We start from the raw sequence: 55,234 nt of genomic DNA on the forward strand, positions 1-55,234 counted from the left end.
AGCCGTCATGAGCCTGTTGATCATGGTGGCCACCCTGATGGCCGGCCTGCGCACCCAACACAAGGCCTTGGCCACGAGCCTCGAGTGCCAGGGCCGACAGCTTCGCGCGGCGGAAACGGCACAACTCATGGAGCGCTTCGTGCATCAAGCCGAGGCCCTACTCGACAAGGAAAGCCTGGATCCCAACAAGCGTAGCGTGCTGCGCTGCCTGGCTATTGACGCCCTGCGCGGCAATACCGGGCGCGGCGACCCCAACATTGCACGCCTGGGGCGATTGTTCGAGTGGCTGGCCAGCGAAGCCGAAGAGGCCAAGAGCGATGCGACACGCATGCGCCTGATCGATCCGATCCTGCGCCAATATGCCGAGCTGGCCGGGCAGCTCTGTCAGGTGGGGGAATGCGAAGATGAGCGGCTGGCGGTCTTTCTGCGCCACCAGCCGCGTCGGGTCACGTTCGAAGAAGGGGAAGACTAGCTTTTCACCACCGCCGTGACGGTGATCTCGACTTTCAGTTCATCGGCAGGCATCGGTGCGCACACGCAAGTCCGCGCCGGCGCATGGCCTTGTGGCACCCAACTGTCCCACACCGCATTCATGGCGGCAAAGTCACTGCCATCCTTGAGGTAGATGGTCGCCGACAGCAGGCGTTCGCGGTCGGAGCCCACCTCCTTGAGCAGGGCATCGACACGCGCCAGCATGCTCTCGGTCTGGGCGGTGATATCACCCTGGCGCGCCTCGGGGCCCGCCACCTGGCCACACAGGTAGGCCACGTCATTATGAATCACGGCACGACTCATGCGTGCCTGGGTATCGTGTCGTACGATGGTCATGAGCTTCCTCACGTAATGTATGAATCCGTCAGCGCAGCAATAATACCGGTACCGTGGCCTTGCGCAGCATGCCCGTTGTCGTGCTTCCCACCAGCAGATGACGAATCCGCGAATGCCCGTAGGCCCCCATCACCAGTAGGTCGATAGCGTGTTCCTGTTGATAGCTGCGCAGACTCTCCTCGACCTCACCGGCGCGTATCTCGCCATGCGCTTCGAAACCGGCGTCGTTCAGCGTCATCAGTGCCCAGTCGAGCTGGGAGCGCATATCCGCCACCTCGGCGCCGACCATGACCACATGGCAGGATATTCCCCGGAACAGTGGGCTTTTGGCAACCATCTCCACCCCTTTGCGGGTGGTCTTGCTACCGTCGAAGGCGATCAACACCTGACGAGGTGTCTCGAAGGCCTCGGGCACGACCAGGATCGGCCGGTGCAGGCTGCGCACCACACGTTCGAGGTTCGACCCCAGGTGTTCGCTGGCCTTGTGCGCCGCTTCACCGCGCTTGCCGATCACCAGCAGGCGGATATCGTCTTCCAGTTCGGCCAGCGTCTCCACCAGTTCCCCATTGCGTTGCCGGATGCCCGGCTCGGCCACACCATTCTCGATGGCCCGCGACTTGGCGGCTTCCAGCATCAACCGCCCCTGCTCCTGGGCCAGCCTGGCACGCTTCTCGTCCAGCGACGCCAGTTCCTCCAGCAGGTGTTCTCGGGAGCCCAGACCGATATTGCCGGATAGATCGGCCTCGGCCGTCTGCGGGTGATTGTCGACCACGTGCAGGAAAGTCAGCGGCGCTGCCAGCGCCAGGCTGGCCCAAGCGGCGGCATCGCATACTGCCGTGGAGAACTGCGAGCCATCGATGGCGGCCATCACTTGATCGGTCATTGTCGTATTCCTTGCCGGCGTTTCATTGCGTCGACTCTGCTCCCCACTCCTTTTCTACAACATTGTGCCGGCGCTGGATACCTTGCCCCGGCATATCGCCCCCTCGCTCAGTGCCCACCCATCAGCTTCTCGACGGCATCCGGCTTGTCGTGGACCGCAAAACGGTCGACGATGGTGGCACTGGCCTCGTTGAGGCCGATGATGTCGACGTCGGTGCCCTCGCGGCGGAACTTGATCACCACCCGGTCCAGCGCCTCGACCGCGGTAATATCCCAGAAGTGGGCGCGAGACAGGTCGATGGTCACCTTTGCAATGCTTTCCTTGAAGTCGAAGGAGGCCATGAAACGCTCGGACGAGGCGAAGAACACCTGGCCTACCACCTGGTATTCACGACCACGACCTTCGTCGGTCTCTCGGGAACCGATATACAGGATATTGCCGACCTTGTTGGCAAAGAACATCGCCGCCAACAGCACGCCGACGAAGACGCCGATGGCCAGGTTGTGGGTGGCGACCACCACGATCACCGTGGCGACCATGACGATATTGGTCGAAAGCGGGTGCTTCTTCAGATCGCGCAACGAACTCCAACTGAAGGTCCCGATGGAAACCATGATCATCACCGCCACCAACGCGGCCATCGGAATCTGCGATACCCAGTCGGCGAGGAACACCACCAGCAGCAGCAACGTCACGCCGGCGATCAGCGCCGACAGCCGGGTACGGCCACCGGATTTGATGTTGATCACCGACTGGCCGATCATCGCACAGCCCGCCATGCCGCCCAACAGTCCCGAGCCGATATTGGCGATGCCCTGCCCCTTGCACTCGCGGTTCTTGTCGCTCTTGGTATCGGTCAGGTCGTCGACGATGGTGGCGGTCATCATCGACTCCAGCAGGCCCACTATGGTAAGCATCACCGCATAGGGCAGGATGATCAGCAGCGTCTCGATATTGAGCGGCACGTCCGGCCACAGGAACACCGGCAGCGTATCGGGCAGTTCGCCCATGTCACCCACGGTCCGGATGTCCATGCCCGAGATCATATAGACGGCCGTCAGCACCACGATGCATACCAGTGGTGACGGTATGCTCTTGCCGATCAGCGGCAGATAGGGAAATAGGTAGATGATCCCCAGACCGGCGATGGTCATGACATAGACATGCCAGGTCACGCCGGTCAATTCAGGCAGCTGGGCCATGAAGATCAGGATCGCCAGGGCATTGACGAAGCCGGTGACCACCGAGCGCGATACGAAGCGCATCAGGTTGGCAAGCTTGAGATAGCCGGCAAAGATCTGCAACACCCCGGTCAACAGCGTGGCGGCCAGCAGGTACTCGAGGCCATGGTCGCGGACCAGGGTCACCATCAACAGCGCCATGGCCCCCGTGGCGGCAGAGATCATGCCCGGCCGACCGCCAACGAAGGCGATGACGACGGCAATACAGAAGGAAGCGTACAGGCCGACCTTGGGATCGACGCCGGCGATGATCGAGAAGGCGATCGCCTCGGGGATCAAGGCCAGGGCCACGACGATGCCCGAGAGGGTGTCGCCCTTGATATTGGAAAACCAGTCTTGCTTGATGGATCGGATCATTCTGCAGTCCCGTCGTGGGTCCAAGTCATGCCCGAAGGCGTCAGGAGAGAAACGGTAACCGGGCTCCCGACTTGTCTTGCTCATCCCTTCGCCAAGCGGGAGGCAATGCGAGTCGGATATTCAAGCCAATCGGTTTACCCGGAAATCGTATGGATCAGGCACAAGAGGCATCAGCGTGATGCCAACCGGTGACGTTGCCATGAAGGGCACGCCAGGCAAGGCTTGCCGTCAAGGAACGTCGCCGTGGAATGGAGAGGTGCGCGCTAGGGCGGAGTGCAGCCTGCCGGGGAGGCAGGGGGCGTCATGTCGAAAATCACGATCGGTCGGATCCCGTTGCTCGTCTGAGGACAAATGCCGCTTTTGACTTTCGTCGCATCACGGTCTTATCACGAGCGACGGAGTCTAGCAGGAAAGCCCCCTACCTGCACTCTGGGGTCTCAACCGACGTTCCCGGCGGCGTTCGATCAGCCCTTTGATCAACAAGGTGCCCAGCACCAGGGCGCCGCCGAACATGGCCACCGGGGCCGGCCGTTCGCCGAGAATCCACCACACCCACAGCGTGCCGACGACGACCTCCATCAACATCAGCAGGCCGACCTCGGCGGCGGGCAGGTACAACGGACCGCGCTGGATCAGGGTGAAGCCCAGCGGCAGCAGAATCAGGCACAACAGCACCAACAGAGTGGCACTCTCCGGTGGGGGCATGACGATCCCGCCCGCCAGCAGGGCGCAAACGGCGACCAGCAGCCCCGACAGGGTCAGCATCGGGCTCATGTCGATCCCCGGACGGGTACGACACAGCGTGAAGTTGGCGGCCAGGGCCAAGGCCGCCATCAAGGCGAAGCCGTTGCCGACCCAGGAACCGGTGCCAGCATCGTCGACCACGATCAGCGACGTCCCCAGCATGCACAGGGCGATGGCGATCCAGGTGCGTAACGGCAGACGCTCGTACAGGAAAACCCGTGACAGCAGTGCGGCGATCAGTGGCGCCCCGGCCAGGATCATCAGCACGTTGCCGCCCTTGGTGTATTGATTGCCGAGCACGAAGCCGAAGGTCGAAAAGGTGAACAGCACTGCCACCCCGATTCCGGTCCAGCCACAGCGCCGGTAAGCGGCCATGAAACCGCGACCGTTGCGCAGCGCGACGATGCTCACGAAGCCGAGGGCGGTAAGCAGCCCACGCCACAACAGGATCTGCGCATCGGGCAGTCCAATCAGCTTGATCAGCAGAGCATCGGGAGAAATGATCAGCGCACCGCCAGCGGTCATCAGCAACCCTTGCTGGCGGTGGGAAAGGATGGGGCGACTCACTCCTGGGCGGCCCCCTTGTCACGCGGTCCCTTGTTGGCCATGTGCCGGAAGGCCTCCATGAGGTCGATGGGCAGCGGCACGACGATGGTCGAGGCATTCTTGTTGCTCATGTCGCTCATGGTCTGCAGGTAGCGCAGCTGCAAGGCGGCGGAATTCTCCGACATGATGTTGGCGGCCTCCACCAGCTTCTTCGAAGCCTGCAGTTCCCCTTCGGCATGAATCACCTTGGCGCGGCGTTCTCGCTCGGCCTCGGCCTGACGGGCGATGGCCCGAATCATGCTCTCATCGAGGTCGACATGCTTGATCTCGACGTTGGCGACCTTGATCCCCCAGCCTTCGGCCGAGGCATCGATGATCTCCTGGATATCGTCGTTGAGCTTGTCGCGTTCGGAAAGCATCTCGTCGAGATCGTGCTTGCCGAGTACCGAACGCAGGGTCGTCTGGGCCAACTGGCTGGTCGCGGTGACGAAGTGCTCGACCTGGATGATGGCCTTTTCCGGATCGACCACACGGAAATACAGCACCGCGTTGACCTTCACCGTGACGTTATCCTGGGAAATCACGTCCTGCTCCGGAACGTCCATGGTGATCACGCGCAGATCGACCACGTCCATCTTCTGGATCCCGGGAATGATGATGAACAGCCCCGGCCCCTTGACGGCCTGGAAACGCCCGAGGAAGAACACCACCCCACGCTTGTACTCCGGCAGGATGCGGATCGAGGCCGCCAGGAACAATACCAACAGTACCAGCGGGACGAGATAGGAAATCATCATGGCTCTCTACTCCTTGGCTTGCGATTGACTGCTGCTCGACGATCACGATGATTCGCTGGGTCGCGTCGCCTCTTCCTGCGGCGCGACCTCGACCGTCAGGCCATCGAGACCGACCACGGTCACTACCTGTCCCTTACGTAACGGTGTCGATGAGCGTGCATTCCAGCGCTCGCCATGCAAGGTGACATGTCCCGCCCCCTCGAAATCGCTATTGACCACAGCGGTAGCCCCGATCAGCTCTTCCTGACCGGTTCGCGGCCTACGTTTGCGCAGCCCCACGAAGCGGGTCATGGTCCATAGCATGAGCGCCGCTGCCAGCAGGGCGATCCCTCCGATCATCGGAAGGGAAATATTGAGATTGTCTGCGTCCATGAGAATCACCGAGCCGATTACGAAAGCGACGATGCCACCGATCCCCAGAATGCCGAAACTCGGCATCAGGGCCTCTCCCACTATCAAGCCCAGGCCCACCACTATCAACGCCAGGCCGGCGAAGTTGATCGGCAGCACCTGGAAGGCGAATAGCGCCAGCAGCAAGCAGATGATGCCGATGGTGCCAGGCACCAGGCTGCCGGGGCTGGAAAGTTCGAAGATCAGGCCGTAGAAGCCGATGATCATCAGGAAATAGGCCACATTGGGGTTGGTGATCACCGACAGCAGTTTGGTGCGCCAATCGGGATCGAAGCGCTCGATCGCCAGATTCTGGGTCTCCAGTACGCGCTTGCCGTCTTCCATGACCACCTCGCGACCGTCGATCTGAGCCAGCAGATCGTCGATATCGCGGGCCACCACATCGATGACGTTGCGCTCCAGTGCCTCACTGGCCGTCAGGTTGACCGCTTCACGCACCGCGGCCTCGGCCCAGTCGGCGTTGCGGTCATGGCGTTCGGCCAGGCTGCGGATATAGGACACCGCATCCTCGAGCACCTTGCGCTCCATGGCGGTTTCCCCGCGTCGGGGAGACGCTTCTCCGGGCTTGGCCTGCTCGTCGGCTTCCTTGTCGGCTTCCTTGTCGGCAGCCTGCTCGCCATCGCCACTGCTCTCCTGGTCCGGGGAGGTTTTCTCGCCGTCTTCTCCATCGCCGTCACTGCCAGCAGGTTCTTCATCACCGTCCCCGAAGGGTAGCCCGCCGCCGCCTATCTGTACCGGCGTCGCCGAACCGAGGTGCGTGGCAGGTGCCATCGCCGCCACGTGACTTCCATACAGCAGGTAGGTCCCGGCGCTGGCGGCACGCGAACCACTGGGCGAGACGTAGAGAGCCACGGGCACGGGCGACCCCAGCATGGCACTGATCATGTCACGCATGGAGGCATCCAGCCCTCCCGGGGTGTTCATCTGCACGATGACGAGTTCGGCGTTACGCTCTTCGGCCACGTCCAGCCCACGCTGGAAATAATCGTTGGTCGCGGGACCGATGGCACCGTCGATCGTCATCACCACAGCACTGCGCTGGTTGTCCTGCGCCTTGTCCTGCGCCCAGGACTGCCATGCCACTACCACACCCAATACCAGGCACAGCAAACTGCAGACGGCCACCACCTTGCGTCGGATACTGGTAGCGGTCATGCCCCTGCGATCTGGATTCGTCATCTCGTGCCCACCCTGCGACTTCTGTCCCCAAGAGCATCGACGGGGGGACAGCGGTTCAGTCATTGCTGATATCAGCGTAGGCAGTGGACCCGGGCGCGGCAACAGCCTGGGCCCGCCGACTGGCGGGCCTTGCGAGGTGCCACGGCCCGATGACCGTCAAGAGCCACAGCCGGCCCCCGTGCCAGGCGACCGGCAAGGTGTGACAACGCTCAGTGCCTGGATCCAGGCTCAGAGATCATGCGGCTCGCCGGCAAAACGTTTCTGTACCTCCACCATGTAGGCGGACAATGAGGTCAACTCCTCGCTGCCCCATTCCAGCGGCTCCGCTTCCATGGGAGCGACCATGCAGACCTGGACCATCTCGTCGGCGTGGACCTCCGACATGCCGAACTGGCTGTTGGCCATCGCCACCTGATGGGGGAAGGGCTGCTCGAAGGTCGCCTTGTAGCCCATGTCCTGACCATCGCTGCCGTGACAGCTCGCGCAGGACAAGCCATTGGTGCTCAAGGAGGTGTCGTAATAGAGCTCCTCGCCGCGGGCCAGCATCTCCTCGGGATTGTCACCGGTCTCGCTGTAGCCCGGTGAGTAGCCCTCGGGCCTTGCCACTGCGGCGCTCGAGCCACCCTCGGCTTCGGCTTCCCCCTCGGCTTCGGCTTCCCCCTCGGCTTCGGCCTGGTTGCTGGCAAGCAGCAGCGATGCCTCGGAAACGGGCACAAACCCCGTCTCTGTCGAGGAATCGCTCGCCGTGGCCTGGAGGGCGGCACCGCCAGCCACCAGCGCGAGAATCGGCGCCGTGTAGGCAAGCTGTCGATTCAGGCGGCCCAGGAGCCTGCGGCGTTTTTCGTCATGCTGTGACATGATGTTCTACCTCTGTTGTGATTATGGCCAGGGTGCTTGCTCCACCGCTGCACACCAGCGGTCACATTATGTCGGCCGGGGCCAAGAGGGCTTACAGTCATGCGCGAATTCACCTGCAGCACGCGGGGGCCACTATCGCCATCAGTGGCGTCCTGCCACCGGAGGTGGCCGCCTTCTACCCTACCGGCACTGGATCGTCGTCACGTGCCTCTTTCTTCCCCTCCCACTTCAGAGCGTAGGGAGTGAAACCCGCTTCCAGCATCGGCTTGATAACCAAAAAATAAGGAGAAAAATCAAAGTCTCTTGGAGTGAATAACGTATAGTGTCGTTTCTTCAAGATCTTTCTTCTGCAACCTCGGCAGAGTGACTCATCGTTTTGCCATACATGGTCGGGAAGGATGGGATAGTCTATCGACTGAAAAGCCTGAGCAATCAATGTCGAGCAAATGGCACGCGTCGGCTCGCCACTGCCCAACCCCAGCATCCGTCGACGCCAGCGACTCGGCACGGGAGGAATAGGTATCAGATAGCGACCCAGGTCGAAGATATTCCGCAAATCATATTGGTAGCCAACACGCTGGCAAACGAACTCTACCAGTGCTTCGATATCCTCTTGCCGTAACCCCACCGGACGACAGATGCGCAGGTTATAGCCCCGAAATTCATCAAAGTCGACAATCCTGACACCCTCCACCACATCAGCCTCGATAAACGTTCCCTTGCGACCACTTGATGAGGCATCATTGAGTGCGTCACCGATATAAAGGGCGGCATGAGACCAGGAAGACTGCGTCAGGTATTTGATGGCCGTACTGAGTCTTGATGTTCCCTCGACCAGGAGCACATCCCCGGGGCGCAGACATCTCATCACACTATCGGGTTGATAGTTGGGAAGCGTATCATATTGCGATCTTGGACATGACAGCCAGCAGCCAAGGCAATACCCTATTTGGTGAAGGATCGACTGCATGACCGCAACTCCTCTCTCAGAAACTATGGCATATGATTGTTCACCATCAGCTTACCCAGCTGTATAAGAGGCTCGACATTGGTGAACCTCGGAATATCTTCAAATATTTGGCTACCAACATCATCGATCGCTTTATTGAATTCCTTCTCGTCCTCGAACCCGAGATGCGTCACGAGAAAAAAAGGGGAATCTCGCTCGATGCCCTTTGCCACTTGAATGTACATCAGCCCATAGTCTCGAAGCAGGCTGGCAACCAAGGGTGCATGATGATTAAAATAATAAGACTCATCAAACTTCATTTCGTTTCTATTTGGATACATCACCATAATGTCTATCATTTCTTCCACCTTTTTCTATCCCGGATTGGGAACAGCCATTCCGTGAAATCGTCCTTGTTACATCTTGGTCTTACCGGCGAGACGATCCTTACATTCATGCCACAGGCCAGATCGGTGTAAGCTTTTCGTTATCGGCACGACGAAACGTCATTTCACTTGGAGCCCCTTATGGATTCTTCCGCTACCCTCAGTGTCATCATTCCGACGCTGGACGAAGCCGCAGACATAGAAGCCCAGCTCGGCGGGTTGCAAGCGCTGAGAGATCACGGCATCGAAATCGTCGTCGTCGATGGTGGAAGCCAGGATGACACCTTTGCCCTCGCCGCTCCGCTGGCGTCCCTTGTCATCTCCAGCGCGGCCGGCCGAGCCCGTCAGATGAATGTCGGCGCCCAGGCGAGCCGTGGCAATGTGCTATTGTTCCTGCATGCCGACACCCGATTGCCCGATGGCGCCGTCGACAGGATCCAGCAAGCATTAGCCGATGGATGTCAGTGGGGAAGGTTCGATGTTCGGCTCGAGGGGCGCCATCCCATGCTCAAGGTCATCGCGCTGGCCATGAATCTCCGTTCGCGACTCACCGGCATCGCCACGGGCGATCAGGCGCTGTTCACGACGCGCCAAGCCTTCGAAGCCATAGGTGGCTTCCCCGAGCAGCCGTTGATGGAAGATATCGAAATCTCGAAACGTCTAAAGCGCTTGTCACGTCCTGCCTGCGTGCGGCCATGCGTCGTCAGTTCCGCTCGACGCTGGGAACGTCACGGCCTATGGTCCACCATGTTGCAGATGTGGCACCTGCGTTACCGGTACTGGCGCGGTATCGATAGCCGGCAACTGGCCGAGGAGTACCGCCATGCGCGCTGAGACGCCCCATGGTCCGAGTCCGCGGGCCAGCTTTCCCCTGGCCATCCTGGCCAAGGCACCGGTGCCAGGACAGGTCAAGACGCGGCTGATTCCCCGCCTCGGTAAACAAGGCGCCGCACAACTGCACGAACGCCTGCTGCGCCATACACTGACCATCGCCCTGGAGGCGACCTCAGCGGAACACATCGTACTGTGGACGGCCCTGGAACATTCTCACACCGTATTCCTGGAGCTGGCGAAGCGTCATGGCATCGCGTTACGCGCCCAGCCCGCCGGCGACTTGGGTAAGCGCATGCATTACGCCCTGCTCTCCATGCGGGGGCCCGGTCTCGTCATCGGCAGCGATTGCCCAGTGCTGTCGCCCGCCCTGTTGTCACGTTGCTGGCATGCCCTGCAAGATGCCGATGGCGTGTTTCTTCCGGCGGAGGACGGTGGTTATGCACTGGTCGGCACGCGTCGTTCCAACATGCGTCTCTTCGAGCATATCGATTGGGGAACCGAGCGCGTCATGGCCCAGACCCGTCGTCGTGCCGATGAGTTGGGTTGGAACATTGCCTATCCTGCCGAGGTATGGGACATCGACCGTCCGGAAGATATCGAGCGATGGCAACGGTTAGCTCACTGTGCAAGTGAGTCTTGAATCCACCGGGAGCCCTTCATCACGGGCAAAGCATCGCCAGGCGACCATGCCTGGCGATTCATTACCGAAACAGATGGACATCATCAATATATTCTAGTCCTCACATTATAACGGTTATTGGTTTGCACTCTATCACTCAACTCTTGCCCTTCGACCTCCAGAATGTAATCTCCGGGCCCAAGGGTTTCGTTGATCACAAAATTTCCGCCACGCTGCTTGGCAGTGCTTACGGGCTTTCCATTTTGATCCAATAAACGTGCTTTGAGTATCATATTGACGCCTATCGAACCCCAGCTTTCGCTACTTATGCTGACTCGCGAGGGTGAATCAATATCAAGCGAGAAGCGATCTGCATATGACGTAGGAACAAGACGTTGGCTTGACACACTATTGTGCAATAGTTCTGGTGTTGACATCGCCAAGGCATAACCTACTCCCCCTGGACCGAACATCAACGCGAGAGCAAGACTAACCACAAGGCTAGAGCGTTTCATGGCAATTCCTCTCAATCAGCAAAAATCCAATTCCTTCTGGCTTTTCACATCATCATATGTCCCAACATGGGTCATTCAATTACTCCATATTAGTTAGTAACAAACAGGGCGCATTCATTACACACTCCATATAAACAAAACAGCTTCAGACATAACGCAATATTTCTAGCGCTTGGCGTAAGGTATCCACGCCTAATGTGACAAAACTACTTGACCTTTAATATCAGGCAGTCATCATGACTCCTAGAGTCCAGATGGAAGTCATGAGATGTTGGGATCATCGAGTGAAGACAAGAATGAGAGAATGCGACGCCTGGCCGCCGTGAGGCCACGCTTGGTATCGTTTGCCCGCTTACAGCTCCGTGACCTCGCTCAGGCCGAGGATGCCGTGCAGGAGGCGTTGGCCGCGGCCATCGAGAAGGACGACAGCTTCTCCGGGCGCTCGGGTTATGAAACCTGGGTATTCGGCATCCTGAAATACAAGATACTCGACGCATTGCGTGCCCAGCGACGCGACGGGAAATGGCAGCCTCTGGGTAACGAGCTGGATGAGGACGCCATCGATCGGCAGTTTCAGCAGAATGGCCGCTGGCAGGAAAATGCGAAACCCTCGAGCTGGGGAGACCCGGAAGCAGCATTCCTGAGTGAGCGCTTCTGGCAGGTATTCGATACCTGCATGATCGCCCTGCCTGATAACATCGCTCGCGTCTTTTCACTGCGAGAGCTGATGGGTCTGTCAACCGAGGACATTTGCCGGGAAATGGGCATCAAGGAGAACAATTGTTGGGTGATCCTGCACCGCGCCAGGCTGCGTTTGCGGGCCTGTATCGAGCGCGGCTGGCTGTCGGAGGATGAGTGATGTTCAAGATGATGATGTGCAAAGAAGCGACCCGGCTGATGTCCAAGCGTTTGGATACTCCTTTGAGTTTCCAAGAAAAACTTTCCTTGAAATTACACCTTGCCATGTGCGATGCCTGCCAGGAATGCAATCGACAGTTCACCCTGCTTCATGAGGTTGGCCCCAAGTTCGAGGAGCTGGTGATCGATACCTCCAGTGACTCACGGAACTCCCCCAAGGAGTGAGCACCTTGGGAGAACGTGGCTGTGCCCATGATTACTCGCCCGCCACCTCTTTGGCCAACGATTCCAACACATTGGCCACGTTATCGAGGGGAAGTTCGCAATCCTCCAACCCGTGGCGCCGGGCGAGATAGTGAGGCGAGTTCCACTCTAGCTGGGTGGCCCCATTCCTCTCTTGCAATACCATTTTCTGTGGCAGATCAAGCGCTACACTACCCTGGCACTGCATCATCGGCGTTCCCACCTCCGGGTTGCCAAAGATGAACGTACGGGTGGGAGGCAATTCAAGCCCCGCGCTCTCGCGCATTGGCAGCATGGTCGATCACGGTGACCAATGTCAGGCCCCTCTCCTCGAGAGCGACACGAAGACGCAGGTCGACTTCCTCGATACCGAGGGGGCTGCTTATACGCTCGATACCCTTATCCTGCTTCTCGGCCATGGCGGTGTTCGATAGTCCACCCACTACCATGACGGCAATCGCCAGAAGACTCTTGATCATGGTCGACACTCCTTGAAAGAACCCGTTCAGCATCGGCAACGATGCCCTGCCTGACAAGTTCGAGATCGAGATCTGCGGGCACCACTTGACTCCGTAGCATGGTACGGCCCTTATTTTGATAAAAGCAGCATTCAGAGGCCATGCACATGAGTGCCACGACCATCAGCAAAGCCGCTCAGGCAGCCGGAGTCGGGGTTGAAACCATCCGCTTCTATGAGCGCAAGGGACTGATCGAGCAGCCTCCCAAGCCACGCGACGGCGGATACCGCGTCTATCCCGACGATACGGTGCGACGGGTGCGTTTCATTCGACGCGCCCAGCAACTGGGCTTCTCGCTGCGCGAAGTCGCCGACTTGCTCTCGCTACGACTGGCTTCTCACGCTGATGCCAGCGACGTACAGCGTCGCGCCATGGCCAAGCTGCAAGATGTGGACGAGAAGATCGCACGTCTACAGCGCATTCGTCGGGGGCTGGCCGAGTTGCTCGCGCGTTGCCCCGGCGAGGGTGCGCTGCAGTGCTGTTCCATCCTGGGCGCGCTGGAGCAGGAAGATATCTCGATACCACATGCTTCACCTCACGAGGCCACGGGCAATCCGTCGCTTCGCCATGACACACGGGAGAACGCCATGCAAACTGTCAAGCTGCGTATCGACGGCATGCATTGTGACGGCTGCGTGGAAATCGTACGCCATGTCCTGGAACGGCAGTCCGGTGTCCTAGGATGCTCGGTTTCCCATGAGAACAGCGAGGCCCGAGTGGCTGTCGACACCACGCAGGTCAGCAGCGAGCAACTGGCCAAGGCGATCGAAGAAGCCGGCTATCGAGCACGCGTAACGTAACCGTCTTCCTTGACTCCGTAGCATACTACGGGCCCTAAGCTCGAAGCATGAAGACGACGACCACCCCGACAGCGGAAGACGGCCTCCAGCCATGGAGCCTGGAGCCGACCGAGGAGCCGGATATCCAACGGGTACGGGCGCACATCGGCGGGCTGCATTGCTCGTTGTGCACCGGCACCATCGAGCAGGCCCTGGGGGCAAAGCCGGGCGTACGACGGGTGGCGGTCAGCCTCACTCACGAACAAGCCCTGGTAGAATACGATGCGCGGGAGAATTCCGCCGCAGCGTTGATGGGGACGCTGCAGAAGGTCGGTTACACCCTTAGCGATCCCCGCAAAGTCGAGCCTTATGAGCGGCAGGAGCGCGCGCTGGCTCACGAGCGCAACCGCTTCCTGGTGGCGCTGACGACCAGTCTGGCGGCGATCGGCCTGATCGTGAATGCCGGTTCGCTCTGGACCCTGGGGCTCTCCGGCCTGGTCTATGTCAGCCTGGTGCTGTTCGGCTATGCCGTGCTCCGCGGCCAGGGAGTGGCCGCTGCCCTGGGCGGTAGCAGCCTGTTGGCAGTAGGCGGCCTGGGCTTGTTCGCGTTGCGTGTCGGTGACGTGCTGGCGGGTCATGAGGCGGTGCTGGTGGCGATTCTGGCGATCACGATGGTGTTCGGCATCGCCCGGCAGATGCTGGTCATGGCCTATCAAGCCCTGCGCCGGGGCATTCTCAATCAGCATGTGTTGGTGGAGATTGGCGCCTTCGCGGGACTGATCGGCGGCGCCATCGGCCTGGTATTGGGGCGCGCAGACTATCCCACCGCCGCGTTCTTCGCCGTATCGGTCATGGTGCTGACCTACCATCTGTTCTCCGAGTGGCTGTCGCTGATCGTCAAGACCCGCAGTTCCCAGTCGGTACGCCGCCTGCTCGACCTGCAGCCGGAAACGGCTCACGTGGTCGCCGAAGGCGGCGAACGGGACCTGCCGATGGAACAGGTGGAAGCTGGCATGCGGGTGCGCATCCGTCCCGGTGAGCGTATCGCGGTGGACGGTGAGGTCATCGATAGCGAATCGGCCGTGGACCAATCGCTGGTCACCGGCGAACCCCTGCCGATCGAGAAAGGGGTGGGCGATTCGGTGGTCGGCGGCGCCATCAATGGCAGCGGCACGTTGCTGGTGCGGGTGACGGCCACGGGGGAAGCGAGCTTCCTGAGTCAGGTGGTGCGCAGTCTGGAAGATGCGCGGGCGCTCAAGCCTGGCCTGCTGCATCTGGTCGACCGGGTGCTGCGGGTCTATACCCCCACGGTGCTGATCGTCTCCGCACTGGCCTTTGTGTTCTGGATGGGTGCGCCGCTAGTGTGGGGTGCCGGGCCCGACCTGGAGCGGGCCGTATTCGCCGCCCTCACCGTGCTGGTGATGGGCTATCCCTGCGCCGTGGGCATCTCCGCACCGCTGTCCATCGTACGTGGCGCCGGCGAAGCGGCCGATCACGGCGTGCTGATGCGCACCGGCGAGTCCTTCCAGGCCCTGCGACGCGTCACCACCATGGTGTTCGACAAGACCGGCACCCTCACCGAGGGGCGCCCCGCGGTACGTGACATCATCAGTGTCGACGGCGAGGAAGACACGCTGCTGGCGCTGGCGGCCGCAGCCGAGGCCGCCTCGGAACATCCGCTGGCTCGTGCCGTGGTTGAAGCGGCTCTGGCCCGGGACCTGACGATACCCGACGTCACCGATTTCCAGGCACAGTCGGGGCGTGGCGTCACCGCCCAGATCGACGGCGAACCGGTGCGGGTCGGCAGTCCAGCCTTTCTCACCGAACTTGGCATCGACCTGGCGCTAGTGAGCGATGGCATCGAGACCGCCGAGGATCAGGGCCAGACGGTCATCGTCGCCGCTCGCGGCGATCGGCTGCTGGGGGCCATCGCCCTGGGCGATGCACTGCGTACCGATGCCGCGGAGACCATGCAGCAGTTGCATGAGCTCGGCATTCGCACCGCGCTGGTGACCGGCGACAACGAGCGCACCGCCCGACACATCGCCCGGCTTGCCGGGATCGAGACGGTTCATGCCGGCGTGCTACCGGAGCAGAAAGCCGATTTGTTACGGGAGATGCAACACGAGGGGCGAGTTGCCATGATCGGCGACGGGATCAACGACGCCCCCGCGCTGATGCAAGCGGACGTGGGCATTGCCATGGGCAGCGGCACCGACATCGCCATCGACGCTGCCGACATCATCATCCTCAACTCACGTGTGAGCAGCGTGATGACCGCCTGGCGGATCAGCCATTGGGGGTATCGCAAGATGCTGCAGAACGTTTCGCTGGCATTCCTGTTCAATGGCGTCGGCATTCCGCTGGCCGCCACCGGCCTGATCTACCCGGTGTGGGCCATGGTGGCCATGGCCGCCAGCGTGACCACCATCTTCGTCAATTCCCTGTGGCAGCGGCCATCGCTGCTGTTCGACGCGGTGGCCAGCGTACGCTCGAATGACCGCAGCGAACCCCGGGCCACATGACCCTCCCATCGAGAGCCACTCGATCGGGACAGACAGAAAAACATACCAGCCAACGAGGTCAGCCGTCATGACATCCAAGATTCACGCCTTATTTCTGGCACTGGTTGCCGCCGTCGTCTCGACAGCGGCCCTTGCGGCCGGACCCAGTTACCAGATCGAGGTCGATGGGCTCGCCTGTCCTTTCTGCGCCTACGGGATCGAAAAGCAGCTCGGCAAAATTGAAGGAGTGCAGACGATCGAAACGGACATCGAGGCTGGCAGGGTGATCGTCACCATGGACGACGGGCACACGCTCGACGAGTCACGCGCAGAGCAGGCTGTCGACCGGGCCGGATTCACACTGGGTGACTTCGAACCACTCGACGCCCCACCGACTGCCAGTGGTCAATGATGAGGGAGGCGTTATTCATGACGCATTACCGACGTAAGACGGCATCCGGACATCGACTATTGGCCGTGGCAACGATGGTGGCGTCCGGCTTGGCTCAGGCAGCTCCCCAGACCTTCAACACGGCGCTGCCCGTCGCGGAAGGAAACGTCGTATTACGCGAGCAGTTCTTGTACCGCAAGGCCGATGACGACCCCAGCCTTGCCCACCGGGACCTACGGGTCAACGGTGCCATCACGGTGCTCGGTTACGGCCTGAGCAGTGATCTTGCCCTGTTCGGCGCCCTTCCCTATCTCGACAAGGAGCTCGATCTCGATGGACCCGGCGGGCGGCGCATCGAGCGAAGCAGCCGCGGGCTCGGCGATACGCGCCTCTTTGCGCGCTACACAGCATTTAAAGGCGATGCACCGGGCCGTACCTTCCGCATTGCGCCGTTTCTCGGTATGGAAACGCCGACCGGAGACGACGATGAAAGAGATCGCTTCGGCCGGCTGCCGCAGCCGCTGCAGTCAGGTTCCGGCTCCTGGGACCCATTTGGTGGCGTGGCCTTGACCTACCAGACGCTCGCCTATCAGCTCGATGCTCAGTTCGCCTACCAGGCAAACACCGAGGCCAACGGTTTCGAGTTCGGTGATGAAGCGCGTCTCGATGGCTCCTTCCAGTATCGGCTCTGGCCACGGAAGCTGAGTGGCGGCGTGCCGGGCTTCTTGTATGGGGTGCTTGAAGCGAACCTGCTCCACCGCGGAAAGAATGAGATAAACGGAGTGCAGGATGCAAGCTCAGGCGGAACCCAGCTTTTCCTTTCACCGGGCCTGCAGTACGTGACCCGTCGCTGGATCATCGAGGGCATCGTCCAACTTCCCGCCGCACAAGACTTGAATGGCACGGCGTTGGAGGATGATTTCATTACACGGATTGGTTTCCGTATTAATTTTTAGGGCTTCTCATGCAAGTCAAGCGATTTCTCAAGGCTGGAGCGATAGTGGCAGGCCTGGTGGCGGTTGCTGCCATAGCTTCCTGTGCTGCCTTCATCCCCAGCGAGAAGGGACCTGGCTATGAATTCGTCGGGGCCTGGGGTAGCAAGGGCAGTGAACCGGGGCAATTCGATGATCCGACCGGCGTTGCCGTCACCGCGGATAAGGTGTTTGTCGCTGATGCGCGTAATGGGCGAATCCAGGTCTTTGACCATGAAGGACAATTCAAACGTGCCTTCGGTACCCCCGGCGATGCCGCCGGTGAACTCGGGCGACCGATGAACCTGACGATCCACGAGGGGGAGCTCTATGTGCCTGAGTACATGAACGATCGCATTCAGGTCTTTAGCCAGGATGGCGACTCCCAACGCATGATTGGAGGCCCCGGTGAGGGGCCTGGAGAATTCGATGCACCGGGAGGTGTCGCCGTTGCCGCGAGCGGCGATCTTTTCGTGGCCGACTTCTACAATCAGCGCGTGCAGCGCTTGCGCGCGGACGGTGAGTTCATTCGCCAATGGGGAACGACCGGGGAGACCGGACGAGGAGCGGGCGAATTCACCTATCCCACCGATGTCGCGTTAGCCGCCGACGGAACGCTCTACGTGGCGGACGGCTATGGTAACCGCGTGCAGGCGTTCGACGCCGAGGGCGAGTTCCTGCACAAGTGGGGTGGCCCCTTCGCCATCGGCATCTATGGCCCGTTCAACGGCTGGCTTACTACGGTGACGGGCATCGCCATAGGGCCGGATGGGCAGGTGTTATCCGCTGACTTTTACAATGACCGGGTCCAGGTCTTTACCGCCGAGGGAAAGTTCCTCAACACCTTCGGTGACACAGGCGACGGTCCAGGACAGTTCAACCACGCCATCGCCTTGGATATCGCTCCGGACGGTACGGTATTCGTCGCCGATTTCCAGAACAACCGTATCGAGAAATGGCGCCCGGTCCAATAAGAAGGGAAGAACAGAGCATACGGCCCCGCAAGCCGTCAATGAATCACGACCTGCAGGACCGGCAATGAAGCGCATCGGCGATGGCTCATCCGTTCCAGACGTGGCCGGCGAAGGCCTCGTCCAAGTCGGGATGATTGATGTGGTTGGAGTAGTTGCTCAACGTCTTCACAGCCAGCGCCAGAATGATCTGCAGCACGTGCTGCTCCTCGAAGCCGGCCGCCAGGAAGGCGTCGACGTCACGCTGGGTGGGCATGCCCCGCGTCTCGAACATCACTCTGGTGAACGCGCTCAGGGCCGCCAAGCGCTCATCGGGAATGGGCTGGTCGTTACGGAGGGCCTCCAGCACGTCGGCAGGCACCTGCGACATCTTTTCCCCCAGCATGCTGTGGGCCGCCATGCAGTACTTGCAGCCGTTGAGTCGGCTGATGGTCAGTAATATGACTTCCTGCTCGGGCGGCGCAAAGCCGGAATCCTGCCGGAACAGCTCATAGCCATGCAAGTAGGTATCCAGCACCTCGGGGGCCTTGGCCATGCCCTCGTACATCTTGGGCACGAAACCAAGCTTGGCGTTGGCCTTCTCTAACAACGGCTTCGCCTTGGCATCGGCGTTGTCGAGAGTCTGAGGGGCGAGCTTCATTTGATAGTCGGCTGCCATGGGTCATTCCTCCTTGCCTGATGAGACACCGGATGGTGTCGAGTCATATATGGAACGATCAGTCCATATATGGCGGAAAAATAATACCCGACCCTGCCCACTAAGCGCCGTTCAATGCAGGGTGTCGAGGACTAACTCCACCGCGCGAGTGGCTTCACCAGCATCAGCCCCGCTCTTGAGCAGCGTCCGCATTCCGGCCATGCCCAGGGTCAGGTAGGTGGCCAATGACCGGGCGTCACGCTGCGGATCAATGTCGCCCTCGGACTGGGCCCGCATCACCGCCTGGCGGAAAAGTTCGGTGATGGCCCTGACACTCTCGCCGGCCTCGCGAGACGGCAAGTCGCCGCGCTGACCGAGCTCACTAGCGGAATTGAAGATCAGGCACCCGATCGCGGCGCGTTCGCTGCCGGCATCCCGAGCCGTGTCGCGAAACAGCCCTTCCACAAAGGCCAGCGCCGAAGGCGAGGCCTCGAGTTGCCGGTGAAGCCGGTCAATCAGGTTTTCCCGATAGCGGCGCAGGGCCTCGAGGAACAATCGTTCCTTGCTGCCGAATGCCTGATACAGGCTGCTGCGCGAGAGCTGCATCGCCTCCAGCAGGTCTCGAGTCGAAGCCGAATCGTAGCCTCTGGCCCAGAAGACCTGCATGGCGGCGCTCACGGCCTGATCCGGATTGAATGCGATGGGGCGTCCACGTGTCATGCGATCAATTTAGAATCGATCGTTCCATAATTCAAGCCGATACCGGTCGAGGATTGGCCGTAAGGAACCGTTGCGCATGGCGACTCATATCAGTACCCCCAACAAGCACCATTCGGAGCAGGAGGCTTGTGAGATGACGACACCAAGCACGTCAGCACGTCGCTACTGGTTGGGAGGCAGGCGAGCGGCAAACCGTGTGGTGACCGCCCTCCTACTGTCAGGGTCACTGATTCTGCCGGCCGTTGCCGGGACCGAGTGGCCCGACGAAGGGTGGCAAGTGATTCCCACCCAGCAGACATACCACGATCTGCTCGATGGCCTTCACGAATCGGTCGAAGCAGAAGGCATGATCGTGGTGACGGACGCCGGCCCCACTGAGGCGGCAGCCAGTCGGGGCGAAACCATTCCAGGCAATCGGGTCGTCGGCGTGTTTCGCAACGACTTTGCCGTGCGGGCTGTTCGTGCCAGTGTGCCGGCGATGATCGAAGCGCCCATTCGCTTCTATGTGACCGAGGAGGAGGACGGCACTGCCACGCTATCCTGGAAGACGCCGAGCCATGTCTTCGCACCCTATGTCGGCGAGGGGGGAGAGGAGCTGCGCAAGCTCGCCGAGGAACTCGACGCCATCTTCGAAGCGATTGCGCGCAGGACGACAGAAGGATGAAATGCCCGGCTGGTGTGTAGCCCCGCCCCAAGGCCGCTACCCGACGATTATCACGGCGCTCGTCATCTGGAGCTACGGGGATCATTTCAATGGGCCATCGGCTAGAACGATATCACCAACTCATGCAGCGTTCCTGGCGAATCAGCCCTCCGTTTTTGCTGATCGCTGGATTCGCGGTGTTAATCCTTGTGGGAACGGTACTACTCAAGTTCTCGCCCTCCGAGAACACCTTCCTTTCATGGAGCGAGGCCCTGTTTACCGCCACCTCCGCGGTAACCGTCACCGGCCTGGTCGTAACCGACACCGGTCCCACCTTCAGTTTCTGGGGCGAGGCTGTCATTCTCATATTGATGCAGGTTGGTGGTCTGGGGCTTATGACATTCGCCGTGCTGGCGTTGCTGTCACTCGGCGGGCGTGTCAGGGGCAGACGTTACCTGACCGCAAACAGTCCCTACAACGAAACCCACCCTCGGGACGTCATACGCACTGCCAAGGCGGTGGTCAAACTTGCGCTTGTGATAGAGGGCGCCGCCCTGGTTCCCCTAGCGCTGGTCTGGGTGCCCGAACATGGCTGGATTCAAGGACTCTGGTGGTCGCTGTTCCACACCGTTTCCGCCTTCAATAATGCCGGTTTCACCCTTTCGCCCGACAGCCTTATGGGGTACGCCGGAGACCCGATCATCAATTCGGTGATTCCCGCCCTCTACCTCATCGGAGGACTGGGTTTCATCGTGATCATGGGAATGCTCGACTATCGCCACAGCCGGCGACTGGACATCAACGTCAAGGTCATGCTCTTCGGTACCGCTGTGTTAAGCCTCATGGGCGCCGCCATGATCTATATGCTGGAGTCAGATAATCCGGCCACGCTGGCAACACTACCCGGTCTTTCCGATCAGCTCTGGACCTCCTGGCTGCAGGCCACGACACCACGAACCGCCGGTTTCAACAGCCTCGACATCAGCGGCCTCACCCAGCCCACCAGCCTGGTGTTGATGTTGCTGATGTTCATTGGTGCGGGTGCCAACAGCACCGCCAGCGGCATTAAAGTGACCACCCTGTTCGTCCTGCTCGCCGCCACCTGGTCCTACCTTCGGCGCCGTCGCGAGCCCATGCTCTTTTCGCACGCCATTGATACGACTACCCTGCTCAAGGCGCTTGCGGTAACGGTGATGGCCATACTCGGCATCTTCATGGGTACCCTGGCCCTGTCCATTACCGAAGATGCCGATCTGCTGACGGTCGCGTTTGAAGCCACGTCCGCTCTTGGCACCGTGGGCCTGACGCGGGGCTTGACGCCGGAGCTTTCCGATTGGGGACAGGTTATTATCATGATGATGATGTTCGTGGGACGCGTGTGTCCGCTGACGGTGGCCTATCTGATCGGCTCCGCCTTTGCTTCTTCCTCTCAGCACTCGATGCAGGCGGAGCTGCAGATTGGCTAGGAGCCTGTCGGATTTGACTGCTTGTCGCTTATCGCCAAGCCTTCATGTAGTGATGCAATCAACGGGCAGGTGACGCTCCCTTCCCGTTCATGGCAGGCCCGGACCAAGTCGGACAGCACATGTTCGATACGCTGCAGGCCAACCAATTTCTCGCGCACATCCTCCAGCTTGCGCTCGGCCAGAGCGCTGGCCTCGTCACAGTGGGCACCATCCTCCAGGCGCAACAACTCGGCGATTTCGTCCAGGCTGAAGCCCAGCCGCTGGGCGGTCCTGATGAAGGTCAGACGCTCTACGTCCCTTTTGCTGTAACGCCAAATGCTGCCATACGGTCGTTCCGGCTCCGGCAGCAACCCCCGGCGCTGGTAGTACCGGATGGTCTCGACATTGACGCCGGCGACCTTGGCCAGGCCGCCAATGGTCATGGTCTCCGCTTCTCTCTGCATGGTGCTTGCTTCCGTAGCTGACTACGGGAGTAACCTTACTTCAACCCACTGCCGCCATGAAAGGAGAGGGCATATGCCGAAACCTAAAACGGGGCAGGGGCCCCTGGCCGTCGGAGGGATCGCAGCGATCCTCGCCTCAGCCTGCTGCCTTGGCCCACTCGTGCTGATCACGCTCGGGGTTTCCAGCGCTTGGATCGTGAATTTGACGGCCTTGGAGAAGTATCGACCGATCTTCATCGGTGTGGCACTGGTTGCGTTGTTTTTTGCCTGGTGGCGCATTTATCGGCCCAAAGCAAAATCTCAACCGAGCACGGTCTGCGCCATCTCGCAGGTAAAGGAGACCTACAAAGCGCTTTTTTGGATCGTGTCGGCGCTGGTGCTGGTTGCCCTCGCGTTCCCTTTTCTTTTACCGCTGTTCTATTGATCGGGAGGTCGATGATGCCAAGACCTCCCTTGACGCTCTGACCGCGGCCTCCGCCAATGCTGGCTACCCGGCCTCGCTAAAGGAGTAAGCATGAAGAATCCAAAAACTCTACTGCGTGTGGGGGTGATCGGCACGGTGCTGGTCGCGCTGTGCTGTTTCACCCCGATCCTGGTCATCCTGCTTGGCACGGTAGGCCTGGCGGCGCTGACGGGCTATCTCGACTACGTGCTGTTTCCTGCCCTGGCCGCCTTTATCGGCCTGACCGGCTACGCCCTGTACCGCAAACGAAAGCTGGATGCCTCCAGCACCAATGAATCCCCTAAGGAGTGACAAACATGAGCAGAGACGAGACCTTGCATATCGCCGTGATCGGCAGTGGCGGTGCCGCCATGGCAGCCGCCTTGAAAGCCGTCGAGTGTGGAGCACGGGTCACCCTGGTCGAGCGTGGCACCATCGGCGGTACCTGCGTCAATGTCGGCTGTGTGCCGTCCAAGATTCTGATCCGCGCCGCGCACATCGCCCATCAACGTCGGGAGAGCCCGTTCGATCAAGGCATCACCGCTACCGTGCCGGTCATCGACCGGGAGCAGCTGTTGGCCCAGCAGCAGGCACGAGTTGAAGCGCTACGGCATGGCAAATACGAAGACATCCTGGCCGACAATTCGGCCATCACCGTGCTGCATGGCGAGGCGCATTTCGTCGATGCTCATACCCTGAGCGTGCATACCGTTGACGGCAGCGAGCAAAGTGTCATTTTCGACCGGGCCTTTATCGGCACCGGTGCCCGCCCTGCCATCCCGCCCATACCGGGGCTCGCCGAAACACCCTACTGGACCTCCACCACCGCATTGGCCAGCAACACCATTCCAGAGCGCCTGGCAGTGATCGGCGCCTCGGCGGTGGCCGTGGAGCTGGCCCAGGCCTTCGCCCGGCTCGGCAGCCAAGTGACGGTCCTCGCTCGCCGCCGCCTGTTCTCCCGGGAAGACCCGGCTATCGGCAAGACCATCGAGGCCGCATTCCGCGCCGAAGGGATCGAGGTGCTCAACGAGACCCAGGCCAGCCGGGTCGCGTATGCCAACGGTGAGTTCGTGCTTACCACCAGTGCCGGGGAGATCCGCGCCGACCAGTTACTGGTCGCCACCGGCCGCACTCCCAACATCGACACCCTGAACCTGGAAGCCATTGGGGTGAAAACAACGCGGGGCGCCATTGTCGTCGACGACCGCCTGCAAGCGAGCGTTCCGGATATCTATGCCGCCGGCGATTGCACCGATCAACCGCAGTTCGTCTATGTAGCCGCCGCCGGTGGGAGTCGGGCGGCAATCAATATGACCGGCGGAGACACGAGATTGGATCTCGCCGCCATGCCGGCGGTAATCTTCAGCGACCCACAAGTGGCCACCGTGGGGTTGACGGAGGATGAGGCCAAGGCTCGTGGCATCGATGCCGACAGCCGCACTCTGACACTGGACAATGTGCCGCGCGCCCTCGTCAACTTCGATACCACTGGATTCATCAAGATCGTTGCCGAACGTGACACCGCACGCCTGCTCGGCGTGCAGGCGGTCACCGGCATGGCGGGCGAACTCATCCAGACGGCGACAATGGCGCTGCGTGCGCAAATGACGGTACACGACATCGCCGATGAACTGTTCCCCTACCTGACCATGGTCGAAGGTCTCAAGCTCTGTGCCCAGACCTTCACCAAGGATGTTACGCAATTGTCCTGCTGTGCGGCATGAACGACAACGATTGCGGAGCCCCCGTCTTGCTTTTGATGCGAGCGGAACGCCAGCACGAATGGGCTGTTCCCGCCTCCTGAAGGTGAACTAGTCTTTGGTATGATGCTGTCTCAGACATTGACGGTAAGGTGAGGCACACTGGTGAGACTGAATAGCAACGGTCTTGCCACTACCAAGACGGAACGACTCGATGACCCCGAAAGGAATGAACGTGTCGATGCAGATTCTCACCTCCCTACGCGCATGGCAGCACTCAGTGGTGCGCACTCTGGTATGCGCCTTGTTCATTGGTGGCACTCTGCCATGGTCACCGGCTACCCAGGCAAACGAAGCCTCCGAGAGGCCCAAGGGGCATTACCGCCTGCCCGAGGAAGGGAACGTAGTAGGCGAGAGCTACACGGTTAAAAGCCACGCCGAGGATACGTTGCTGGATATCGCCCGCCAACACAACGTGGGCTACAACGAGATTCGTCGCGCCAACCCGGACGTCAACGTCTGGGTCCCGGGGGAAGGAACCGAGGTCGTGATACCGGCCCGCCACATTCTGCCGCCCGGCCAGCGTGAAGGTGTCGTGATCAACGTCGCCGAACTGCGTCTCTATTACTATCCGGAGGTCGGCGAGGGAGAACCGCCACGCGTCGAAACCTACCCGATCGGTATCGGGCGCGAGGGCTACGACACCCCCCTGGGCGTAACGAAGACCACCATGCGACTGGAAAAGCCTGCCTGGTATCCGCCCCAATCGATGCGCAAGGAAGCCGCCGCAAGGGGTGAATCGGTACCGGGGGTCGTGCCGCCCGGCCCCGACAACCCGTTGGGCGAATATGCCATCCTGCTCGACATTCCTGGTTATCTCATTCATGGCACCAATCGACCCGGCGGCATCGGCATGCGCGCCAGCCGTGGCTGCATTCGTATGTATCCCGAGGATATCGAAGCGATCTTCGGCCGCATCCCGAACGGCACGCAGGTCACCATCATCGAGGATCCGGTCAAGATCGGCTGGGACGGTGAGCATGCGTACGTGCAAGCCTTTCAGCCACTTGAAGAGCAGGAACAAGGCATGTCGACCCTGCTGGAGACGCTGGCACAACTTGAGGGCATCCCCGATATCTCGCCCGCAGCCGTCGATTACCAGCAGCTACACCGTTTGCTGGAAGCCCCGGATGGCCAGGTCATCGCCTTGTTGCCACCCGCGCCCTCCTCGAGCGACGACAGCGAGACAACACAGCCAGGTGGGCTGTACCGTTATCTCGCCGTATAGAGAAACACCGAATAAATGTCGGCGCCGCTCAATCGCCGAGTTATGCAGTGCAGGCGCGCCCCCTAGTGCGATCCTGCCATTTGCACACGGCCTCATCGGGTGCCGTGATCGCAATACGGCCGGTTCGCTATGCCACCACCTTGAAGTAGCGCATCATGCCGGCGTCTTCATGCTCCATGTTGTGGCAATGATACATGTACAGCCCCTCGAAGTTTTTGAAGGTCAGGGCAATACGCACTCGTTCCTGGGGGAACACCAGCACCGTGTCATGCAATCCTGCGTCGATGATCCCATCGTGCAGGTCCGTCTTGCTACCCGTGCGCTCCTGGATCTGGAATTGCAGACCATGGATGTGGATGGGGTGCGGCATCATGGAATCGTTGACGAATTCCCAGATTTCCGTCTGCCCCAGCCGGACGATCTCGTCGTCCGCCACTGTGGTGCCTTCCATCCGTCGGCCGTTGATGGTGAACCCCTGCATCATGCGCATGCCCAGTTCGAAGCGACGAACCGGTGTATCGGCCTGGACGGGAGAAGTCGGGAGGTCCTGAGCCAAACGTTCCGGCAGGGTTTCCGAATCGTTCGCCCGTGCGACGACGGCGAAGGTGACCAGCGGAATCCGCTCGCTTCCCATCATGTCGCGCATCATGCCACGATCCATCATGTCGCCCATCATTCCCTGCTCCATCATGCCACCGCCGCCCATCATGCCGAGCTGGTACTCCTCGCTCACGAACTGTACGGACTCGCCAGGCTCGGTGTCGCCGAAATCGACCCACAGATCGATCCGTTGGGCCGGCGCCAGCGTGACCGAGCGACGTCGCTCGGGCTCGGCGAGCAAGCCACCGTCGGTGCCGATGACGATCACCGCCCGACCATCGCTCCAGGCCAGCTTGTAGATGCGCGAGTTGGAGCCGTTGAGCAGACGCAATCGGTAGGGCCGCGTGGACACCTCGCGTCGCGCGTCCGGGTGGCCGTTCACCAGCACCCGCTCTCCCCGAAAGCCCCGCATGCGGGTCATCATCGCCCCCATGCCACCACCGCCGATGTACTGAAGCTCATTGCCATCGCTAAAGGTGCGATCCTGCAGGATGAGCACCAGTTCCCGTTCGCCGTCAGGAAGTCCGAGGGCACGCTCGGCGTCATCGTTGATGATCAGCGGACCGGCAAGGCCGGCGTAGCTCTGAAGGCCGACCCGGCCACCATCAGGACCGTGGGGATGGGGGTGGTACCAGTACAGACCGGCACGATCCACGACATCGAAGGCGAGCGTCATGCTCGTTGCCGGTGCGATCGGTAGGCGTGGCTGGCCGTCCACGTCCGATGGCACGTGCAGGCCATGCCAGTGCACGGTGGTATCTTCGGGGAGCTCGTTGTCGATGCGTACCAGCAAGCGCTGGCCGCGACGCAAGCGGATCAGCGGGCCCGCATAGCTCTCGCCCACGGGCGTCAGGGTCTCTGTAGGCCCGGCGATTCGCTCGGCCGTGTAGCGCCAGACCTTGCTCGGCGCACCCGGCAGGATGGAGACTTCATCGGGATGGGCAAGCAAGCGCAAGTCGACATCGAAGGGCCCCGCCACGGCCGTTGAAGTGGGCTCGGCCGCCGCCAGCGAGCCAGGGCGGTATCCTCCGAACCACACTCCGCCCCCCGCCAGAGTCGACAACGCCACTACACTGCCGATTCGGCGTAATGCCATGCGTCGCTGCAGGTCGACATCGCTCATGACGCTCCCCCCTCCTCTTCAATAGTCGGCGACCCCGGTTCATAGATTGGCGGCGCGTAGTCGCAGTGCGTTGGCGATGACCGAGACCGAGCTCAGGCTCATCGCGGCGGCGGCGTAGATGGGGCTGAGCAGCCAGCCGGTGAATGGAAACAACACTCCGGCGGCCAGAGGCACCCCCAGGCTGTTGTACACGAAGGCGAAAAACAGGTTCTGGCGGATGTTGCGCATCACCCGGCGGCTGAGATGGCGAGATCGGACAATGCCGGCGAGATCCCCGCGCACCAAGGTCACGCCCGCGCTCTGGATGGCCACGTCGGTCCCCGTGCCCATGGCGATCCCGACGTCGGCCTCCGCCAGCGCGGGGGCATCGTTGACCCCATCGCCGGCCATGGCGACCACGCGCCCGGCCTCACGGTGCTCGCGTACGATACGGCCCTTGTCTTGCGGGAGCACGTCCGCCTCGATTTCGTCGATCCCAAGCTGGCGTGCCACGGCCTCGGCGGTGGCGCGATTGTCGCCGGTGAGCATGACCAGGCGCAGACCATCCTCCTTGAGCGAGTGGATCGCCTGCGAGGTGGTTTCCTTGATCGGATCGGCGACCCCGATCAGCCCCATCACTCGACCATCGGCTACCAGGAACATCACGGTTTGCCCCTCGGACTGCAACGCTTCGGCACGTTGCGGCCACTCCGCCGCCTCCACGCCGCGTGTGTCGAGCAGCCGGGCATTGCCAAGCGCGAGCTCACGCCCTCCGACCTGGCCAATAACACCCATGCCGGTCACCGCCTCGAAATCGCTGGCATCGCTCAGCGCAATATCACGCTCTTGCGCGGCGCTGACGATGGCCTCGGCCAATGGATGTTCGCTGCCTCGTTCCAGGCTAGCGGCAAGGTGCAGCAACTGCGTTTCATCGCTGTCGGCAGCCGGTTCGAGGGATACGACCCGCGGTTTGCCCTCGGTGAGGGTGCCGGTCTTGTCGACTATCAGGGTATCGACCTTCTCGAAACGCTCCAACGCCTCGGCATTCTTGATCAGCACGCCCCCACGGGCACCGCGACCGACACCGACCTGGATCGACATTGGCGTTGCCAGGCCAAGCGCACAGGGACACGCGATGATCAGCACCGATACCGCGGCGATCACCGCGTGGGCCATCGCTGGCTGCGGCCCCCAAATCCCCCAGGCCACGAGCGCCAGTATCGCCACGGCGACCACTGCGGGGACGAAGTAGCCGGCGACCACGTCGGCAAGCCGCTGCACGGGCGGCTGAGAGCGCTGCGCTTCGGCCACCATTTCCGCGATCTGCGAGAGAACCGTGTCCTCCCCGACCTTGTCGGCACGCATGACGAAGCTGCCCTGGCCATTCACGGCGCCACCAATGACCGTGTCGCCCTCGCGTTTCTCGACGGGAATGGACTCCCCGGTCACCATCGACTCGTCCAGCGTGCTGCTGCCCTCGAGCACCTCGCCATCGACCGGCACTTTGTCACCGGGGCGAACCCGCAGACGGTCACCGGTACGCAGCTCATCGAGCGAAACCTCCTCGTCGTTGCCCTCGGCGTCGAGGCGTCGCGCGGTCGGTGGGGCGAGATCGAGGATCGCACGCAGCGCACTGCCGGTCTTCTCGCGGGCGCGGGCCTCGATCACTTGACCGAGCAGGATCAGCACGACGATCACCGCCGCCGCCTCGAAGTACACGCCGACCGTGCCGTCAACGGCACGGAAGGTGTCCGGGAAGATACCCGGAGCGATCGTGGCGACGACACTGTAGCCATAGGCCGCCCCCACGCCGAGGGCTATCAGCGTGAACATGTTCAGGTTGCGGGTGACGAGGGACTTCCAGCCACGCGAAAAGAATGGCCATCCAGCCCACAACACCACGGGCGTGGCAAAGATCAGCTCGATCCAGTGACCACCGCCGGCGGGCAGTGCCTCTTCTAGCCAGGGGCCAATACCGGGCAGCATGCTGCCCATGGCGATGAACAGCACCGGCAGCGTCAGCAAGCCGCCCACCCAGAAGCGGCGGAACATGTCGAGGAACTCAGCGCTGCGCTCCTCTCCGGAAACGCGGGTGGGCTCTAACGCCATGCCGCATTTGGGGCAGTCGCCGGGTTCATCCTGTCGCACTTCGGGATGCATCGGGCAGGTGTACTGGACCCTCGACGACGGTTGCGGCCTGGCAGGCTCCAGTGCCATGCCGCACTTGGGGCACACCCCCGGCTCGTCGCTCTCCACGCCAGGACACATGGGACAGAAATAGTTGGCTTTGCCACTGGGCTCCGACGCCGCCACCGAGGTATCGGCAAGCACCGCGTCCGGATCCTCGCGAAAGCGCTTGGCGCAGTGACTGCCACAGAAATGGTAACGCTCCCCGCGGTGTTCGACGCTCTCCGCCGAGGCGGGGTCGACGCTCATGCCACAAACGGGGTCTTTTTCCATGACGAACCCTCCGTTGTGCAAGGGAAATGCTGAACAAATAGACGAGCGAGATGAAGCGCAAGGCGCACGGAGTACAGGAACCAGAGCCTATGGGGTATAGGTGAGGATTTCGACCGGGCTGGCGCACCAGCACCGCGCAACGCAGCGATTCGCTCGCGCAGGCATTTGTGCAGCGCTTCCCAAAGGCTCATGATGCGTGGTTGGTTGCTACCACCTTCTCGTCGGCCAGGTCTCGCAGGATGGGGCACTCGGGCCGGTGATCGCCATGGCAGTTTTCGGCGAGTTCGACGAGGGTCTCCCGCATCGCCTCCAGCTGGCGGATCTTGTCGTTCAGCTCGGCAATATGATCTATGGCGATTCGTTTCACCTCGGCACTCGAGCGCTCGTGATCCTCCCAGAGCGTGATCAATTGACGCGTCTGCTCCAGCGTGAACCCGAGGTCCCGGGCACGACGTATGAATCGCAGCAAATGGATGTCGTGGGACCGGTAGTGGCGATAGTCGTTCGCCTTCCGCAGTGGCGCGGGGATCAGCCCGACTTCTTCGTAGTAGCGGATCATCTTGGCTGTGACGCCGCTCAGTCTGCTCGCATCACCGATATTCATGGATCGCTCCCGTTGATCTCAGTGCGATGCATGTAATCATTACGATAAACCTTACCACAGTGGCAAGGTCAAGAGTGGGCGATGCAGGCGTCTGTGTTGGCTATCCCAGCGTCGCCAAGGACGGGAACAGGTCGACCATGATGCTGGAGAGCCGCGTCATGGTGCCCGAGGCAATCGCGATGCCCATCAGGATCACGATCGAGCCGGCGACCGGGCGGGTGTAGGCGCTCCACTTGCCAAGCCGTCTACTATGGCGACTCAAGCTATTGAGAAATAGTGTGCTGGCCAGAAACGGTAAGGCCAACCCCGCCGAATAGGTGCTGAGATAGACCATGCCGGCCTGGGCATTGGTGGCAGTGGACGTGGCCATCAAGATGGTACCCAGGATAGGGCCGATACAGGGCGTCCAGCCGATGGCGAAGGACACACCGAATACCGTTGCCGACAGCGGGGAACCACCCTGAACACTTGGTGTGAACTGCAGGGTGCGCTGGAGGAACGGCAAGCGGAACACCCCCGTCATGAAGAGGCCCAACACGATCACCACGGAGCCGGCGATCCAGTTGAATTCCTGGCGATAACCCCGCAGCAGCTGGCCGGCACTGCTGGCACCGAGGCCCAGCATGATGAAGACGCTAGTGAAGCCAACGACGAAGAAGGCACTGAGTATCATTGCCTCGAGGCGTCTATCGACTTTGCCGGCGCTACCGCCTGTGACTACCGACAGATACGCCGGCAGCAACGGCAGCGTACAGGGCGAGAAAAAGGAGATCAGGCCGCCGGCGAAAGCACCAAGCAAACCGATAGAAGAGAGAGATTCCAAGGAGTTACGCTTCCTGAGGCTGTCCACACACGATGAACGAACCAGCCTGCCGCTGTAAGGCTGCCTGTTTCGCATCGAGCTCAACGATGAATAAATTCTACAGCCTTTGTCTGCTTCAAGGTCAACAAGGGATTGCTGAATATCCATATAACAAAAAAGGTTTTTTGTATTGTTGAAGGTGCTTGACCTTAAAGTTGACTTTAAGGTTATCGTTCCCGGAAGGTTGGCAGACATCCTCGCCAGAGACATTAGAAAATCCCGTGACAATCGGGTGGAACGGTTTTGTCGACTGCCAAATCCTGTCGATGAGGAATGCAGCATAGGTGAATCAATGCAGACACTCAGTATTGGCGAGCTCTCCGAACTCAGCGGGGTCGCCAGCCAATCGATACGGTATTACGAGAAAGAGAGGCTCATGCCTGCTCCCCAACGGACGGAAGCCAACTATCGGCGCTATCCCATGGATGCTGTGGCCAGGCTACAGTTCATCGTTCACGCCAAGCGGTGGGGCTTCACACTCGATGAGATTCGCGAACTGCTGATCCTCCAGGATGCCAACGGCGACCAAGCGCAGGCCAAGCGCATTGCTGAAGAGAAACTGCACAAGATCCGCGAACAACTCAAGCATCTCTCGAGGATCGAGGCCGTGTTGTCGAGATCCCTTGCCGAGTGCAAGGGAGAGGGGCCGATGCAGGAAGGCTGCCCAATCGTCGAGGCCATCGCCGGAGAGAAGGATAGTGATCGGGAGCGTGACCACTGACACGTAATATTTGATGACCCGCAACTCGCCGGTCTTGTCGGGCGGGCAAGGGAACATGGGAAGGCCGTTATGCGTCTTCGTGCTGACCAACTCGTTGCGGCTACGCCGCTTCACGCCGGATATCGACGACGCTTCGCCAATAACAAGCGGTGAACCCGTGGTGGGTCAAGCCCCTCAAGCTTAAGCAGCGAAAGCAACCAGGAGACCAAGATGATGGGAAGCGAAGCATGCACATGGGGGATGGCGGGTATGGGGCTGATTTCCATCCTGCTGATTGTTGCGCTGGTACTTGGCATTGCTGCGCTCGTCAAATATCTGTTTTTCAACAGGAGGCACGAGGAGTAAAGGAAACGTGTTGACTAGCGACTAAACCCTCATTGGCTTAACGAAAGGATGCGGCACACCACATGAGACGGAAATGGCAAGCAAGCTTGGTGTAAAGCATAGACTCGTATTGGGAGCCACCCTACTGATTGGCTTGGCGGCTCTCTATTGGGTTTTGAGGGAGACCGGCGCCTTATCGACACTCACCAATAGGCAGGCCTTGCGTGAGTGGGTCGATCATCTGGGCCTCTGGGGGCCGCTGGCCATTATCGCCATGATGATAGCGGCCATTGTCATGAGCCCAATACCCAGCGGACCGATTGCCATGGCGGCCGGGGCGTCCTACGGTCCTGTTTGGGGAACCGTGTATGTGGTCATCGGTGCCGAGGCCGGCGCTCTTCTCGCCTTCTGCATTGCTCGCCTGCTCGGCTACGAGGCGATGCAACGCTGGTCGCGGATACGTCCGATATTGGACTGGCTGGGAAAGGAGCGCTCACAGACAGGGTTGATGCTCGTCGTTTTTGCAAGTCGACTGGTGCCATTTATTTCGTTCGATGCGGTCAGCTACGCAGCGGGCCTGACACCGCTGGCCTTCTGGCGCTTCTTGATCGCCACACTGGCTGGCGTGATTCCGACAGCCTACTTGATTGCCACGCTCGGCGAAGTCCTCATCACTGCCGACTCCAGGGGGCTGACGGCCGTGTTGCTTCTTGTCAGCGGGATCACGTTGTTGCCGATCCTGGCACGACTCGTTTTGGCATGGCATCGAAAACGAAAGAGTAGCTCGAATTGACACCATCACACGTCCGATATTGGTGGCAGGTGTTGCAGCGCTCGCCTGGCCGCGCAGTCAGGCAGTAGAAAATACGAAAGAGGAAGGTATCTCATGAAAGTCGCCATGCTACTGATGCTAGCCCTCCCTCTCGTTACCGTGTCGGCTAACGCCGGTGAGAGCTTCTCGATCACCGGCGCAAAACGAGGATTCCTCGGCAACGGGATTCATGGCAATTTCCTGCCAGTTAACGATGCCTTCCGGGCCAGCGCCTGGCGAGACGATGAGCGAGTATATGTCGGCTTCATCAATGCCGAAGACTATTACCTCCACCGGCACCAGTTCGCGCTTGACAGCCGCGACCCAGGCGTGAGTTTCGGTGAGCTGGCCTTACCGCCCGGCGAACCCATGGTGCATGCGTCCCTGGGGGAGATCCACGTGTTCTATGACCAGGTAGTATTCAGTGCTCCTATCGAAGCGGCCAAGGCCGATACCAAGCCGTTGGCCATCACGGTGACCTTTCAGGGCTGTTCCGATCGGGGACTTTGCTATCCGCCCGAACAGATCGAGCTCGAAGCGTTTTACGGCTCGCCGCCAGGGGCCTTCGCCATCAGTCCCGCCTCATGATGCTACGGATAGCGCATACGGAACGCCGGCGCTCTGATGGCCGTGTGCGAGTGTAGTCTAAAACACTGGTCTGCCGAGCCGGTCCCATCAAAAAGACGCTTGACCTTGAAGTGGGCTTTAAGGATACCTTTTTTCAGCAAGCGACATTCCTGCCGGGCACAGACAGGATAGCCTCTTGGTGCCTACCTGCTTGGCAGAGCGATTCATAGGAAGAAAGGAGAGTGTCATGTGGAAACGTCGTAACGCGATCTTGACTGCCGCCATCATCGTTGTCAGCGGCTTTGGGGCCGGCCCGCTCCTTGCGCAGGATGAGGCGCAGCAGGAGCCGATGGAGGGCAAGGGCATGCATGGCCAGATGATACAAGGCGGTGGCATGCACGGGATGATGGGGATGATGAGCGAAATGAATTCCATGATGGAAAATTGCAACGCCATGATGGAAAACATGCAACAAGGCCATGCGACCGACAGTAACGCCTGAGGTGGCATTGGCGGGGCTGCTCCCACAGGAGCAGCCGCTTTACGGTTATGGCGAGGTGAGTGGAGGACGGTACGTGAAGAAAGAACTCTATACGCCGCTACTTGTCCTATCGCTGATGATCAGCTCCCCTGCCTTCGCGCATTCCCTTGAAGATGCCGAGGCAGAGTTACAAGAACGGGAACGCTACGCCCAGTTTGTCGACCAACCAGCGCCGGCTTTTTCTCTGACCGATGCCGACGGTAATACCGTGTCGTCTACCGACCTGGAAGGTAACGTCGTGGTGCTCAATTTCATCTACACGCGCTGTCAGGAAGCCTGCCCGGTGCATATGAACCTGATTGCCGAGGTGCAGAGTCAAGTCAACGACACCGGCCTGCGTGACGAGGTCGAGTTCATTACTATCGCCACCGATAGCGAGGATATCGTCGGTACGCGCAACAACATGCGGGCCTACGGCAGGAATTTCGACTTCGATCCCGCCAATTGGCGCTTTCTTTATCGGAGCGAAAACGAGTCTGCCGAAACCACACGCCAGGTCGCGGAAGCCTATGGCCTCAAGTTCGACGATGTGGCTGAAGGCGTCCAGGCCCATGGCGTCGTGACTCATGTCATCGACCAGTCGGGGCGTATGCAGGCCCGTTTTCATGGCCTCGAATTCGAGCCAGAGCACCTGGTTTCCTATGTAAAGGTGTTGGCAGAAGGATCCGAGACATTATCCACCGGTGTGTGGGATCGTATTCGCCATACGGTTACCAACATCTTTAACTAATACCACGAGAGTGAAGCCAATCGAATTATCGATCGTTCTCATGGATTCCCTGGAGACTTAGCATATGAAGCACCTAAAGACACTCACCATTGCTGCGCTACTGGCCTTCCCGCTGACGGGATTGGCCGCCGAGACGTCGGCGACCCTCTACAAGAACCCTAACTGCGGCTGCTGTGCCGAATACGCCAAGTATCTGGAACAAAACGGATTCGACGTGGAGACGATCGATACCAACGATCTTGCCCAGATGAAAGCCGAGCACAATGTCCCCGAGAAGCTGCATGGCTGCCACACCACGCTCATTGACGACTATGTCTTCGAAGGCCATGTGCCCGTGGAAAGCCTGACCCAGGTACTCGAAGAAAAGCCCTTCATCAAAGGCTTGAGCGTGCCCGGGATGCCGCTTGGCTCACCGGGGATGTCGGGCGAGAAACAAGGCCCTCTCGAGGTCTACACCTTGGCTTTCCAGCCGACCGATACCCCCGAGGTTTACGCCACCCACTGAAGGTGAGCTTTGCTAATGAGAAAACTGATCGGAACCAGCTGGCTAGCGGCAGCGTTTTGGGGAGCGATGACCTCTTCGGCCGCCGCCGAACCTCCCGAACGTGTGGGGCCGAATGGATTTCTTCTCTGGGAAAGCCCACGCGACGTGGCTGAAATCAGCTTCGAGGATGGCGATGGCACCCCACTGACATTGGCCGACTTCGAAGGGAAGCTGATCCTCCTCAACATCTGGGCGACATGGTGCGGCCCTTGCCGCAAGGAAATGCCCACCCTGGATGCCCTCCAGGCTGAGCTGGGGAGCGATGACTTCGAGGTGGTCGCCTTATCGATCGATCGCCAGGGCATTGATGTCGTCAACGAGTTTTATCAAGAGGTGGGTATCGAGCATCTTGCTCGATATGTCGATAAAAGCGGCATGGCCAGCGCGGACCTGGGTGCGGTGGGGATTCCATCGACGCTTCTGCTCGACCGCCAGGGCAAGGAGATCGGACGCCTGGTCGGGGAAGCCGAATGGAATACCCCCGAGATGATCGAGTTTCTTAGTCAAACAATAGAAGCCGCAAGCCTCTCCAACCGCCAATCGCCAAACAACGGATCACAACCAATCAGCCAAACAGCCCGTGTCGAAGCTCCAAGCCTAGCCGCGGGGTAAGGGGTGATGTTGGAAATTGCCAATATCGGTCTGGCCACTGCCTTTCTGGCTGGCCTGATTTCGTTCGTTTCGCCCTGTGTCTTGCCGCTCGTGCCTGGCTATCTCTCCTTCGTGGCCGGGCGCTCGCTGGGGCAGATACAGGAAGCGGACCGGCGTGAACGGCTCCGGGTGTTGACCCAATCGATATGGTTCGTGCTCGGGTTCTCCACGGTATTCCTGATGCTTGGCGCCAGCGCCACGGCTATCGGCCGCCTGCTGCTGGTGTATCGCCAGGAAGCGAATCTTGTCGGCGGTCTCATCGTCATCCTGTTCGGTGCCTTCATGACCGGGCTCATCCCGCTGCAGTGGTTACAGCGGGAATGGCGGTTGATCGGCAAGCTCAAGGAAGAGGGTGGTGGGCGCGGTGCGGCCTATCTGCTAGGCGTGGCATTCGCGTTCGGCTGGACCCCCTGCATCGGCCCTATCCTGGGCGCCATTCTGACCGTTAGCGCCTCGACGGCCAATGCCTCGAGCGGCGTGGCGTTACTCGGCATTTATTCGCTGGGCCTGGGTGTGCCATTCCTGCTGAGTGCCGTTTCGCTCGATCGTTTCTTGCAACACCAGAAATTCCTGCGCCGCTGGGGGCGAGTCATGCATATGGCGGCCGGGCTGATCATGATCCTGATGGGCGTCTTGATGATCACTGGAAGACTGACCGAACTGTCTTACTGGTTATTACGCACCTTCCCTGCGCTAGGCAGCATTGGCTAGCCGTTATTCAAGGAATTCTTGATATGAAAAAGATCGCAAGTCGCTTCTTGCAGGCTCTGTCATTGGCGGGCTGGGTCATGGCCAGCCTGGGCATCGCCGGTGTGGCCGGAGCTACCGAGGAGGCATTGCCATCGCTGAGATATGACCAGACGGGCGAACGGCTGCTCAAGGTGGATTCCCACCAGCTTTTCCAGAGCACGGATGGCGGCGCGACCTGGAGAGCGATTCCCTTGCCTGAAGAGGTGAAGGCGGGACGGTTGGTAACGGCATCGGCAACCGCCGAAAAGGCGCTCTACATCGCGGGCCCCTCCATCGGGGTGCAGCGCAGTACCGATCATGGGGAAAGCTGGCACACGATCGATGAGTGGCTACCTAGCCAGGACGTTATCGCTTTCACCGTGCACCGTCATCAGCCAGAAACGCTTTATGCCGTGGTCGCCGAGGACGGCCTTTATCAAAGCGAGGATGCCGGCGCGACCTGGAAGAAGATGGATAGCGGCCCGACTCAGCCCATTCGCCGGCTCGTCCACTCCGATATGGAGGGCAGCATGCAGACCGGTTGGCTCTACGCGGTGTCCGACGATGCGGTGCGCCTGTCGATGGACTGCTTCTGCGGCTGGCGGCCGACCGGGGAGCTCGATGCCGGCAGGGTCTATGATGTGGCCTACGATCTCGACGCTCCTGAACACGTCTACGTAACCACGGAGCAGGGCCTGTGGCGCAGCGACAATGGCAGCCAGGAATGGCAACGGGTGAATGACGACGGCACGGAGAAAGTCGCTCTCGCTCTTGCGCCGGCGGGAACGCTCTACGCGCTGGATCGCGAGGGGGAGCTCATGCGCAGCGAAGACCAGGGGCAGAGCTGGACAACCCCCGATGCGTGACCGCTGGACCCTCATTACGGTGTGGCTTCTGTTAAGTGCCGCCGGGAAGACCATGGCGGAAGGTGATACCCCTTCGGGGGGTGCTTCTCCAATGGAAGACGGGGAAAAGATATACCAGCAATATTGTGCCAGCTGCCATGGGCCTCAGGGTAAGGGCATGCCGAACTGGGAGCGCCAGAATGCCCAGGGCGAATTGCCCGCTCCCCCTCATGGGCCGGAGGGCCATACCTGGAAGCACTCCGATGCCATGCTCTACCGGATCGTCGCTGAAGGGTGGCGCGACCCTTGGAACAAGACCGAGCGGCTGACCATGCCGACCTTCAAGGATATCCTGGCCCCGGCCGAGATCCGCGATGTGGTGAATTACCTCAAGACGTTATGGACGCCGGAGCAACGCCGTCATCAGGCGGAAGAAAGCGAGGGAGCCCCGTTTCCGACGCAGAGTGAGTAGCGATGCGCTCGGCCGATGTTTCCAAACCAGGAATGAGTGCCATGGCCAATTCCCGAGAGCGATACTGGGTGTGCCTGCCCTTGGTGCTGCTTGCGACACCGGCGGCGGCGCATGGCGATGGCGCGTTGACGGCCAATGTCTGGCTTGCCTGGTCCTTCGGTCTGGATTTCATACTGCCTTTGGTGCTGGTGTGCTTCGTCTATCTGCGCGGTGTATGGCAACGCCAACAACGGGGACGACCTACGAGTCATCGGGAAGCTTCACTGGTATTTCTGGGGCTCTTCATGCTTTTTCTCGCCCTCCAGTCGCCCATCGACCCGCTTGGAGAGCGAAGCTTTTCCATGCACCAGGTGCAGCATCTGTTATTACGCGCCCTGGGGCCCATGCTGCTGTTTCTCCCCTCCCCTCAGACCACCTTCGTAGCCGGCTTGAATACACATGCTCGGCGATTCTTGGCTCGGGTGGGGCGATTGACTGGACTGAGCACACTGTCTCACCCAGTGACTGTAACCTTGCTATTCGCAGGACTGGCTTATGTCTGGCAATACCCCCCTTATTTCGAGCTGGCCTTGCGCAATGACATGGTGCATTACCTGATGCATGTCACCATGTTGGGGTCCGGGCTGTTGTTCTGGTGGTGCATCTTCGATACCCGCCCCTCGGCCACGCACTATGGAACTCGACTGGCCATGCTGTGGATTGCCACCACCGCCAACATTGCCCTGGGTGCCTATCTGACGATGAAGTCAAGCGTATTGTATCCAGTCTACGATGAGCTCGGACGATTGTGGGTGGATGGCGAAATGGATGAGCTGCTGGGAGGGCTCATAGTCTGGATCCTTGGCAGCATGATGTCTCTGGTGCCGTTTCTGGTGATTCTCAGACGCTGGGGTTACAAGAAGGACCGAATAGGAAAGAAAAGGATGACTCCCACCTCTGCGGGTGGTGGGGCGGTTGGCAATGAGCCGAGAGATGCTGCGGAAAATACCCGGCGCCTGGGCTGGATGCTAGGGCTATTCAGCGGGGGAGTCTTCCTGGCCTTGATATCGGTGATGTCGCTTTCCCTGGCGGTCAGAGGGTAACCCCCATGAATTGGAAGTCGATATAGGAGAGCGACGCTATGGGTTTCTATCAGGATCGGGTACTGCCGCACTTGCAGAACCTCATGATGCGCAATCGCCAGCTGCTGCCATACCGCGAGCGCGTCATTGGTGGTGCGGAGGGGCGTGTGCTCGAGGTCGGGATCGGTTCTTGCCTCAACCTGCCGTACTTCTCGCCCCAGGTACGTGAGGTGATCGGGCTTGAGCCGGTGCCGCGATTGGTTGCAATGGCGCGGCGGGAGGCAGCAGGATCATCGCTCCCCTTGTCCTTTATAGAAGGTTCCGCCGAATCAATCCCACTGGATGATGCCAGCATCGATACCGTGATCCTCACTTGGACGCTGTGTTCGATACCCGATGCCGAACTGGCGCTCCACGAGATGCGCCGTGTGCTCAGGCCGGGAGGACAACTGCTGTTCGTGGAACATGGACGGGCGCCTGAGGCGAGTGTCCAAAGGTGGCAGGATCGGCTGACGCCGGCCTGGAAGCGTATTGCCGGGGGATGCCACTTGAACCGGCCGATCCACACGATGATCGAAGGCAACGGTTTCGATATGGCGCAGATCGAGACCGGCTACATGAAAGGACCCAAGCCGATGACTTTTCTCTACGAAGGACGCGCAAGACCAAGGTGATCCTCCGGGCTCTCCAGGCCTTTTCATCGAGAAGTGTCGAGATCGAGATGGGCCTGCTCGATATCGAGTCGAGTCCCGCCACGGATCCGCTTGCCGTAGGACAGTGCCGCGTCACTGCCGTCAGGCCACCAACGTGAAAACAGCGCCTGCCAGGCCTCGATATCGAATGCCACCGGCAGCAGTTCGACCGTCAATGCTCCGGCTCGACTCCTCACCAGGGCGTCGGGATGCGAGCTGTCGACCGCAATCCGGCTGATCAGCCCACGCGAGTCGTCACGCAGATTGCCCATTCCGGCGCTGCCATTGTTGATGATCGCCCTCTCTCCCTCATGCCACAGAGTGGGCAAACAGGTGTGAGTACCGGCAATCACACTTACCCCCATCCGCTCGAACCAGTGTTGCAGCGTGGCGTGATGGGCATGATCGCGTAGCGCTTCCAAGGCCAGCCCCCAGCCAGCCAGCGACTCGGGATCACCATGCACGATCGCCACGCGCTGCCCGGCCAGTTCGAGACAGCGATAGCGCGGCAGCTTTCTCAACTCGGCAACTTGCTCATGACACTCGGCCGCGACTCCCTGTAACCGCGCCATGATACGGTTCGAACGCTCCACCACGCCGTCGTCCACATGATCCGGATAGACACAGCCACACCCCGCCCCGGGGTGTGTATCGACCAACTCGAATTCCACATTGCCCAGTAGCGCCGTGTGGCGCATCACGCGGTCATTGAGCGCCCAGAAGATCGCCGGATCGGTATCGAACCAGTGAAAATCGCCGTTGAAGATCAATTCGACACGACGACCTTCACTACGCTCCACCTCGGCCATCGCCTCGATAGTCTCCAACGCCACCGGGTTGCCATAGAGGCCGCCGATCACATAGAGCACATCGGCCACCGAAGATTCCGGCGCTGCACTGACGTCGGTCGGGTCGTAGCGATACGCCAACGGACAGTGTCGTCCCCTAGCAACTACGGAGTGATCGAGTGTCATCCGGTTCTCTCCAAAAAATAATCCAGACATTGGGTCAAGCAGGCGGCCGGTTTCCTTACAGCGCCGATGGGCCCGCGACAGGAGCCGGCAGGCACCCGAGAAAAATCGGCTAATGGGTTGTAAGGACCCTCGCCTCATCGCGACCAAAATTTCACTAAACAATAGTCGCTTGGTCAGGAGGTTTCGGGAATGACGGACCAGAAGATCGTTTCGCGTCGCTACTGGTTGGGCGGTAAACGCGCCGCTTCGCAGGATCGGTTCTTTCGGGAAGCGCTAGATCCGCTGGGCTGGGAGCTGGGCGACGCCGATCACTGGGATGCCGCGTGGTGCACCGGCATGCCCGACCCCGCTCAGTTCAAGCAAGTATCGCCGCAGCGCAAGCTCAATCATTTTCCCGGGAATAGTGCCCTCACGGTGAAAAGCCGCCTGCACGATGGTTTGGCCGCCATGCGGACTCGAGTCATCGAGACGTTCGGGCCGACGCACGAGGCCGTAGCGCGCCTGGAATTCTTCCCTCGGGTCTACTCCATGCCGAAGGACTATCATGCCCTTCAGCAGGCCGCCCTGGAGCACCCCGAAAAACGCTGGATTCTCAAGCCCAAGAATGCCTCCAAAGGCAAAGGCATCCGGGTGCTGCGCGATGTGGCCGATGCGCTGTTGGAACCCCGCTGGATGGTCCAGGAGTATCTTGCCAATCCGCACACCATCCGCGGGCACAAGTATGTCCTGCGCCTCTATGTCTTGGTCGCGTCCATCGAACCTTTGCGCGTCTATGTCTATCGTCAGGGCTTTGCCAAGCTCGCCTCCGAACCCTATGACGTCAACGATCCGGACAATCTCTATAGCCAGTTGACCAACCCGGACATCAACGCCTTGAACATCACGGCGGAGGTTCCCGTCGAGTTCATAGATTTCGATCGCTATCGCCAGTGGCTCCGAGACCAGGGGCATGACGATGAACGGCTGTTCGCACAGGTTCACGACCTGATCACCCTAACCGTGATCTCCGCCGTGGACGCCATGCGCCAGCGTACCGCCGAATCCGGCGCCGATCCGCGGGGCTGCTACGAGTTGCTGGGCCTCGACTGCTTGGTGGACGACACCCTCAAGCCTTGGATTCTCGAGTGCAACCTCAGCCCGTCGATGGGGGTTTGTGCCGGGCCCGAGAGCGGTGGCATCGTGGAGGAAGCGGTCAAGGCTGGGCTGGTGAAGGACATGGTCTCGCTGGTGGGGCTCGATGCCATAACGGCCAATGCCTCGGACACGGCCCCCGGCACACCAGATAGCGGCGCCGCAGAGCGACTCGCCAGCGAGGCGCAGGCAGAACTGGCACGCGCCGGCGACTTCCTGCGCCTCTTCCCGAACGATGACACAGCACGTTATCTGCCATTCTTCTCGCTGCCGCGGCTGACCGATATCCAACTGGCCGACGGGTTGGCAAAACGCCCGGTCCGGCGTCCGTCCCTGCAACGCTGGCAAGCGGCCGAAGTGTTCGGCGATGATGACCAGCTCGCCCTCTATGCCACTCATACCGGTCATTTCTACCGTCTGAATGACACGGCCTCGCTGATCTGGCTGCTGGCAACGGATGGGCTGGACCCCGACGCCATTGCCGAGCAACTGGCCCTTTCGGCCGCCGACGAGACCGCGGAACGACCGGCGCCGACTCGACATCAACTGCGTCAGCAGGTCTGGGACTGTCTCTCGGAGTGGTGTCATATCGGGCTGATCAGGCAGCGGGGCGTTGAGCACGACGAGGCACGCCGCCCGTCGTCCCATGCCGTTGACGAAGCCGACATGAGTCCGCCAGGCGCGCCATGCCAGCCCATGCGGCTGGTATGCGGAGGTAGGCAGTGGGCACTGTATACCGACAGCGCCCCCGCCTTGGTTCGTCTGTCTACCCTGCTCTCCGCGCAACTTTCGCCGCTGCCCGACGATGACCACGCCACGGGCCTGCCGCGCCTGGATATCCTGCGCGATTCGCCGGGTTACCTCCTGGCTACCGAGGGCGAGGTAGTGGCCTCGCGATTGACGCTGGCCAAGCTTGGCCCAGCGGTGATCGCCTACTTGGCCCGACAGGCCGCCTCGACTCATCAGTTGGTCATCGATACGGGCCTGCTGACCATTCGGGACGGCTCCGCAGCGATATGCCTGTTTGCAGCCAGTGAAGACGCTGACGCCATGGCGCAACACCTCGCGTCATCCTCAGACCTCACACTGACGCGAGGACTGCGCCTGGATGCCAGCACTTTCGCACTTGCCGAGCCGCTCGGGCTGCCCCTCGGGTTACAGACCGGGGGCAAGAATCCGAGCAGCAGCATAGCGGGCATACCGCTGCCCGAGACAGCCCAGGTGCGGACCCTGATCTGGGTGCACCACGGCATGGCTACGCCTGACGCCGCTCAAGGACAGGTATCGACCCTGGACATCCTGGGTGCCCTGCTGCCGTCCTGTTTTACCGCCGGCGGCAAGCCACTGGATACGGACACCGTGACGGCGCTGACCGACTGGCTCTCCCGTTGCGAGCGGCACACGGTCGAGGTGAGTGACGAGGTCGATACGACTCGGGTGCTGGCCGAGTCATTGCAAGCGTTCCTGGCGCCCCAGCATGCACCAACCGGGGCCGCCGCAACATCATGACCCCCCTTCCCCACTACGCGCTCGTGGCGCCAGTCATCCTCAGCATTGCTGGTTTCCACGGCCAGGGCAGAAGGTGAAGCCGGCTGAATAGGCTGACTTCATAGCAAGACGACATACTCGTTATGTCGCTAAATGGCCATCACGGAGGTAGATATCATGTCACAGCAAGACGATAAACGTCGCCGCCTACTGGGTCGTCTTAGCCGCCTTGCCTATACGGCACCGGCGCTGGCGCTGGTAGCCAGCGGGGTGGCCTTCCAGGCCGTGGCAAGCGATGCCGCAACCGATGCAGGGTTTGCCACTGCCCAGGAAGAGACCCTGCTACTGGCCGCCGAAGGCGAAGCCGAACCCGAGGAAGAAGGCGAAGGCGAAGGTGAAGGTGAAGGCGAAGGTGAAGGTGAAGGCGAAGCCGAGTCCGAAGGCTGATCCCTTGCCAAGTGCCTGAGTGGGAAGCTGGAGCCTGAAGGAGTGCGAAAGAACGGCTCTGGCTTCCCTCCTCCTAACGGACAGACTCCGAGAACCAATGGGAAACGCACCATGTCATCCATTATCCACATGCCGTTATCGGAAATGGAGGCGCTCATCGAGGAGAACCTCCAAACGCTGTCGCAGCTGAGGTACTTCGTGGCTGAACTATCGCCGGAACCCTACCGGCAAGCACTCGGCGACCACGGGCGGCACACCCTGGGCAAACATATTCGTCACATCATCGATCATTACGATGCCTTACTGGGTGAAGGCACCTTGCCCGCCACCGCAACGATCGACTACGAGCATCGCCAGCGCGATACCTCTCTCGAACAATCACCGTCGCGGGCCGCCCAGCGCCTGGCCTGGATCGAGAGCAGGCTGCAAACGCTAAAGCAGCGAGAGCCTGTCCATGACGCCATCCAGCTGGTATATCCTGCTGGCGGATCCACTCTGGATCTTGAGTCCAGTCTGGGACGCGAACTGGCCTTCCTGACCAGTCACACCATTCACCATATGGCGATCATCGGCCTGTTGGCGGAAAGCCTTGGCATCGGTCTACCCGAGGACTTTGGCGTCCATCCCTCCACGCTGAGGCACTGGCGGCGTGAAGCGGCAGCACTTTCCGCAAGGAGTGCCTGATAAAACTCCCCAGCGGCCAAATTCCGAGCACCGAATGAGCCTGATCTGTCGTCCAGGCTCTCGCCCCCCCACCTTCCGTGCGGGTTTTGTGACCTGCCTTGGTGATCGCTGCTCAACGGGCCTCCCCTAGCTGGGGAGAACGCGCCAGACGTCTCAGCACCAGCGGCAGGAAGAACCCAGCGGTGCACAGTAGCAGCCCCCAGGCATTGACGCCCAGCAGCAGTCCGTAGGCGCCGTCGCCGATCCGCCAGGCATCGGGAATGGCTCCCGCGGCTAGCAGGAGCCCCAGTACCACGCCGGTCCAGAAGCTGAGATGAAAGCTCCACGGCGACCAGCGGGTAAAGCGGTAGAACAGGAACACCGGCGCCAGTCCCATGACCATGGTGCCGCTGATGGTGGTGGCCTTGAGAATGTCGGTGCCGGCGAACATCGGCAGATTGCCGAGAATGGCGAAGACCACCATCACCACGGCTCCGACGCGAACACTGGGCAACTCCTGAAATCGACCGGCCAGGCGAGGGAGATCGATCGCCAATGACTTGGCGAAGGAATTGAACGTCGAATCCAGCGTCGACCCCGCCGAGGTCATCATGATGATGCTCATAATGCACAACGCGGCCAGGCCCATGGCCTTGCCGACGGCGGCAGGCGTGTTGCCCAAGCCTTCGATTCCCTGCAATTGGGCATGCACCCCCAGCAGGCTGAAGGCGAACACCGCCACGAAACCCAGCAACCCGGCAACGACGAAGCTCTTGAGCATGATCTTTTCGTTATTGACGAAACCGCGGTCGGTAAGCACCGGGTCATGGAAGGGGTAACTGAAGAGTTGCAACCCGGCGACCAGTAACAGGTCCAGACCACTGCCGAGTTCGAAACGCCCGGTGCTGAGCAGCGTTTCCGGCCCCGATTGCGGAAGGATCAGAAACAGTACTGCCCCGACGAAGAATACGAACACCACGGCCTGGATCAGGTCGGTGAAGATCGAGCTGCGCAGCCCACCCTTGAGGCTGTAGGCCAAGGTGAAGGCGGTGAACAGCAAGGCGGCCACATAGTAACCAGGCTCTCCCGGCACACCGAAATAGCCCCCCACTACGGCGGTGTTGCTCCATACCTCGTTGTACAGGCGAATCAGGATCGCCACGGCGAAGCTCAACGCCGCCAGGCGTCCGAAACGCGAGGTCAGAAAGTGTTGCAGACTGTCCGCCCCCGTCTGGGTGCGAATCAGGTAGATGATATAGCCGGCCGCCGGAATCGACAGCCAGTAAGTGGCATACGCCAGGCCACCCACCACCCCGTAGGCCTCGCCGAGGTTGGCGGCATTGGTTACCGACTTGGCGAAGATCCAGCTGATGAACACGCTGGCGGTCAGCGACCACTGCCCGACCGGGTTGCCGCGGGCATCCGCGCCACGATAGAACGACGCTGCACTGCGACTGCGCGGCGACAGCCAGTACATGAGGCCGCCGTAGACCAGCAGGAAGCCCCAGAACAACAAGGAGTTATCGAGTGCCATCGAAGCGATTCCCTTACCAGAAAGTCCAGGCGATTGGTCACTCGAGAATTCGATTCCTTACACACTGTCGAGCAAAGCGAGCCCACAGCAGTGGCGAGAAGAGAAGCAGACGGTAAGGATTGCCGCCACGCCACGACTCAAGAGGCAGCACGCTCTGCCGGATGGCCCGCGACGACCGCTGTTTCGAGCAGGGCCCGGCACCGGAACGCCATACGACCTGACCAGAGAGAGACATGAAATCGAAAATCGCCGGCAGCATGATCATGGCGGGATTATCCTTGGCGGCAAGCCAGTCACTGCCTGCGGGAGAAGTACGCTTTTCCGCCCAGGAAATAGCACGCTGGCCGATGCGTTCCTTCGAGGGCGAGACCGACTACCGTTTGGTGGATGATGACGGCATGACCGTGCTCCAGGCCCGCGCCCAAGGACAGGCTTCGGCCAAGTACCTGGAGCGCAAGATCGATCTCGAAGAAACGCCCTACCTGCATTGGTGCTGGCGAGTCTCCAATATCCACCCGGGGCTCGATGAGACCACCAAGGCGGGTGACGACTATCCGGCCCGGGTCTATGTGGTTCACAAGACCGGTCTGCTGCCCTGGCAGGTGCAATCGGTCAATTATGTCTGGTCGTCCACCCAGGAAGCCGGCACCGACTGGCCGAATGCCTTCACCTCGCGCGCTCACCTGCTAGCGCTGCAGGGCGGCGAGGAGAACGTTAGCCGTTGGGTGGCCGAAGTCAGAGACGTCCGGAACGACTTCGAGACCCTGTTCGACTCTCGGCCGGCCACCCTCGACGGTGTGGCCCTGATGAGCGATGGCGACAACGCCGGCGTCGATGCCACCGCCTGGTTCACCCATCTGGGGTTTGCGACGACACCGGAACCCCCGAACTGCCCCACCTGAACGGCCCCCGAACATCTGAAGAGGAGTCGGCCGATGACGGTGGACGGCACATCATCCATTGGTGCCTATCAAGCGCTCGGCAAGACTCACCAGGTCGCTGACGGTGAAATCGGGGTCCCCGCCCCAAGGATCGTAAGGCGACTCGGCATGACGACGTATCCAGGCGGCACGCAGGCCGGCGTGCTTGGCGCCGATCACGTCGAAGGAATTGCTGGAGATCAACCAGGTCTCGGCGGCGGCACTCTCCAGGCGCACCCGCAAATGAGCATAGACCGCCGGATCGGGCTTGAAGCGCTTGACCTCATCGACGCTGACGATATCGTCGAAGTATCCAAGAATGCTGGCTTGCTCGAGCAGCCCCTTCACCGCTGCCCGCGTGCCATTGGAAAAGGCCACGCAGGTCACCCCGCTGCGATGCAGGGCATCCAGCGCCTCGGCGACGTCGGGAAAGGCCGGTAGGCGCGCGTAAGTCGCCATCAGGTGCTCCTTCCGGGTCTCCGACAACCGTCCCCCGAAGGCACGGTCGGTATATTCCAACGCTTCGCGGGTGCATCGCCCGAAATCCTCATAGGCCCCCATCAGCCCACGGCGAAAACTGTACTCCAGCTGTTTGTCGCGCCAGCGCTGAGAAAAGTTCAGCGCCTCGTCGCCCAGTGCCTCCTCGAGCTCGGTGCGCACCCCATGGGTATCGATCAACGTGCCGTAGACATCGAATGCCAGCACCATTGCCATATCACCGCCCTCCTTCCGTTGTCTCGCTACACGACCTTGCGCAGTACGAATGCGGAGACAATGCCTGACGCGAGGCATCGTCGCCCGCCAGCCGTCTCCCTCCTTAGTCGCCCGCTAGCCGCGACAGGGCGAAATTGGCAATCGCCGTATCCTGTACACCGGTACCCGTCAGGTCGCAGACGGTAATGGTGGCATCCGATACGCGCAAACTTTGCCCTTCGGCAATCACTTTGCCCAGTTCGTACACCTTGAACGGCGGCTCTTGGCCGGCAAAGGCCTTTAGCTCGCCGTTGTTCTCGCTCTGGGCGCGCGTATCACAGACAAAGGCATCGGCGCGCGTCATCACCGAATCGTCCAGTTCCCGCTTGTCCGGGCTGTCGGAGCCCATCGCGGTGACATGCACGCCTTCCGGCAGGTCGGCCGCATTGAGAATCGGCTCCCGCGACGGTGTGGTGGTGACGATGATATCGGCATTCTCACAGGCCGCATGTACGCTATCGTGTGCCGTGACCTGCAGCCCCTGGCCAGCCAGGCGCGCCACATAATTGTCGGCGGCCTCGCGACGACGTGCCCAGACATCGACGCTGTCGATATCACGCACCAGGCGTAGTGCCGCGACCTGCAGTTCGGCCTGCTCGCCGGCACCGAGCACGGCGACGCGGCGGCTGTCGTTACGGGACAGGTGCTTGGCGGCAATGGCGCCAGCTAACGCCGTGCGCACCGCCGTCAGGTACCCCTCGTCGAAGAGTACCGCGTCAACCAGGCCGGTCTGGGCCGAAAACGCCATCATCAAGCCATTGAGACTCGGCAGGCCACGCTGGGGGTTATCGAAGGACCCCGTGCTGACCTTGATGGCAAAGCGTTCCCAACCGTGAATGTGCGCGGTCTTGACGTCGACCTCACTGTTGAACTCCTCCATGGCCATGGACAGGATCGGTGGCTGCACCACCCCGCCACGACCCAGGGCGGCAAAGGCCTCCTCCACGATGGAGAGGGCATCATGGTCGAGCTTCACCGCCGCTTCGATGGCATCGCGTTGATAGAGCTGCATAGTGATTCCTTCGCTATTGAAGACAGGTATCTCAACGTTGGGCAATCGCGCGTGCCTGGTCAAACGTCTCCAGGGACACCCCATTGCCCGAGACGATCAGTGCCACCTTCTGACCACGAATATCGATGGCATGTTCTTCCAGAGCCGCCAGGCCAACCGCGGCAGCCCCTTCGACCAGCAGCTTCTCGTCGGCAAGCATCGCGACCATGGCCTGGGCGATAGCCGCTTCCGAGACCTGGAAGTGGTCGTCCATCACCTCGCGCACCAAGGCGAAGGTGCAACGGTTGTCTAGCCCGATGCCCCCACCGAGGGAATCACCCAGGCTCTCGACTTCTTCCACCTCGACAGGATGGCCGGCCTGCAGGCTCTCCCACATCGCCGCCCCTTTCGACAAACTGATACCGGTCACTTGGATACGGGAATGAATGCCCTTGAGCGCGGCACCGATGCCGCCCAGCAGGCCACCGCCGGAAAGGCCAACGAAGACCCGGTCGAGATCCGGCTGGTCCTCGAGCAGTTCCACGCCGATGGTTCCCTGGCCCGCCGCGATCAACGGATCGTCGAAGGGCGGAATCAGCGTCATGCTCGCCTCCGCCACCAGGCGGGCCACTTCTTCGAAGGCTTGGTCCTGGCTATTGCCGACTCGCTTGACCGTCGCTCCCAGGGCCTCGATGGCGGCGACCTTGTTGGCCGGCACCAGGGTCGACAGACAGATCGTCGCCGGCACCCCCAGACGCGACGCAGCATAGGCCACTGCCCGGCCGTGATTGCCGGTGGAAGCGGTGGTCACGCCCGCCGCCAGGGCATCGCGGCCATGGCGCTCAATCAACGTCGCGATCATGTTGGTCGCGCCGCGCAGCTTGAAGGCACCGGTGGGCTGGCAGGTCTCCAGCTTGAGGAAGACCTCGGCGGAGAAACGCTCGGACAGCGCTACGGAACGGATCAGCGGGGTACGCGTCACCTGGCCGGCAATGCGCTTGCGCGCCGCATAGATCGAGGCCAGGGTCACGCCGTGTTCGGATTGGGGCATGCGATACCCTCCTTGGGAATCGCGGCTGAAGCCGCTCCTACAAGGAGCTTGGCGCCCAATTCCAGGTAGGAGCGGCTTCAGCCGCGAAGGATATTGGCTTACCACACGACATCGCCGCAGGGTTGTCCCCCGCGGCGATAAGCATAGCAACTCGTGAATCAGCCTGTGAGATCGCCGGAGTTGACCAGTTCGTCAGTCACGCGATCCACGGCGCGCTTGGCACGGGCCACCACCTCATCGACCTCGTCGCGGGTGATCACCAGCGGCGGTGCAAAGCCGAGGATATCGCCCTGCGGCATGGCGCGTACGATCAGATTCTCCTCGAGTGCCGCGATGGCGATGCGCGGCCCGACCTTGAGGCTGGGGTCGAAATGCTCACGTTTCGCCGGGCTGGCAGAGAACTCCAGCGCCGCCAGCATGCCGACGCCACGCACCTGGCCGACGATGGGATGATCGCCGAAGGCGGCCTGCATCTGCTGCTGCAGGTAGGCGCCGGTCTCGGCAGCATTCTGCGTCAACCCCTCGCGCGCGATGATCTCCAGATTGGCAAGGCCGGCGGCACAGCCCAAGGCATGACCGGAATAGGTCCAGCCATGGCCGATGGGGCCATATTCACCGGTTCCCTGCTCCAGCACCTTCCACACGCGATCGCCGACGATTACCCCGGACAGCGGCTGATAGGCGCTGGTCAGGCCTTTGGCAACGGTGATCAGGTCCGGCTTGATGCCATAATAGTGCGAGCCGAACTCGGCCCCGATACGCCCGAAACCACACACCACTTCATCGGCGATCAGCAACACATCGTACTTGGCCAGCACCGCCTGGATCTCGGCCCAGTAGCCTTCGGGCGGCGGCACGATCCCCCCGGTGCCGAGCACCGGTTCACCGATGAAGGCAGCCACGGTCTCCGGGCCCTCGGCCAGGATCATCTCCTCGAGCTTCTGGGCGCAGTACTTGGAGAACTCACGCTCGCTCATGCCTTCCTGATCGGCGCCGCGATGGTAATAGTACGGTGCCTTGGTGTGACGAATGGTTTCGATGGGCAGATCGAAATGATCGTGGAAGGCCTTGAGGCCGGTCAGCGAACCGGAGGCGATGCCCGAGCCATGATAACCGCGCATCCGCGAGATGACCTTCTTCTTCTGCGGACGACCGAGCACGTTGTTATAGTAACGCACGATCTTGAGCTGGGTCTCGTTGGCATCGCTGCCGGACATGCCATAGTAGACCTTGGACATGCCGGGGCCGGCGAGTTCGAGAATCTTCTCGGACAGCGCGATCTGCGGCTCGTTGGAGTGGCCCACATAGGTATGGTAGTAGGAGAGCTCGAGCGCCTGCCGATAGATGGCCTCGGCCACCTCGGTGCGGCCATAGCCGATGTTGACGCAGTACAGGCCGGCGAAACCGTCGATGAATTCGCGGCCGTCCTTGTCGACGATATTGATGCCCTTGCCCCCGCTGATCACGCGGCCCGGCGCGTCGCCATGCGCGAAATCACGCAGGTGGGTGGAGGCATGGAAGGTGACCTGACGGTCGCGGTCGATCAGTTCCTGGTGCAAGCTCATATCGTTCTCCTGAATGTCCCCGGCTCACAGGGCCGGGCGTTGTTCCTATGTTGTTTAATCGTGCGGCTTTTGTATCGCGGCTACAGACTCTTTGTCTGCAAGCAAGAGAGCTCTGCGAGCGATGGCCAGACAAGGCGGACCTTGATAAGAAAAGCGGAGTTTACGTGTTGTAAATGAGCATTTTCGAATCAAGGTCCAACGCCGTATGGCCGAAGCGCAGCTAGCTCCCGGAGGCGGAGCCCAGGCCGCCCAGGCAGTAATACTTGGTTTCGAGATACTCCTCGATCCCGGCGACACCGCCTTCACGTCCCAGGCCGGACTGCTTGACGCCGCCGAAGGGAATGGGCGGACCGGTCATCTTCACCGAGTTGACCGACACCATGCCATACTCCAGACCGCGCAGCAGTTTCCAGATCCGGCGGATGTCGTGGGTATAGACGTAGGCCGCCAGCCCATACTCGGTGTCATTGGCCATCTCGATGACTTCATCGTCATCGCTGTAGGCGGTGATCCCCGCCACCGGCGCGAAGCACTCATCGCGCCAGACCTGCATCTTCGGCGTCACGCCGGTCAATAGCACCGGCATGAAGAAATTGGGCCCTGGCGCCTGGGACTGATCGCCGGCGACCAGGGTTGCGCCCTTGGAGATGGCGTCGTCGACGATCTGGGACGCCTTATCCACCGCCTGAGAGTGAATCAGCGGGCCGAGATCGACCTCGCTTTCCATGCCGTTACCCACGGTCAGGGCCGCCATGCGCTCGGCGAAGCACTCGACGAATTCATCATGGATCGACTCGTGGACCAGAATGCGGTCGGCCGCCAGGCAGTCCTGGCCGGAGGTCTGGAACTTGGCTGCCACCGCCGCCAGTGCCGCTTCCTTGGGATCTACATCCGGCCCGACGATAAAGGGTGCATTGCCGCCGAGTTCCAGCGACACCCGCTTGACGCTGTTCGCGCATTGCTCGAGGAGCAGTCGGCCCACCCGGGTGGAACCGGTGAAGGACAGCGCCATGACGCGCTCCTCGGCACACAGGACCTTCGAGACTTCCGGGGCATCACCCAGTACCACGTTGAAGATACCGGCCGGGATTCCGGCACGTTCGGCGAGTTCCGCCAACGCCAGGGCCGAGAACGGCGTCTCGCTGGCCGGCTTGACGATCACCGGACAACCGGCAGCCAAGGCTGCGGCGGCCTTGCGGGTGATCATGGCCAGCGGAAAGTTCCACGGCGTGATCAGCGCAGCGATGCCCACCGGCTCCTTGATGGTGCCAAGTGCCGCATTGGGGATGTGGCTGGGAATGGTCTCGCCGAAGGTACGCTTGCCCTCCTCGGCGAACCAGCGCACGAAGCTGGCCCCGTACTCCACCTCGCCGCGCGCATCCGGCAGCGGCTTGCCCTGCTCCAGGGTCATGATGGTCGCCAGGTCTTCGCGATTGGCCTGCAGCAGCTCGTTCCAGGCCAGCAGACGCTCACAACGCTCATCGGCACGCAGAGCACGCCAAGCCGGGAAAGCACGCTCGGCGGCATCCACGGCACCGCGCACCTGCTCGGCTTCCAGCCAGGGAATATGGCCCAGCACCTCGCCGGTAGCCGGATTGACTACAGCCTCTTCCCGGCCGCCGTCACTGTAGGTCCACTTGCCGTCGATATAGGCATGCTGACGGAACAGACGCGGATCGCTTAGCTTGTTGGACAGAGTCATGTTGCACCTCCCCTGACGCACCGGTGGCTGCCGGTAATGGCAAAAAAATGGCCGGCGGCCGGTGGCCGCCCTATACGCATAGGGTAGGGGCTAACGAGGGAAAAGAGTTTTTGTTCGCCGCCGCGACAAGCGCGGTTTTTTTTGTCTCATCAGCGGGAAATACAACTTTTTCTGACCCACGGACGCTGGCGCCCCGGTCGACTCGACCGGGGCGCCAAACGGCAGCAAGAGATGGTTCGTCGACCTCAATCGGCGCCGTCGGCAGTCGCGTCCAATGCGGCTTCGGTGAACACGATCAGCCCCAGCTCCGGGCGATAGCCATGGATTTCCGTGACATCCAGCGCCTGCAGGAAGTGCAGGATCTCCTCGCTGACCACCTGCCCCGGCACCAACACCGGGAAGCCTGGCGGGTAGGGAATCACGAAGCTTGCCGACACCACGTCGCGCCCGTGGTTCATCTGGCGCTGCAATGCGCCATTGTCGAAACGCAGGTACTCGGTGTTCTCGTCATCGTAACTGAGGAAATAGGCACGCCGGATATCGCCTTCCGGGGTTCCCGGATTGGGACGGAACGTATCGTGGAAGCGACTGAAATCCGGCAGTGGCGGCAATTCCTGGGTCAATGACTTGACCTGATAGTCGATGATCTTGCGCTCGGGGCGGCTGCTCTCCTCCCAGCGGCGATCGAACCCCTTGGCCAGCTTGATCAGCACATCCAGCAGATAGCCGATGGCCCCCCGGGAGGTGCCGATATTGGTCATGAACAGCACGGTGTTGCGCGAGGTCTTGTTGATCTGGATACCGAACTTGTTCATCAGGTACTCGTTCTTGAACGCATCGCCATCGATGCCGGTCCTGCCGATGGCGATCGTCACCCGGGTGGGGTCGACCACGAATTCATCCTGGGCCCACGCCTCCTCCATCTTGTTCCAGCCGCTGACCGGATCGTAGTAGGTCTCCACCCCTGACTGACGATATTCCGCGGGCACCAGGTCGCTGTTCTTGAGTACCTGGAAGTACTTCTGCAATAGGGGGTTGGTATACAGCTGTTCGCGCAGCGATAGCGCCGCCTCGACCTGGGAGTGCACCAGTTCGAAGCCCTCCATCTCGGCCTGCATGCGTCCCACGTCCAGCGAGGCGACGATCTGGTAGTTGGGCGAGGTCGAGGTATGCGTCATGTAGGCCTCATGGAACGGCGCTTCGACCTTCTGACGGAAGTCCTGATCGTAGACATGAATCATCGAGCCCTGACGCAGCGAGGTCAGGGTCTTGTGGGTCGAGTGGGTGGCATAGGCGCGCACCCGCACCACCTCGGGATCCGGCAGCAAGCGTTGCTCCAGCCAGGTCGCATCGTCATCCGGATCGAGCTGATCGAACTCGGCCTTCCAGGCGGCATATTCCTCGCGGTAGGCCTCGCTACGATAGCGCTCGAGCAGCGTGCGGGCGGCATGCATGGCGGTGCGTGGGCGGTAGGTGGGGTTGAAGGTGGCGAAGGCAAACCAGGCCTCGTCCCACAGGAACACCAGGTCGGGCTTGATCGCCAGGCACTCCTCCATCACCCGGCGCACGTTGTAGACCACCCCGTCGAAGGTACAGTTGGTCAACAACAGCATCTTGACCTTGTCGAGCTGACCGTTGCGCTTGAAAGTGAGCAGGGTCTTCTTGATCTCCTTGAGCGGCACCGCTCCGTACATGGAGTAGTCGTTGAGTGGATAGGAGTCCAGGTAGCTGACGTGGGCCCCGGCCAGCACCATGCCGTAGTGGTGCGACTTGTGACAGTCGCGGTCGACCAGCACGATATCGCGGGGCTTGACCAACGCCTGGACCACGATCTTGTTGGCCGTCGAGGTGCCGTTGGTGACGAAGAAGCTCTGCCGCGCCCCGAAGGCCCGGGCGGCGTATTCCTGGGCCTTCTTGATCGGCCCGTAGGGCTGTAGCAGCGAGTCCAGCCCGCCGGAGGTGGCCGAGGTCTCGGCGA

Annotated in this window: 60 protein-coding genes (2 of these 60 only partly in view); 33 read left to right on the top strand and 27 right to left on the bottom strand. The window is 61.0% G+C overall.

Annotated features, from left to right (window positions below; genetic code table 11):
• Positions 1-472, top strand: partial view of a hypothetical protein gene (locus ACFOEV_RS15035; protein WP_386775349.1) — the 3' portion only. The gene continues 140 nt to the left of window position 1, outside the view; 472 of the gene's 612 nt are visible here — the last part of the coding sequence; its start codon lies off the left edge, out of view; the stop codon is at positions 470-472.
• Here the strand turns inward: ACFOEV_RS15035 and ACFOEV_RS15040 are convergent.
• From ACFOEV_RS15040 to ACFOEV_RS15080, 9 genes are all read right to left on the bottom strand, one after another.
• Positions 469-828, bottom strand: coding sequence for a RidA family protein (locus ACFOEV_RS15040; protein WP_386775351.1), 360 nt, complete (start codon positions 826-828; stop codon positions 469-471). The genes ACFOEV_RS15035 and ACFOEV_RS15040 overlap by 4 nt on opposite strands.
• Before the next feature lie 28 nt (positions 829-856).
• Positions 857-1,711, bottom strand: coding sequence for a universal stress protein (locus ACFOEV_RS15045; RefSeq protein WP_386775353.1), 855 nt, complete (start codon positions 1,709-1,711; stop codon positions 857-859).
• A gap of 107 nt (positions 1,712-1,818) precedes the next feature.
• Positions 1,819-3,309 carry a SulP family inorganic anion transporter gene (locus ACFOEV_RS15050; protein ID WP_386775355.1) on the bottom strand — a complete coding sequence of 497 codons (1,491 nt, stop codon included), beginning with the start codon at positions 3,307-3,309 and terminating at the stop codon, positions 1,819-1,821.
• Between the two features lie 402 nt (positions 3,310-3,711).
• Complete coding sequence (locus tag ACFOEV_RS15055) at positions 3,712-4,620, bottom strand: DMT family transporter (protein WP_386775357.1); 909 nt, start codon at positions 4,618-4,620, stop codon at positions 3,712-3,714.
• The gene (locus tag ACFOEV_RS15060; protein WP_386775359.1) at positions 4,617-5,396 is read right to left on the bottom strand and encodes a slipin family protein; all 780 of its coding nucleotides are present in this window, start codon (positions 5,394-5,396) and stop codon (positions 4,617-4,619) included. Before ACFOEV_RS15060 ends, ACFOEV_RS15055 begins: the two co-directional genes overlap by 4 nt.
• A gap of 42 nt (positions 5,397-5,438) precedes the next feature.
• Positions 5,439-6,986 (bottom strand): NfeD family protein, encoded by a 1,548-nt coding sequence (locus tag ACFOEV_RS15065; protein WP_386775361.1) that lies wholly within the window; start codon positions 6,984-6,986, stop codon positions 5,439-5,441.
• A gap of 228 nt (positions 6,987-7,214) precedes the next feature.
• Positions 7,215-7,844, bottom strand: coding sequence for a hypothetical protein (locus ACFOEV_RS15070; protein ID WP_386775363.1), 630 nt, complete (start codon positions 7,842-7,844; stop codon positions 7,215-7,217).
• A 175-nt stretch (positions 7,845-8,019) separates the two neighbouring features.
• Complete coding sequence (locus tag ACFOEV_RS15075; RefSeq protein ID WP_386775365.1) at positions 8,020-8,814, bottom strand: YiiX/YebB-like N1pC/P60 family cysteine hydrolase; 795 nt, start codon at positions 8,812-8,814, stop codon at positions 8,020-8,022.
• Between the two features lie 23 nt (positions 8,815-8,837).
• A complete protein-coding gene (locus tag ACFOEV_RS15080) occupies positions 8,838-9,152 on the bottom strand; it encodes an EthD family reductase (RefSeq protein ID WP_386775597.1) in 315 nt (104 codons plus the stop codon).
• A 168-nt stretch (positions 9,153-9,320) separates the two neighbouring features.
• Between ACFOEV_RS15080 and ACFOEV_RS15085 the strand changes: the two genes are divergently transcribed.
• Positions 9,321-10,013, top strand: coding sequence for a TIGR04283 family arsenosugar biosynthesis glycosyltransferase (locus tag ACFOEV_RS15085; protein ID WP_386775367.1), 693 nt, complete (start codon positions 9,321-9,323; stop codon positions 10,011-10,013).
• Positions 10,003-10,653 carry a TIGR04282 family arsenosugar biosynthesis glycosyltransferase gene (locus ACFOEV_RS15090; RefSeq protein ID WP_386775369.1) on the top strand — a complete coding sequence of 217 codons (651 nt, stop codon included), beginning with the start codon at positions 10,003-10,005 and terminating at the stop codon, positions 10,651-10,653. Before ACFOEV_RS15085 ends, ACFOEV_RS15090 begins: the two co-directional genes overlap by 11 nt.
• A gap of 83 nt (positions 10,654-10,736) precedes the next feature.
• Here ACFOEV_RS15090 and ACFOEV_RS15095 read toward each other — a convergent pair whose 3' ends face one another.
• Entirely contained in the window at positions 10,737-11,147 is a 411-nt protein-coding gene (locus ACFOEV_RS15095) for a hypothetical protein (RefSeq protein WP_386775371.1), read from the bottom strand.
• A gap of 268 nt (positions 11,148-11,415) precedes the next feature.
• Between ACFOEV_RS15095 and ACFOEV_RS15100 the strand changes: the two genes are divergently transcribed.
• Together ACFOEV_RS15100 and ACFOEV_RS15105 are read left to right on the top strand one after the other, a co-directional pair.
• Positions 11,416-12,006: a sigma-70 family RNA polymerase sigma factor gene (locus ACFOEV_RS15100; RefSeq protein WP_386775373.1), complete on the top strand. Its 591-nt coding sequence runs from the start codon at positions 11,416-11,418 to the stop codon at positions 12,004-12,006.
• The gene (locus tag ACFOEV_RS15105; protein ID WP_386775375.1) at positions 12,006-12,230 is read left to right on the top strand and encodes a zf-HC2 domain-containing protein; all 225 of its coding nucleotides are present in this window, start codon (positions 12,006-12,008) and stop codon (positions 12,228-12,230) included. The genes ACFOEV_RS15100 and ACFOEV_RS15105 overlap by 1 nt, the downstream gene beginning before the upstream one ends.
• Before the next feature lie 31 nt (positions 12,231-12,261).
• Here the strand turns inward: ACFOEV_RS15105 and ACFOEV_RS15110 are convergent, their stop codons facing one another.
• Both ACFOEV_RS15110 and ACFOEV_RS15115 read right to left on the bottom strand, forming a co-directional pair.
• The gene (locus ACFOEV_RS15110) at positions 12,262-12,543 is read right to left on the bottom strand and encodes a DUF302 domain-containing protein (protein ID WP_386775377.1); all 282 of its coding nucleotides are present in this window, start codon (positions 12,541-12,543) and stop codon (positions 12,262-12,264) included.
• The gene (locus ACFOEV_RS15115; protein WP_386775379.1) at positions 12,512-12,727 is read right to left on the bottom strand and encodes a hypothetical protein; all 216 of its coding nucleotides are present in this window, start codon (positions 12,725-12,727) and stop codon (positions 12,512-12,514) included. The genes ACFOEV_RS15110 and ACFOEV_RS15115 overlap by 32 nt, the downstream gene beginning before the upstream one ends.
• Positions 12,728-12,873: 146 nt before the next feature.
• Between ACFOEV_RS15115 and ACFOEV_RS15120 the strand changes: the two genes are divergently transcribed.
• The 5 genes from ACFOEV_RS15120 (at position 12,874) to ACFOEV_RS15140 (ending at position 18,385) form a co-directional block, all read left to right on the top strand.
• Positions 12,874-13,566, top strand: coding sequence for a MerR family transcriptional regulator (locus tag ACFOEV_RS15120; protein WP_386775381.1), 693 nt, complete (start codon positions 12,874-12,876; stop codon positions 13,564-13,566).
• A 47-nt stretch (positions 13,567-13,613) separates the two neighbouring features.
• A complete protein-coding gene (locus ACFOEV_RS15125; RefSeq protein WP_386775383.1) occupies positions 13,614-16,070 on the top strand; it encodes a heavy metal translocating P-type ATPase in 2,457 nt (818 codons plus the stop codon).
• A gap of 67 nt (positions 16,071-16,137) precedes the next feature.
• Positions 16,138-16,461: a heavy-metal-associated domain-containing protein gene (locus ACFOEV_RS15130; RefSeq protein ID WP_386775385.1), complete on the top strand. Its 324-nt coding sequence runs from the start codon at positions 16,138-16,140 to the stop codon at positions 16,459-16,461.
• Between the two features lie 17 nt (positions 16,462-16,478).
• Positions 16,479-17,396, top strand: a complete 918-nt coding sequence (locus ACFOEV_RS15135) for a transporter (protein WP_386775387.1) — start codon at positions 16,479-16,481, stop codon at positions 17,394-17,396.
• 8 nt (positions 17,397-17,404) lie between these two features.
• Positions 17,405-18,385: an NHL repeat-containing protein gene (locus ACFOEV_RS15140; protein ID WP_386775389.1), complete on the top strand. Its 981-nt coding sequence runs from the start codon at positions 17,405-17,407 to the stop codon at positions 18,383-18,385.
• A gap of 85 nt (positions 18,386-18,470) precedes the next feature.
• Here the strand turns inward: ACFOEV_RS15140 and ACFOEV_RS15145 are convergent, their stop codons facing one another.
• Entirely contained in the window at positions 18,471-19,040 is a 570-nt protein-coding gene (locus tag ACFOEV_RS15145) for a carboxymuconolactone decarboxylase family protein (RefSeq protein ID WP_386775391.1), read from the bottom strand.
• 111 nt (positions 19,041-19,151) lie between these two features.
• Complete coding sequence (locus ACFOEV_RS15150) at positions 19,152-19,739, bottom strand: TetR/AcrR family transcriptional regulator (protein WP_386775393.1); 588 nt, start codon at positions 19,737-19,739, stop codon at positions 19,152-19,154.
• Between the two features lie 133 nt (positions 19,740-19,872).
• On the opposite strand from ACFOEV_RS15150, the gene ACFOEV_RS15155 reads away from it, so the two are divergent.
• Both ACFOEV_RS15155 and ACFOEV_RS15160 read left to right on the top strand, forming a co-directional pair.
• Positions 19,873-20,403, top strand: a complete 531-nt coding sequence (locus ACFOEV_RS15155; RefSeq protein ID WP_386775395.1) for a DUF302 domain-containing protein — start codon at positions 19,873-19,875, stop codon at positions 20,401-20,403.
• A 122-nt stretch (positions 20,404-20,525) separates the two neighbouring features.
• A complete protein-coding gene (locus ACFOEV_RS15160) occupies positions 20,526-21,848 on the top strand; it encodes a TrkH family potassium uptake protein (protein WP_386775397.1) in 1,323 nt (440 codons plus the stop codon).
• Here the strand turns inward: ACFOEV_RS15160 and merR are convergent.
• The gene (gene merR / locus ACFOEV_RS15165) at positions 21,845-22,291 is read right to left on the bottom strand and encodes an Hg(II)-responsive transcriptional regulator (protein ID WP_386775399.1); all 447 of its coding nucleotides are present in this window, start codon (positions 22,289-22,291) and stop codon (positions 21,845-21,847) included. The genes ACFOEV_RS15160 and merR overlap by 4 nt on opposite strands.
• Positions 22,292-22,364: 73 nt before the next feature.
• Here merR and merT point away from each other — a divergent pair, with 73 nt between their 5' ends.
• From merT to ACFOEV_RS15185, 4 genes are all read left to right on the top strand, one after another.
• Entirely contained in the window at positions 22,365-22,715 is a 351-nt protein-coding gene (gene merT / locus ACFOEV_RS15170) for a mercuric ion transporter MerT (protein ID WP_386775401.1), read from the top strand.
• Between the two features lie 90 nt (positions 22,716-22,805).
• Positions 22,806-23,045 (top strand): mercury resistance system transport protein MerF, encoded by a 240-nt coding sequence (merF, locus tag ACFOEV_RS15175; protein ID WP_386775403.1) that lies wholly within the window; start codon positions 22,806-22,808, stop codon positions 23,043-23,045.
• A 5-nt stretch (positions 23,046-23,050) separates the two neighbouring features.
• Entirely contained in the window at positions 23,051-24,457 is a 1,407-nt protein-coding gene (gene merA, locus ACFOEV_RS15180) for a mercury(II) reductase (protein ID WP_386775405.1), read from the top strand.
• Positions 24,458-24,647: 190 nt separating this feature from the next.
• Positions 24,648-25,721 (top strand): L,D-transpeptidase family protein, encoded by a 1,074-nt coding sequence (locus ACFOEV_RS15185; protein ID WP_386775407.1) that lies wholly within the window; start codon positions 24,648-24,650, stop codon positions 25,719-25,721.
• Positions 25,722-25,848: 127 nt separating this feature from the next.
• Here ACFOEV_RS15185 and ACFOEV_RS15190 read toward each other — a convergent pair whose 3' ends face one another.
• From ACFOEV_RS15190 to ACFOEV_RS15205, 4 genes are all read right to left on the bottom strand, one after another.
• Positions 25,849-27,444, bottom strand: coding sequence for a multicopper oxidase family protein (locus ACFOEV_RS15190; protein WP_386775409.1), 1,596 nt, complete (start codon positions 27,442-27,444; stop codon positions 25,849-25,851).
• A 39-nt stretch (positions 27,445-27,483) separates the two neighbouring features.
• The gene (locus tag ACFOEV_RS15195) at positions 27,484-29,883 is read right to left on the bottom strand and encodes a heavy metal translocating P-type ATPase (protein WP_386775411.1); all 2,400 of its coding nucleotides are present in this window, start codon (positions 29,881-29,883) and stop codon (positions 27,484-27,486) included.
• Between the two features lie 187 nt (positions 29,884-30,070).
• Entirely contained in the window at positions 30,071-30,487 is a 417-nt protein-coding gene (gene cueR, locus ACFOEV_RS15200; protein ID WP_386775413.1) for a Cu(I)-responsive transcriptional regulator, read from the bottom strand.
• A gap of 100 nt (positions 30,488-30,587) precedes the next feature.
• On the bottom strand, positions 30,588-31,310 hold the full coding sequence (locus ACFOEV_RS15205) for a cytochrome c biogenesis CcdA family protein (RefSeq protein ID WP_386775415.1): 723 nt from the start codon (positions 31,308-31,310) through the stop codon (positions 30,588-30,590).
• A gap of 331 nt (positions 31,311-31,641) precedes the next feature.
• Between ACFOEV_RS15205 and ACFOEV_RS15210 the strand changes: the two genes are divergently transcribed.
• The 13 genes from ACFOEV_RS15210 to ACFOEV_RS15270 all read left to right on the top strand — a co-directional run bounded on the left by ACFOEV_RS15210 (position 31,642) and on the right by ACFOEV_RS15270 (position 40,019).
• Positions 31,642-32,070 carry a MerR family transcriptional regulator gene (locus ACFOEV_RS15210; RefSeq protein ID WP_386775417.1) on the top strand — a complete coding sequence of 143 codons (429 nt, stop codon included), beginning with the start codon at positions 31,642-31,644 and terminating at the stop codon, positions 32,068-32,070.
• Between the two features lie 210 nt (positions 32,071-32,280).
• Positions 32,281-32,415 carry a hypothetical protein gene (locus ACFOEV_RS15215; RefSeq protein WP_386775419.1) on the top strand — a complete coding sequence of 45 codons (135 nt, stop codon included), beginning with the start codon at positions 32,281-32,283 and terminating at the stop codon, positions 32,413-32,415.
• A 73-nt stretch (positions 32,416-32,488) separates the two neighbouring features.
• Positions 32,489-33,187 (top strand): TVP38/TMEM64 family protein, encoded by a 699-nt coding sequence (locus ACFOEV_RS15220; RefSeq protein WP_386775421.1) that lies wholly within the window; start codon positions 32,489-32,491, stop codon positions 33,185-33,187.
• Positions 33,188-33,280: 93 nt separating this feature from the next.
• Positions 33,281-33,793: a protein-disulfide reductase DsbD domain-containing protein gene (locus ACFOEV_RS15225; protein ID WP_386775423.1), complete on the top strand. Its 513-nt coding sequence runs from the start codon at positions 33,281-33,283 to the stop codon at positions 33,791-33,793.
• Positions 33,794-34,019: 226 nt separating this feature from the next.
• Positions 34,020-34,274, top strand: coding sequence for a hypothetical protein (locus tag ACFOEV_RS15230; RefSeq protein ID WP_386775425.1), 255 nt, complete (start codon positions 34,020-34,022; stop codon positions 34,272-34,274).
• 73 nt (positions 34,275-34,347) lie between these two features.
• Positions 34,348-35,043, top strand: coding sequence for an SCO family protein (locus ACFOEV_RS15235; protein WP_386775427.1), 696 nt, complete (start codon positions 34,348-34,350; stop codon positions 35,041-35,043).
• A gap of 64 nt (positions 35,044-35,107) precedes the next feature.
• The gene (locus tag ACFOEV_RS15240) at positions 35,108-35,548 is read left to right on the top strand and encodes a DUF411 domain-containing protein (protein WP_386775429.1); all 441 of its coding nucleotides are present in this window, start codon (positions 35,108-35,110) and stop codon (positions 35,546-35,548) included.
• Positions 35,549-35,563: 15 nt separating this feature from the next.
• Positions 35,564-36,199: a TlpA family protein disulfide reductase gene (locus ACFOEV_RS15245; protein WP_386775431.1), complete on the top strand. Its 636-nt coding sequence runs from the start codon at positions 35,564-35,566 to the stop codon at positions 36,197-36,199.
• Positions 36,200-36,205: 6 nt separating this feature from the next.
• A complete protein-coding gene (locus ACFOEV_RS15250) occupies positions 36,206-36,949 on the top strand; it encodes a cytochrome c biogenesis CcdA family protein (RefSeq protein WP_386775433.1) in 744 nt (247 codons plus the stop codon).
• A gap of 23 nt (positions 36,950-36,972) precedes the next feature.
• Positions 36,973-37,833 carry a VPS10 domain-containing protein gene (locus ACFOEV_RS15255; RefSeq protein WP_386775435.1) on the top strand — a complete coding sequence of 287 codons (861 nt, stop codon included), beginning with the start codon at positions 36,973-36,975 and terminating at the stop codon, positions 37,831-37,833.
• A gap of 91 nt (positions 37,834-37,924) precedes the next feature.
• Positions 37,925-38,284, top strand: coding sequence for a c-type cytochrome (locus ACFOEV_RS15260; protein WP_386775437.1), 360 nt, complete (start codon positions 37,925-37,927; stop codon positions 38,282-38,284).
• A gap of 41 nt (positions 38,285-38,325) precedes the next feature.
• On the top strand, positions 38,326-39,366 hold the full coding sequence (locus tag ACFOEV_RS15265; protein ID WP_386775439.1) for a cytochrome c oxidase assembly protein: 1,041 nt from the start codon (positions 38,326-38,328) through the stop codon (positions 39,364-39,366).
• Positions 39,367-39,404: 38 nt separating this feature from the next.
• Positions 39,405-40,019, top strand: a complete 615-nt coding sequence (locus ACFOEV_RS15270) for a class I SAM-dependent methyltransferase (RefSeq protein ID WP_386775441.1) — start codon at positions 39,405-39,407, stop codon at positions 40,017-40,019.
• Positions 40,020-40,042: 23 nt separating this feature from the next.
• Here ACFOEV_RS15270 and ACFOEV_RS15275 read toward each other — a convergent pair whose 3' ends face one another.
• Positions 40,043-41,011: a metallophosphoesterase family protein gene (locus tag ACFOEV_RS15275; protein WP_386775443.1), complete on the bottom strand. Its 969-nt coding sequence runs from the start codon at positions 41,009-41,011 to the stop codon at positions 40,043-40,045.
• A 189-nt stretch (positions 41,012-41,200) separates the two neighbouring features.
• On the opposite strand from ACFOEV_RS15275, the gene ACFOEV_RS15280 reads away from it, so the two are divergent.
• The 3 genes from ACFOEV_RS15280 (at position 41,201) to ACFOEV_RS15290 (ending at position 44,761) form a co-directional block, all read left to right on the top strand.
• Positions 41,201-43,651: a PqqD family peptide modification chaperone gene (locus ACFOEV_RS15280; RefSeq protein WP_386775445.1), complete on the top strand. Its 2,451-nt coding sequence runs from the start codon at positions 41,201-41,203 to the stop codon at positions 43,649-43,651.
• Between the two features lie 156 nt (positions 43,652-43,807).
• Positions 43,808-44,077, top strand: a complete 270-nt coding sequence (locus ACFOEV_RS15285) for a hypothetical protein (RefSeq protein WP_386775447.1) — start codon at positions 43,808-43,810, stop codon at positions 44,075-44,077.
• 111 nt (positions 44,078-44,188) lie between these two features.
• Positions 44,189-44,761, top strand: coding sequence for a DinB family protein (locus ACFOEV_RS15290; protein ID WP_386775449.1), 573 nt, complete (start codon positions 44,189-44,191; stop codon positions 44,759-44,761).
• Between the two features lie 112 nt (positions 44,762-44,873).
• Here the strand turns inward: ACFOEV_RS15290 and ACFOEV_RS15295 are convergent, their stop codons facing one another.
• A complete protein-coding gene (locus ACFOEV_RS15295; RefSeq protein ID WP_386775451.1) occupies positions 44,874-46,274 on the bottom strand; it encodes a sodium:solute symporter family transporter in 1,401 nt (466 codons plus the stop codon).
• Between the two features lie 233 nt (positions 46,275-46,507).
• On the opposite strand from ACFOEV_RS15295, the gene ACFOEV_RS15300 reads away from it, so the two are divergent.
• Positions 46,508-47,176: a DUF3047 domain-containing protein gene (locus tag ACFOEV_RS15300; RefSeq protein ID WP_386775453.1), complete on the top strand. Its 669-nt coding sequence runs from the start codon at positions 46,508-46,510 to the stop codon at positions 47,174-47,176.
• A 51-nt stretch (positions 47,177-47,227) separates the two neighbouring features.
• On the opposite strand, the gene ACFOEV_RS15305 is transcribed toward ACFOEV_RS15300, so the two are convergent.
• The 6 genes from ACFOEV_RS15305 to ACFOEV_RS15330 form a co-directional block, all read right to left on the bottom strand.
• Positions 47,228-47,908 (bottom strand): haloacid dehalogenase type II, encoded by a 681-nt coding sequence (locus tag ACFOEV_RS15305; RefSeq protein WP_386775455.1) that lies wholly within the window; start codon positions 47,906-47,908, stop codon positions 47,228-47,230.
• 103 nt (positions 47,909-48,011) lie between these two features.
• Positions 48,012-48,959, bottom strand: a complete 948-nt coding sequence (locus ACFOEV_RS15310; protein ID WP_386775457.1) for a cyclodeaminase — start codon at positions 48,957-48,959, stop codon at positions 48,012-48,014.
• A 31-nt stretch (positions 48,960-48,990) separates the two neighbouring features.
• On the bottom strand, positions 48,991-49,989 hold the full coding sequence (gene eutB, locus ACFOEV_RS15315; protein WP_386775459.1) for a hydroxyectoine utilization dehydratase EutB: 999 nt from the start codon (positions 49,987-49,989) through the stop codon (positions 48,991-48,993).
• Between the two features lie 158 nt (positions 49,990-50,147).
• Positions 50,148-51,554: an aminotransferase gene (locus ACFOEV_RS15320; RefSeq protein WP_386775461.1), complete on the bottom strand. Its 1,407-nt coding sequence runs from the start codon at positions 51,552-51,554 to the stop codon at positions 50,148-50,150.
• Between the two features lie 220 nt (positions 51,555-51,774).
• A complete protein-coding gene (locus ACFOEV_RS15325) occupies positions 51,775-53,256 on the bottom strand; it encodes an NAD-dependent succinate-semialdehyde dehydrogenase (protein WP_386775463.1) in 1,482 nt (493 codons plus the stop codon).
• Positions 53,257-53,501: 245 nt separating this feature from the next.
• Positions 53,502-55,234, bottom strand: the 3' portion of a protein-coding gene (locus ACFOEV_RS15330; RefSeq protein ID WP_386775465.1) for an aminotransferase class I/II-fold pyridoxal phosphate-dependent enzyme. The gene runs 1,051 nt beyond the window's last position; the window shows 1,733 of its 2,784 coding nt (coding positions 1,052-2,784); its start codon lies beyond the right edge, outside the window — the gene reads right to left on this strand; the stop codon is at positions 53,502-53,504.

Source organism: Litchfieldella rifensis, assembly GCF_042646605.1.
Taxonomy (GTDB): domain Bacteria; phylum Pseudomonadota; class Gammaproteobacteria; order Pseudomonadales; family Halomonadaceae; genus Litchfieldella; species Litchfieldella rifensis.

Bases quoted from the DNA above. Each gene is read 5' to 3' on its own strand.
- ACFOEV_RS15290 (WP_386775449.1), top strand. From the start codon at position 44,189: ATGTCATCCATTATCCACATGCCGTTATCGGAAATGGAGGCGCTCATC.
- ACFOEV_RS15075 (WP_386775365.1), bottom strand. From the start codon at position 8,814: ATGCAGTCGATCCTTCACCAAATAGGGTATTGCCTTGGCTGCTGGCTG.
- ACFOEV_RS15250 (WP_386775433.1), top strand. From the start codon at position 36,206: ATGTTGGAAATTGCCAATATCGGTCTGGCCACTGCCTTTCTGGCTGGC.
- ACFOEV_RS15320 (WP_386775461.1), bottom strand. From the start codon at position 51,554: ATGAGCTTGCACCAGGAACTGATCGACCGCGACCGTCAGGTCACCTTC.
- ACFOEV_RS15125 (WP_386775383.1), top strand. From the start codon at position 13,614: ATGAAGACGACGACCACCCCGACAGCGGAAGACGGCCTCCAGCCATGG.
- merR (WP_386775399.1), bottom strand. From the start codon at position 22,291: ATGCAGAGAGAAGCGGAGACCATGACCATTGGCGGCCTGGCCAAGGTC.
- ACFOEV_RS15085 (WP_386775367.1), top strand. From the start codon at position 9,321: ATGGATTCTTCCGCTACCCTCAGTGTCATCATTCCGACGCTGGACGAA.
- ACFOEV_RS15305 (WP_386775455.1), bottom strand. From the start codon at position 47,908: ATGGCAATGGTGCTGGCATTCGATGTCTACGGCACGTTGATCGATACC.
- ACFOEV_RS15095 (WP_386775371.1), bottom strand. From the start codon at position 11,147: ATGAAACGCTCTAGCCTTGTGGTTAGTCTTGCTCTCGCGTTGATGTTC.
- ACFOEV_RS15220 (WP_386775421.1), top strand. From the start codon at position 32,489: ATGGCAAGCAAGCTTGGTGTAAAGCATAGACTCGTATTGGGAGCCACC.
- ACFOEV_RS15120 (WP_386775381.1), top strand. From the start codon at position 12,874: ATGAGTGCCACGACCATCAGCAAAGCCGCTCAGGCAGCCGGAGTCGGG.
- ACFOEV_RS15325 (WP_386775463.1), bottom strand. From the start codon at position 53,256: ATGACTCTGTCCAACAAGCTAAGCGATCCGCGTCTGTTCCGTCAGCAT.
- ACFOEV_RS15155 (WP_386775395.1), top strand. From the start codon at position 19,873: ATGACGACACCAAGCACGTCAGCACGTCGCTACTGGTTGGGAGGCAGG.
- eutB (WP_386775459.1), bottom strand. From the start codon at position 49,989: ATGCCCCAATCCGAACACGGCGTGACCCTGGCCTCGATCTATGCGGCG.
- ACFOEV_RS15145 (WP_386775391.1), bottom strand. From the start codon at position 19,040: ATGGCAGCCGACTATCAAATGAAGCTCGCCCCTCAGACTCTCGACAAC.
- ACFOEV_RS15130 (WP_386775385.1), top strand. From the start codon at position 16,138: ATGACATCCAAGATTCACGCCTTATTTCTGGCACTGGTTGCCGCCGTC.
- cueR (WP_386775413.1), bottom strand. From the start codon at position 30,487: ATGAATATCGGTGATGCGAGCAGACTGAGCGGCGTCACAGCCAAGATG.
- ACFOEV_RS15050 (WP_386775355.1), bottom strand. From the start codon at position 3,309: ATGATCCGATCCATCAAGCAAGACTGGTTTTCCAATATCAAGGGCGAC.
- ACFOEV_RS15295 (WP_386775451.1), bottom strand. From the start codon at position 46,274: ATGGCACTCGATAACTCCTTGTTGTTCTGGGGCTTCCTGCTGGTCTAC.
- ACFOEV_RS15090 (WP_386775369.1), top strand. From the start codon at position 10,003: ATGCGCGCTGAGACGCCCCATGGTCCGAGTCCGCGGGCCAGCTTTCCC.
- ACFOEV_RS15265 (WP_386775439.1), top strand. From the start codon at position 38,326: ATGGCCAATTCCCGAGAGCGATACTGGGTGTGCCTGCCCTTGGTGCTG.
- ACFOEV_RS15185 (WP_386775407.1), top strand. From the start codon at position 24,648: ATGACCCCGAAAGGAATGAACGTGTCGATGCAGATTCTCACCTCCCTA.
- ACFOEV_RS15300 (WP_386775453.1), top strand. From the start codon at position 46,508: ATGAAATCGAAAATCGCCGGCAGCATGATCATGGCGGGATTATCCTTG.
- merF (WP_386775403.1), top strand. From the start codon at position 22,806: ATGAAGAATCCAAAAACTCTACTGCGTGTGGGGGTGATCGGCACGGTG.
- ACFOEV_RS15065 (WP_386775361.1), bottom strand. From the start codon at position 6,986: ATGACGAATCCAGATCGCAGGGGCATGACCGCTACCAGTATCCGACGC.
- ACFOEV_RS15045 (WP_386775353.1), bottom strand. From the start codon at position 1,711: ATGACCGATCAAGTGATGGCCGCCATCGATGGCTCGCAGTTCTCCACG.
- ACFOEV_RS15140 (WP_386775389.1), top strand. From the start codon at position 17,405: ATGCAAGTCAAGCGATTTCTCAAGGCTGGAGCGATAGTGGCAGGCCTG.
- ACFOEV_RS15115 (WP_386775379.1), bottom strand. From the start codon at position 12,727: ATGATCAAGAGTCTTCTGGCGATTGCCGTCATGGTAGTGGGTGGACTA.
- ACFOEV_RS15245 (WP_386775431.1), top strand. From the start codon at position 35,564: ATGAGAAAACTGATCGGAACCAGCTGGCTAGCGGCAGCGTTTTGGGGA.
- ACFOEV_RS15215 (WP_386775419.1), top strand. From the start codon at position 32,281: ATGATGGGAAGCGAAGCATGCACATGGGGGATGGCGGGTATGGGGCTG.
- ACFOEV_RS15150 (WP_386775393.1), bottom strand. From the start codon at position 19,739: ATGACACGTGGACGCCCCATCGCATTCAATCCGGATCAGGCCGTGAGC.
- ACFOEV_RS15280 (WP_386775445.1), top strand. From the start codon at position 41,201: ATGACGGACCAGAAGATCGTTTCGCGTCGCTACTGGTTGGGCGGTAAA.
- ACFOEV_RS15310 (WP_386775457.1), bottom strand. From the start codon at position 48,959: ATGCAGCTCTATCAACGCGATGCCATCGAAGCGGCGGTGAAGCTCGAC.
- ACFOEV_RS15260 (WP_386775437.1), top strand. From the start codon at position 37,925: ATGGAAGACGGGGAAAAGATATACCAGCAATATTGTGCCAGCTGCCAT.
- ACFOEV_RS15105 (WP_386775375.1), top strand. From the start codon at position 12,006: ATGTTCAAGATGATGATGTGCAAAGAAGCGACCCGGCTGATGTCCAAG.
- ACFOEV_RS15160 (WP_386775397.1), top strand. From the start codon at position 20,526: ATGCAGCGTTCCTGGCGAATCAGCCCTCCGTTTTTGCTGATCGCTGGA.
- ACFOEV_RS15255 (WP_386775435.1), top strand. From the start codon at position 36,973: ATGAAAAAGATCGCAAGTCGCTTCTTGCAGGCTCTGTCATTGGCGGGC.
- ACFOEV_RS15285 (WP_386775447.1), top strand. From the start codon at position 43,808: ATGTCACAGCAAGACGATAAACGTCGCCGCCTACTGGGTCGTCTTAGC.
- ACFOEV_RS15240 (WP_386775429.1), top strand. From the start codon at position 35,108: ATGAAGCACCTAAAGACACTCACCATTGCTGCGCTACTGGCCTTCCCG.
- merT (WP_386775401.1), top strand. From the start codon at position 22,365: ATGCCGAAACCTAAAACGGGGCAGGGGCCCCTGGCCGTCGGAGGGATC.
- ACFOEV_RS15190 (WP_386775409.1), bottom strand. From the start codon at position 27,444: ATGAGCGATGTCGACCTGCAGCGACGCATGGCATTACGCCGAATCGGC.
- ACFOEV_RS15275 (WP_386775443.1), bottom strand. From the start codon at position 41,011: ATGACACTCGATCACTCCGTAGTTGCTAGGGGACGACACTGTCCGTTG.
- ACFOEV_RS15110 (WP_386775377.1), bottom strand. From the start codon at position 12,543: ATGCTGCCAATGCGCGAGAGCGCGGGGCTTGAATTGCCTCCCACCCGT.
- ACFOEV_RS15225 (WP_386775423.1), top strand. From the start codon at position 33,281: ATGAAAGTCGCCATGCTACTGATGCTAGCCCTCCCTCTCGTTACCGTG.
- ACFOEV_RS15040 (WP_386775351.1), bottom strand. From the start codon at position 828: ATGACCATCGTACGACACGATACCCAGGCACGCATGAGTCGTGCCGTG.
- ACFOEV_RS15135 (WP_386775387.1), top strand. From the start codon at position 16,479: ATGACGCATTACCGACGTAAGACGGCATCCGGACATCGACTATTGGCC.
- ACFOEV_RS15070 (WP_386775363.1), bottom strand. From the start codon at position 7,844: ATGTCACAGCATGACGAAAAACGCCGCAGGCTCCTGGGCCGCCTGAAT.
- ACFOEV_RS15195 (WP_386775411.1), bottom strand. From the start codon at position 29,883: ATGGAAAAAGACCCCGTTTGTGGCATGAGCGTCGACCCCGCCTCGGCG.
- ACFOEV_RS15270 (WP_386775441.1), top strand. From the start codon at position 39,405: ATGGGTTTCTATCAGGATCGGGTACTGCCGCACTTGCAGAACCTCATG.
- ACFOEV_RS15230 (WP_386775425.1), top strand. From the start codon at position 34,020: ATGTGGAAACGTCGTAACGCGATCTTGACTGCCGCCATCATCGTTGTC.
- ACFOEV_RS15060 (WP_386775359.1), bottom strand. From the start codon at position 5,396: ATGATGATTTCCTATCTCGTCCCGCTGGTACTGTTGGTATTGTTCCTG.
- ACFOEV_RS15080 (WP_386775597.1), bottom strand. From the start codon at position 9,152: ATGATAGACATTATGGTGATGTATCCAAATAGAAACGAAATGAAGTTT.
- ACFOEV_RS15100 (WP_386775373.1), top strand. From the start codon at position 11,416: ATGTTGGGATCATCGAGTGAAGACAAGAATGAGAGAATGCGACGCCTG.
- ACFOEV_RS15210 (WP_386775417.1), top strand. From the start codon at position 31,642: ATGCAGACACTCAGTATTGGCGAGCTCTCCGAACTCAGCGGGGTCGCC.
- merA (WP_386775405.1), top strand. From the start codon at position 23,051: ATGAGCAGAGACGAGACCTTGCATATCGCCGTGATCGGCAGTGGCGGT.